Annotated in this window: 44 protein-coding genes (1 of these 44 only partly in view); 16 read left to right on the top strand and 28 right to left on the bottom strand. The window is 49.1% G+C overall.

Going from position 1 to position 57,671, the window contains the following annotated elements; genetic code table 11:
• The 5 genes from EYA81_RS16710 to EYA81_RS16690 all read right to left on the bottom strand — a co-directional run.
• Positions 1–137, bottom strand: the 5' end (the start) of a protein-coding gene (locus EYA81_RS16710; RefSeq protein WP_117703950.1) for a hypothetical protein. Its footprint begins 283 nt before the window's first position; the window shows 137 of its 420 coding nt (coding positions 1–137); it begins with the start codon at positions 135–137; its stop codon lies off the left edge, out of view.
• Positions 138–194: 57 nt separating this feature from the next.
• Positions 195–1,337, bottom strand: a complete 1,143-nt coding sequence (gene araJ, locus EYA81_RS16705; protein WP_119961876.1) for an MFS transporter AraJ — start codon at positions 1,335–1,337, stop codon at positions 195–197.
• A 104-nt stretch (positions 1,338–1,441) separates the two neighbouring features.
• Entirely contained in the window at positions 1,442–2,311 is an 870-nt protein-coding gene (locus EYA81_RS16700) for an aldose 1-epimerase family protein (RefSeq protein ID WP_131226108.1), read from the bottom strand.
• Positions 2,312–2,327: 16 nt separating this feature from the next.
• A complete protein-coding gene (locus tag EYA81_RS16695; RefSeq protein ID WP_117589045.1) occupies positions 2,328–2,657 on the bottom strand; it encodes a PAS domain-containing protein in 330 nt (109 codons plus the stop codon).
• Between the two features lie 93 nt (positions 2,658–2,750).
• On the bottom strand, positions 2,751–3,833 hold the full coding sequence (locus EYA81_RS16690) for a hypothetical protein (RefSeq protein WP_057256015.1): 1,083 nt from the start codon (positions 3,831–3,833) through the stop codon (positions 2,751–2,753).
• A gap of 270 nt (positions 3,834–4,103) precedes the next feature.
• Between EYA81_RS16690 and EYA81_RS16680 the strand changes: the two genes are divergently transcribed.
• From EYA81_RS16680 to EYA81_RS16650, 7 genes are all read left to right on the top strand, one after another.
• Entirely contained in the window at positions 4,104–4,733 is a 630-nt protein-coding gene (locus EYA81_RS16680; protein ID WP_117589046.1) for an HU family DNA-binding protein, read from the top strand.
• A gap of 27 nt (positions 4,734–4,760) precedes the next feature.
• The gene (locus tag EYA81_RS16675; RefSeq protein ID WP_117589047.1) at positions 4,761–5,972 is read left to right on the top strand and encodes an exonuclease SbcCD subunit D C-terminal domain-containing protein; all 1,212 of its coding nucleotides are present in this window, start codon (positions 4,761–4,763) and stop codon (positions 5,970–5,972) included.
• Positions 5,973–5,987: 15 nt separating this feature from the next.
• The gene (locus EYA81_RS16670) at positions 5,988–9,410 is read left to right on the top strand and encodes an AAA family ATPase (protein ID WP_117974666.1); all 3,423 of its coding nucleotides are present in this window, start codon (positions 5,988–5,990) and stop codon (positions 9,408–9,410) included.
• A 101-nt stretch (positions 9,411–9,511) separates the two neighbouring features.
• Entirely contained in the window at positions 9,512–10,366 is an 855-nt protein-coding gene (gene map, locus EYA81_RS16665; protein ID WP_005828329.1) for a type I methionyl aminopeptidase, read from the top strand.
• 21 nt (positions 10,367–10,387) lie between these two features.
• Positions 10,388–11,620, top strand: coding sequence for a DNA recombination protein RmuC (locus EYA81_RS16660; RefSeq protein ID WP_117964441.1), 1,233 nt, complete (start codon positions 10,388–10,390; stop codon positions 11,618–11,620).
• A gap of 13 nt (positions 11,621–11,633) precedes the next feature.
• The gene (xpt, locus tag EYA81_RS16655; RefSeq protein ID WP_117600538.1) at positions 11,634–12,200 is read left to right on the top strand and encodes a xanthine phosphoribosyltransferase; all 567 of its coding nucleotides are present in this window, start codon (positions 11,634–11,636) and stop codon (positions 12,198–12,200) included.
• Between the two features lie 12 nt (positions 12,201–12,212).
• Entirely contained in the window at positions 12,213–13,547 is a 1,335-nt protein-coding gene (locus tag EYA81_RS16650) for a nucleobase:cation symporter-2 family protein (RefSeq protein WP_131226106.1), read from the top strand.
• Between the two features lie 128 nt (positions 13,548–13,675).
• On the opposite strand, the gene nqrF is transcribed toward EYA81_RS16650, so the two are convergent.
• From nqrF to EYA81_RS16615, 7 genes are all read right to left on the bottom strand, one after another.
• On the bottom strand, positions 13,676–14,950 hold the full coding sequence (gene nqrF / locus EYA81_RS16645) for an NADH:ubiquinone reductase (Na(+)-transporting) subunit F (protein WP_117600539.1): 1,275 nt from the start codon (positions 14,948–14,950) through the stop codon (positions 13,676–13,678).
• A gap of 17 nt (positions 14,951–14,967) precedes the next feature.
• Complete coding sequence (nqrE, locus tag EYA81_RS16640) at positions 14,968–15,594, bottom strand: NADH:ubiquinone reductase (Na(+)-transporting) subunit E (RefSeq protein WP_005828321.1); 627 nt, start codon at positions 15,592–15,594, stop codon at positions 14,968–14,970.
• Between the two features lie 113 nt (positions 15,595–15,707).
• Entirely contained in the window at positions 15,708–16,346 is a 639-nt protein-coding gene (locus EYA81_RS16635) for an NADH:ubiquinone reductase (Na(+)-transporting) subunit D (RefSeq protein ID WP_117600540.1), read from the bottom strand.
• Between the two features lie 4 nt (positions 16,347–16,350).
• Positions 16,351–17,040, bottom strand: coding sequence for a Na(+)-translocating NADH-quinone reductase subunit C (locus EYA81_RS16630; RefSeq protein WP_117964443.1), 690 nt, complete (start codon positions 17,038–17,040; stop codon positions 16,351–16,353).
• Positions 17,041–17,057: 17 nt separating this feature from the next.
• The gene (locus tag EYA81_RS16625; RefSeq protein WP_131226104.1) at positions 17,058–18,227 is read right to left on the bottom strand and encodes an NADH:ubiquinone reductase (Na(+)-transporting) subunit B; all 1,170 of its coding nucleotides are present in this window, start codon (positions 18,225–18,227) and stop codon (positions 17,058–17,060) included.
• A gap of 53 nt (positions 18,228–18,280) precedes the next feature.
• Complete coding sequence (locus tag EYA81_RS16620) at positions 18,281–19,630, bottom strand: Na(+)-translocating NADH-quinone reductase subunit A (protein WP_117600543.1); 1,350 nt, start codon at positions 19,628–19,630, stop codon at positions 18,281–18,283.
• A gap of 221 nt (positions 19,631–19,851) precedes the next feature.
• The gene (locus tag EYA81_RS16615) at positions 19,852–21,252 is read right to left on the bottom strand and encodes a C1 family peptidase (protein WP_098032476.1); all 1,401 of its coding nucleotides are present in this window, start codon (positions 21,250–21,252) and stop codon (positions 19,852–19,854) included.
• A gap of 159 nt (positions 21,253–21,411) precedes the next feature.
• Between EYA81_RS16615 and EYA81_RS16610 the strand changes: the two genes are divergently transcribed.
• The 3 genes from EYA81_RS16610 to EYA81_RS16600 all read left to right on the top strand — a co-directional run bounded on the left by EYA81_RS16610 (position 21,412) and on the right by EYA81_RS16600 (position 26,716).
• Complete coding sequence (locus EYA81_RS16610; protein WP_131226103.1) at positions 21,412–22,614, top strand: BamA/TamA family outer membrane protein; 1,203 nt, start codon at positions 21,412–21,414, stop codon at positions 22,612–22,614.
• Between the two features lie 204 nt (positions 22,615–22,818).
• A complete protein-coding gene (locus tag EYA81_RS16605) occupies positions 22,819–24,009 on the top strand; it encodes a glycosyltransferase family 2 protein (RefSeq protein ID WP_117600546.1) in 1,191 nt (396 codons plus the stop codon).
• 16 nt (positions 24,010–24,025) lie between these two features.
• Positions 24,026–26,716 carry an ATP-binding protein gene (locus tag EYA81_RS16600; protein WP_117964445.1) on the top strand — a complete coding sequence of 897 codons (2,691 nt, stop codon included), beginning with the start codon at positions 24,026–24,028 and terminating at the stop codon, positions 26,714–26,716.
• A gap of 89 nt (positions 26,717–26,805) precedes the next feature.
• Here EYA81_RS16600 and EYA81_RS16595 read toward each other — a convergent pair whose 3' ends face one another.
• Both EYA81_RS16595 and EYA81_RS16590 read right to left on the bottom strand, forming a co-directional pair.
• Positions 26,806–28,581, bottom strand: a complete 1,776-nt coding sequence (locus EYA81_RS16595; protein WP_117600662.1) for a biotin/lipoyl-binding protein — start codon at positions 28,579–28,581, stop codon at positions 26,806–26,808.
• A gap of 146 nt (positions 28,582–28,727) precedes the next feature.
• The gene (locus EYA81_RS16590; protein ID WP_117600548.1) at positions 28,728–29,231 is read right to left on the bottom strand and encodes an RNA polymerase sigma factor; all 504 of its coding nucleotides are present in this window, start codon (positions 29,229–29,231) and stop codon (positions 28,728–28,730) included.
• Between the two features lie 271 nt (positions 29,232–29,502).
• Here EYA81_RS16590 and EYA81_RS16585 point away from each other — a divergent pair, with 271 nt between their 5' ends.
• The gene (locus tag EYA81_RS16585) at positions 29,503–32,406 is read left to right on the top strand and encodes a pitrilysin family protein (RefSeq protein ID WP_117964446.1); all 2,904 of its coding nucleotides are present in this window, start codon (positions 29,503–29,505) and stop codon (positions 32,404–32,406) included.
• Between the two features lie 191 nt (positions 32,407–32,597).
• Here the strand turns inward: EYA81_RS16585 and EYA81_RS16580 are convergent, their stop codons facing one another.
• Positions 32,598–33,224, bottom strand: a complete 627-nt coding sequence (locus EYA81_RS16580; protein WP_034528739.1) for a trimeric intracellular cation channel family protein — start codon at positions 33,222–33,224, stop codon at positions 32,598–32,600.
• Positions 33,225–33,413: 189 nt separating this feature from the next.
• Here EYA81_RS16580 and EYA81_RS16575 point away from each other — a divergent pair, with 189 nt between their 5' ends.
• From EYA81_RS16575 to EYA81_RS16555, 5 genes are all read left to right on the top strand, one after another.
• Positions 33,414–34,508: a UDP-N-acetyl glucosamine 2-epimerase gene (locus EYA81_RS16575; protein ID WP_117964447.1), complete on the top strand. Its 1,095-nt coding sequence runs from the start codon at positions 33,414–33,416 to the stop codon at positions 34,506–34,508.
• A 299-nt stretch (positions 34,509–34,807) separates the two neighbouring features.
• Positions 34,808–37,393, top strand: coding sequence for a DUF5686 and carboxypeptidase-like regulatory domain-containing protein (locus EYA81_RS16570; protein WP_117964448.1), 2,586 nt, complete (start codon positions 34,808–34,810; stop codon positions 37,391–37,393).
• A 12-nt stretch (positions 37,394–37,405) separates the two neighbouring features.
• Positions 37,406–38,677, top strand: coding sequence for a replication-associated recombination protein A (locus EYA81_RS16565; RefSeq protein ID WP_117600552.1), 1,272 nt, complete (start codon positions 37,406–37,408; stop codon positions 38,675–38,677).
• A gap of 76 nt (positions 38,678–38,753) precedes the next feature.
• On the top strand, positions 38,754–39,710 hold the full coding sequence (locus tag EYA81_RS16560) for a D-2-hydroxyacid dehydrogenase (protein ID WP_131226101.1): 957 nt from the start codon (positions 38,754–38,756) through the stop codon (positions 39,708–39,710).
• Positions 39,711–39,810: 100 nt separating this feature from the next.
• Positions 39,811–40,893, top strand: coding sequence for an endonuclease/exonuclease/phosphatase family protein (locus EYA81_RS16555; RefSeq protein ID WP_131226100.1), 1,083 nt, complete (start codon positions 39,811–39,813; stop codon positions 40,891–40,893).
• A 99-nt stretch (positions 40,894–40,992) separates the two neighbouring features.
• On the opposite strand, the gene EYA81_RS16550 is transcribed toward EYA81_RS16555, so the two are convergent.
• The 13 genes from EYA81_RS16550 to EYA81_RS16495 form a co-directional block, all read right to left on the bottom strand.
• Positions 40,993–44,394, bottom strand: coding sequence for a TonB-dependent receptor (locus tag EYA81_RS16550; protein WP_131226098.1), 3,402 nt, complete (start codon positions 44,392–44,394; stop codon positions 40,993–40,995).
• A gap of 108 nt (positions 44,395–44,502) precedes the next feature.
• Entirely contained in the window at positions 44,503–46,779 is a 2,277-nt protein-coding gene (locus EYA81_RS16545) for a PAS domain-containing sensor histidine kinase (RefSeq protein WP_131226096.1), read from the bottom strand.
• Between the two features lie 191 nt (positions 46,780–46,970).
• Positions 46,971–48,290, bottom strand: coding sequence for a Na+/H+ antiporter NhaA (nhaA, locus tag EYA81_RS16540; protein WP_117964452.1), 1,320 nt, complete (start codon positions 48,288–48,290; stop codon positions 46,971–46,973).
• Between the two features lie 39 nt (positions 48,291–48,329).
• Entirely contained in the window at positions 48,330–50,111 is a 1,782-nt protein-coding gene (lepA, locus tag EYA81_RS16535; protein WP_005828274.1) for a translation elongation factor 4, read from the bottom strand.
• Between the two features lie 124 nt (positions 50,112–50,235).
• Positions 50,236–50,436, bottom strand: a complete 201-nt coding sequence (locus EYA81_RS16530) for a winged helix-turn-helix domain-containing protein (protein WP_005828272.1) — start codon at positions 50,434–50,436, stop codon at positions 50,236–50,238.
• Between the two features lie 150 nt (positions 50,437–50,586).
• On the bottom strand, positions 50,587–51,057 hold the full coding sequence (locus EYA81_RS16525; protein WP_118274078.1) for a C-GCAxxG-C-C family protein: 471 nt from the start codon (positions 51,055–51,057) through the stop codon (positions 50,587–50,589).
• Complete coding sequence (locus EYA81_RS16520) at positions 51,054–51,818, bottom strand: exodeoxyribonuclease III (RefSeq protein WP_035448280.1); 765 nt, start codon at positions 51,816–51,818, stop codon at positions 51,054–51,056. Before EYA81_RS16520 ends, EYA81_RS16525 begins: the two co-directional genes overlap by 4 nt.
• 29 nt (positions 51,819–51,847) lie before the next feature.
• The gene (locus EYA81_RS16515) at positions 51,848–53,113 is read right to left on the bottom strand and encodes an Nramp family divalent metal transporter (protein WP_057098092.1); all 1,266 of its coding nucleotides are present in this window, start codon (positions 53,111–53,113) and stop codon (positions 51,848–51,850) included.
• Between the two features lie 126 nt (positions 53,114–53,239).
• Positions 53,240–53,485 carry a TIGR03905 family TSCPD domain-containing protein gene (locus EYA81_RS16510; protein ID WP_005836420.1) on the bottom strand — a complete coding sequence of 82 codons (246 nt, stop codon included), beginning with the start codon at positions 53,483–53,485 and terminating at the stop codon, positions 53,240–53,242.
• The gene (locus tag EYA81_RS16505) at positions 53,485–54,222 is read right to left on the bottom strand and encodes a YebC/PmpR family DNA-binding transcriptional regulator (RefSeq protein WP_005828265.1); all 738 of its coding nucleotides are present in this window, start codon (positions 54,220–54,222) and stop codon (positions 53,485–53,487) included. The genes EYA81_RS16510 and EYA81_RS16505 overlap by 1 nt, the downstream gene beginning before the upstream one ends.
• Before the next feature lie 45 nt (positions 54,223–54,267).
• Entirely contained in the window at positions 54,268–56,730 is a 2,463-nt protein-coding gene (pheT, locus tag EYA81_RS16500; RefSeq protein WP_131226095.1) for a phenylalanine--tRNA ligase subunit beta, read from the bottom strand.
• A 152-nt stretch (positions 56,731–56,882) separates the two neighbouring features.
• Positions 56,883–56,978, bottom strand: coding sequence for a smalltalk protein (locus EYA81_RS19270; RefSeq protein WP_005828262.1), 96 nt, complete (start codon positions 56,976–56,978; stop codon positions 56,883–56,885).
• A gap of 32 nt (positions 56,979–57,010) precedes the next feature.
• Positions 57,011–57,511 (bottom strand): HU family DNA-binding protein, encoded by a 501-nt coding sequence (locus EYA81_RS16495; RefSeq protein ID WP_016273556.1) that lies wholly within the window; start codon positions 57,509–57,511, stop codon positions 57,011–57,013.
• Between the last annotated feature and the right edge of the window lie 160 nt (positions 57,512–57,671).

Genomic DNA, 57,671 nt, shown 5'->3' with positions numbered 1-57,671 from the left:
TAATCTTCAACCCATGTTCTTTCACACAATTTGTCGTCACTATTCTGCATAGTATAATACACATCATCCCCACAAGACGCCAGTCCAATCGTAAATACACACAACAGCAATATCTTCACATAATTCAAAGTCTTCATAAGTTATCGAGTTTAGTTAATACTTGTGGACAAACATACACAAAAAAAATGAAACACTTAATACTTAGCCTGGAATTTCTTGTAGAAGACAAGGAATAAAATAAATCCCATCAGTGCAAACGGTACGCCTGCCAATGCGGGATAACGGTATCCTCCACTCAAGGCAAGACCTCCGATATAGGCTCCGATAGCATTCCCCAAATTGAAGGCCATCTGCACACAAGCGCCTCCCAACATTTCTCCTCCAGGGGCCACACGAATCATCAACACCTGCTCCGGACTGGAGACGGCAAACAAACCTGCCGTACAGAGTGTCATCAATATTGCCGAACACCACGGATGGGGCGAGAGTAAAAATATCAATAATAAAATAACACATATCATCCCTTGCACCACCGTACCGACCTTCCCCGGAGTGTACCGGTCGGACATGCGCCCACTGACCAGATTACCGACAACCATTCCGAATCCTGCCAGTACCATCAGTGCCGTAATGCTGTCCGCACTAAAACCGGAGACCTCGGTCAGCAACGGGGTGATGTAGCTATACCAGCAGAATACGCCACCGTTACCCAAAGCCGTAGCTCCCAATATGAGCCACGGCGCCGGCTTCTTCAAAAAACGGAACTGTCCTTTAAATCCCGTGTCTTTCAGTCCTTCGACCTGCGGTACCCAACGCCAAATGTAGTACAATGTTATCAATCCCCAGGCACCTACCAGCAGAAACGTGGCACGCCAAGACAGTGTATGGCTCAACGAAGTACCCAACGGCACCCCAAACAGATTGGCCACAGTCATTCCCGCTATCATAATTGAAACCGCCTCCGAGCTTCTCCCTTTATCAGCCAATTTTCCCGCAACAATGGAAGCTACTCCAAAATAAGCGCCATGAGGAAGCCCGGAAACAAAACGTCCCAACAGCAAGACCCAATAATTGGGTGCCATAGACGCACAAATATTACCCACAATCATTAATGCCATCAAGACCAGCAGAATCTGCTTCAACGGGCGTTTACGGGCCAGGAGCAGCATGGGCGCACCAAAACAAACACCCAACGCATACGCAGAAATGAAATGACCGGCCACGGGAATGCTGATTCCCAAATCAGTAGCCACATAGGGCAAAATACCCATCATCGTAAATTCGGCAATCCCCAGCCCCAATGTACCGAACGCCAATGCAATAAGACTCTTCTTCATACCTTAAAAAACAACCTATATTTTTTACCGGGCGCAAAGATAATGACATTGCATTCTCCAAATAAAAAGGATACCGAATTATTTTCAGTATCCTTCTTCATTTTTTATCTTATATCAATTGTATACCCACCATTAAAGACTTCTCCCGGCGCCAAGTGCTGCATCCAGTCCTTATCCTTATATTCATCCTTATAATGGGCACGGTCACAACGCCCGTACCACGGCTCGATGCAGACAAACGGAGCATTCTTGGCCGGAGGCGACCACAACCCCACCACCGGAGTGTCGAAATACAGACTGAGATAGGGTTTCTTCTCCTTATTATATAATGTAACTTCTTTCACTTGACTGTTTTCCAGAATCAGGGCATCATTATCAAAGGAGTGTATGTCCAAAGGCAGCAGGCCATCTGTCAACTCAAGCAAATATTCCTTATCCGGAGCGGCACATCCTTTCTCGGAGATAAGGATATAGTGCAAACCTTCCGTCTTATCAAAGCCGAAATATCCACGGTCCGTTGTCTCCGTATCATAGTCCGGGTAATAGAAAGCCGGATGGGCCCCTATCTGGAAGTGCATTTCGCGTGTTCCGGTATTGATGACTTTCCAAAGCACCTCAATCTTCTTTCCCTCTATCCGATAGCCTATCTCAAGGCAAAACGGGAAAGGATATTTCTTGCGTGTTTCCTCACTGTCAACCAGTCGATAACGCACTTCATCTTCCAGTTCAAGCATCAATTCAAAATCCATATCGCGGGCAAAACCGTGTTGCGTCAATGCATAGGAAACGCCTTCGTGGCGGTATTCATTCTCCCAAACGCTACCTACAATGGGAAAAAGCACCGGAGAATGCCGTTTCCAGAAAGCAGGGTCTGCCTGCCAAAGATATTCTTTTCCATCATGCAAGATACTGCATAACTCGGCTCCATGCGGTGAAACTTTAATTGTCAGTTCTGAATTAGAAAGTGTTTTCATATCATATATCATTTTGTTATTTTCTCATATAGTGTGGCATCTCTCCGGGTATTTCCATCGAAATCTCCACCAGGCCACCGACCACTCCGTCCTGCTTCCATGCCGTCTGATAAATCATTTTCTTGATACCGTTCTTCTCAATGGTGTAGGCATTCACTCCCCCCGTCTCCAGCAGTTCGCGTATCTTGGCTTGCGATTGCGGGTTGTGGCAATCAAAGAGATTCTTGCCTATCAGGTCACCGTGTTTGGCAAACGTACGGCATGCTTTCTCGTTCATATATAGGATGATTCCCTTTGTGTCGCATACAGTTACGGCACAGTTCATTTCATTGGCCCATTCGTACATAATTCTTTATTTTTAATTGGCTATTTTCTATGCACTTGAAATGCATTTACAGAAAACTCTTCAAAGTCAAATGTCCTTTTCTCTATCGAATTATTATTGCATTAATCCTCCTTCTATGAAGAAAACGACTTCATTCAATCGTTCTTTATTCGATTCTTCATCTTTGAAAATAGCTGGAGTGAAGATTATCCTATCTTGAATCAGATTATCTACCAAATCCCACATGATTTCATGGTACAGCATCACCATTGCCACTTTTTCATTGTCAATACCATATTGGCTTGCTAAGGAGCCACAATTATTCTTTAGTTCCGCACTGATAGAGTTTACCAATTTTTCAGTTATTTGATGAAAGCGGTCTTGCCGTTTCTTTATAATAGGAAATAATACATCTCCATTATCATCTACCAGCCCATAAGGTTTTAACTGAGAAACGAGTTTGGCATCTGTTACTTTTCCGAATTGTGCTATTTCATCAGCACAATGGTCCATAATGTCGTTGTCAGGAGCAATGCCGCTATTGATGTAAGTCAAAATCAAATTCTGTTCTCCGAAACCATTCGTACCGCATGCAAAGCCATTTCTTGATTCGTATAATACCCAGTAACAGCCACTCCAGCTTGTATAATTGTCAACATCCTCAAACAAGACTAACTTTGTCCACATTTTTCCATCCAGAAGGTATGAAAAAACAAGTGAGAGTACATTGTTCTTGAATCCCATTTCACTGATAGTTTGTGCCAATGATATAAAGTCTGCCTTTGTTTTGACATACATGGATTCAGCAATCTCCTTACTTAAGCTTCTTAGAGAATTGGTCTGTTCTTTGTCAAGAATGGGTATAGTAGCTTCCCATTTTCCTTTTGTTTTACTGACAAGTCCACCTACTTCCAATAACAATAATTGGCTATCAGAGCATTTAATACCCATTTCACGAAGTTCGGCTTGAGTACGTGGAGTCCGTAAATTGTATAGTATTTCCCAATTATTATCTGGCGTTACATAGTCTTCGGGCTGATGTCCGTTCACTGCAACAAACTGGGTTGCTTCCCATTCGCTATAAGGTCTTATCGATATTTGTGCTTTAATCATTGTGGTAACGGACAATAAGGCAAACAACAATAATAAGTCCGGATAATGTTTCATATATCGCTTAATTTTAGTTTTGTTCATCATTCATGCACTTCTCTTATGTAACAAAGATAACGTTTTTTTCAATTCCTCTCTCAAACCTATAACAAAAAACTTCCCGACTACCAATAAAAAACTTCCTAACTACTAATAGTAAAGTTTGCAAGTATAGAGATAAAGAATTACCTTCGCCCTTGGTTTGTCTATCCCAAGCCTTGGGATAGAAATCCCCAACCTTGGCATACACATCCGCAACCTTGGGACAAACTTTGTAAGCCCCAATAAACAAACGAACCTCATAACAACGCTACCATCATGGCAGAATACAACATGCAGGAACTGAACCTGCCGGGAGAAGACGGCAAACGCATCCTCTACCCACGAATGAAACTATACGGGCAGGTGGACTTGGAAACCATCACCGAAAAGATAGCATACGCCTCATCCTTCACACGAGGAGACATCATCGGACTGGTACAAGCCATCACCGACGAAATAGCCTACCAAATGGGGCAAGGTTACTCCGTGAAGATTGACAACTTAGGAGTATTCACCCCTGCCCTCGGTCTGCGGCAAGACCGTGAACGGGAGACGGGCGAAGAAGGAGACACCAAGCGAAACGCCGTCAGCATCTGCCTGAAGGACATTCACTTCAAGGCAGACAAGGAACTGCTGTACCTTACCGCTCGCCATTGCCACCTGAAACGTTCCACCGACAAATTCCAACGCTCCTCACAAATGTTTTCTCCGCAGGAACGGCTGGAACGGGCAAAAAAATACCTGGAGAAGAACAGCTTCATGACCCAAGCCGACTATTGCCAACTGACCGGCTTATTGAAGTCCGCCGCCTCCCGCGAGTTGCGCGAATGGATAGCCAATCCCGAATCGGGCATCGACTACAAAGGACGAGGAACACACAAGATTTATATTCTAAGGAAACCATAACCCACATCCATTGAAGTAACAAAAACAATGAAAATACTACATACCAGCGACTGGCACCTGGGACACACCCTCTACAACCACGACCGCACCGCCGAGCAGCAATCCTTCCTACGGCAACTCACCCGCATAGTAACCGAAGAGCAGCCCGACGCCATGGTGGTAAGCGGAGATATCTACCACTACTCCTCTCCCGCTGCCGCCACGCAGAAGATGTACACCGACGCCATGCTGAACATCCATCAAGCCTGCCCCGGAATGGCCATCGTAGTCACCGCCGGAAACCACGACAGCAGCTCGAAACTGGAGATAGACAGCAGCCTCTGGCAGCACTTCGGCTTGAACGTTGTGGGAAACATCGAACGTACAGCCGAGGAAGTGAATCTGGACAAGCACATCATCGAGATAAACAATGAAAAAAAGACAATAGGCTACGTCATTGCCGTGCCCCACGTCTACCCGCAAAACTTCCCCCTGCTGGACACTGAAACACCGCGCGACCAACGGCAGGCACGCTTCTTCCAGGCACTGCTGGACGAAGTGAAGAAACGGAATACGGCACAGCTTCCCGTCGTCCTCATGGCCCATCTCTCCATTGAAGGCAGCGACCGTAGCGGGCACGATGAGAGTATCGGCGGAATAGAGTATGTTCCCCTCAGCGCTATGGGAGAAGGGTACGACTACCTGGCACTCGGACACATCCATTGCCCTCAGGACATCAAAGGCAGTCATCACCACGCACGCTATTGCGGCACTCCCCTCCCCGTCAGCTTCGACGAAACCTATCCGCACTCCGTCTCCATCATCGAGTTGGAGAAAGGGGCAGAGCCACAAATCAGTACAAGGGAAATTGAAAATCCGATTCCGCTCGTCACACTTCCCCATGACCCGACACCTTTCGAAGACGCCTTGAAACTGCTGGAAGAATACCCGGAAGAGAAACCTGCATACCTCCGTCTGAACGTGCTGACAAAAGGCTACCTGCCCCCCGACTGCAACGAAAAAGCCTCGAACGCCGCCAAAGGCAAGGCATGCAAATATTGCTACATCAAGACTACCCGAGAGCGGCAGGCCGACACTGACGAGAGCAAGCCTATCTCCATCCAAGAGATGCAGGAAATGTCTCCCCTGGAAATAGCCAGACTCTACTACCGCGAAACCGAAGGAGAAGAGATGGACCCAGAACTTTGCCAGCTGATGGAGACTGTCATGCAAAAAGTGAAAAGCAAGAACAACTCCTAATCATTTGTCCGGAACATGAAACTCCAGAAACTCACCATAAAGAACCTTGCCTCCATAGAAGATGCCGTCATCGACTTTGAGAACGGACCGCTAAGCGAGGAATCCCTTTTCCTTATCTGCGGTGAGACGGGTGCAGGGAAGACAACCATTCTCGACGCCATCTGCCTGGCACTCTACAACGAAACGCCCCGCATGGACCATGCCGAGAACGAAAAATACAAAGACCTGAGCCAGACTTTCTCTGCCAAAAAGGAAGATGTTGCCATCAACGACAGCCGGCAACTGATGCGCCGTAACACCAGTGAAGCATGGACGGAGCTGGAGTTTACCGGCTCAAACGAAATACCCTACACCGCCCGATGGTACGTGGCGCGGGCACACCGCAAGATTTCAGGAGCCGTGCAGGATGTGCGCTGGACACTGGAAAACAATAAAAGCGGCATACAGCTCAACAAAAAGAATGAGATAAAGACGGAAATACAAGCTGCAGTGGGGTTGACCTTCGAACAATTCTGCCGCACCACCATGCTGGCACAAGGCGACTTCACCAAGTTCCTGCAAAGCAAGGAAAGCGAAAAATCGGATATTCTGGAAAAGCTGACCGGTACAAGTATCTACTCCGAAATAGGTGCCGAAATATATGCCGCCACCAAGGAAAGACGGACGGAATACGAAAACCAGAACCGGAAGCTGGAAGGCATCCACATCCTGGCAGAAGAAGAAGTCGCCACAATCAAGGAAGCCATAGCCACGCAAAATGCCGGAGTCAAGGAAGCCAATGAGCAGAAAACCGCCGCCCTCGCAAAACGGGACTGGCTGAAGAAATACTCCGAACTCCTCCTCACCCGTGAACAGCAAAAGAAGATATGGGAAGGGAAGCAAGCGCAACTGCAATCGGACGAATTCAAACAGAAAGAACTCCTGATTAAAGAATGGAATGCCACCGCCGACGCCCGCAACTGGCTCTCTACCTTGAAACAGCAGCAACAGCAGCAACAACAGAACCATGCACAAGCCGGGATACTGAGAGCATCCTTTGCCCGGCTGGACGGAGGAAGCAAGTGGCTATGCGGTTTCCTGAAAGAGCAAGAAGACAAGCTGCATCGTGCCGAGAAGTACTTGCAAGAGCATTCGCCCTTACTGCCCATGTTCGAGCAAAGCCAATCCATCATTACCGGCCTAAAATCCGCACTCGATGCCCAAACACGCATCGGCACCTACAACGCGCACCTTGAAAGACTGGCCGCGCAACAACCCGTAAAAGTCAAGGAGCGTACCGACAAGGAAGCTGCCCTCACCCGGAAAGAACAAGAGAACCATACATTGCAAAACGAAATAAACCTCCGGAACAAGCAGCTTGAAACCATGGACCGCCCTGCCCTGCAAGACAAGAAAAACAAACTCGATGCCGGACGGGAGAACCTGCTACAAGCCTTGAGCGCCTTGTCTTTACTGGCTGAAACGGAAAGGACACTGAACGAGGCGAAGGAAAACGAAAAGGCTTTGAACGCCAAAGTGGAGGCGTGCCAAAAGCAATACGTCCTCCTGCAAACGGCATTCGACAGCAGGAAAACAAGTTATGATGACATCCGCACCCTCTACGACAAGCAAAAGGAAGCCGTAGAAGAGTGGGCAAAGGAAACACGCTCCCGGCTTGTCGTCGGGGATACTTGCCCCGTGTGCGGACAAGAAATAAAATCGCTTTGCAAAGATGAAGATTTCCAGTCTGTCCTTGCTCCCATACGCACCTCCCTGAAAACAAAAGAGAAAGAATACAAGGAAGCCGAGCAGGCATTGAACAACAATCGGACAGAATCCAAGACCTACGGAACGCTGGCAGAGAATGCCCGTCAGTCCACAGCAAGAGCGCTCCGGAGCTACAACCTTGCCCGTACTGACGCACAAGCCAAATGCGCCCAATGCAACGGCATCGGCCTCTCCACAACCACCGACGAAACCCTGAAGAAGCTACTGGAAGAGAACAAGCTGGAAGCAGACAAACTGAACGAAAAGCTCACTGAAGTTCAAAAGCTCAGCGCACAAATCATAACTCTGCAACGGCAAAAGGACGAATGCCAAAAACATGTGGACGCTGCACGCCAAGCCTTCAACTCTGCCGACAGAGTGCTGAATGAGCTGAAAAACAACATCGTCAATTACGAGTCGCTCACCGCCAACGAAAAGGAGAACATACGTGCCACCATGGACCGCGTCACTCCCCACATCCTCTGGGAAGGATGGAACACGGAATGGGAGAACTCCCCCCTCTCCTTTATTGACCGCCTAACGCAAGCTACGCGCAACTACCGGCTGGCGCAGGAAAAACAAAGAGAACTGAAATCCGCCATTGCCCTTATCCACAAAGAGCTGGAAGGGATAAACATCAACAAGGAAAGCATCGATGCCGCATTCCCCGACTGGCGCAACGCACCTGCAGCAACACAGGAAATGGAAATCAAGGACCTGGGGATTGCCTGGAATAATCTGAATACACAAGCAAGCGGACTGAAACAAAGCATATCCTCCACCGCAGAACAAATGGCAAGGCTGCAAAAGGATTTAACCGGGTTCTATGCCGCCAACCCCACTCTCGACGAGGAGCGTATCACCGTCCTATCCGCTTGGTCCGGCTCCCGGATAGAAGCATTGCGTGCCTCATTGCAGACACTTAAAGAGGAAGAAGTAGCTGCATCGACCGCCTTTCATCTGGCCACCGGACAAGTGGAAGAGCACATCGGCCGGAAGCCCGAAATAGAAGAAAACGAGAACCTCGAAACCCTGGATGCACTCATCGCGAATCTCGAAGAAAAGATAACCGTCGGCAACCAATCCATCGGCCAGCAGAAGTTACGCCTGGAAGAAAACACCCGTAACATCGACCGGATAAAGGAAGAAAAGGAACGTGCCGACCGGCTACGCGAAGAGTATCTGAAGTGGGACCGCCTCTGCCACCACTTCGGTGACGAACGGGGAAAGAACTTCCGCAACATAGCCCAGAGCTTCGTCTTAAAAGAACTGCTGGCAGGCGCCAATTTCTATCTGCAACGCTTGACCGACCGCTACGAACTGGAATGCCAGGCCGGTTCGCTCACCATCCTGCTGCGCGACTTCCATCAAGGAGGTGCGGCACGTCCGGCATGCACCTTATCGGGCGGCGAAAGCTTCCTAGTATCTCTGTCACTTGCCCTCGGACTTTCTTCCCTCAGCCGCCAGAGCCTCTCGGTAGACACACTGTTCATCGACGAAGGTTTCGGCACACTGAGCAGCGACTACCTGAACACCGTTATGGACACATTGGAAAAACTGCACCAGATGGGCGGCAAGAAGGTAGGCATCATCAGTCATGTGGAAGGACTGAAAGAGCGCATAAAGACCCAGATACAAGTACGGAGGATAGACAGTTCAAGAAGCGAAATAGAAGTGGTGAATACCCTCTAAGCTGGTATCGGGATAAAGAAAACGAATGTTTTTTCGGCTCTTGATAGTACAAGCACCTGCATTATTGTGTATTTTTGCAGTCTCATAAAAAAGAAAAGACAATGAAAAAGTTCATGAAAGGAGTCCGGTTTACTCCTAAAAACTATTCCGACGAAGTAGAAGCCAAAATTCAACATTATAAGAAAGAAGGATATAAACTGCCGATGCGAAGCGCACTCCGCACCGAGGAGCAGTTGGCCGGTATCCGCGCAAGCGCCAAAATCAACACGGCCCTGCTGGATTATCTCTCCGAGAACATTCGCGAAGGCATGTCCACAGCTGAAATTGACCATATGGTGTATTGCTTCACCACAGACCACGACGCCATCCCCGCCCCCTTCATGTACGAAGGCTTCCCCAAAAGTGTGTGTACCAGCATCAACGATGTAGTGTGCCACGGCATTCCCAGCACCAGGGAATTCCTGAAAAGCGGTGACATTGTAAATGTCGATGTATCCACCATTTACAAAGGTTACTTTGCCGACGCATCACGCATGTTCATGATTGGCGAAGTCAGCCCCGACATGCAGAGACTGGTACAGGTCACCAAAGAATGCCGTGACATAGGCATACAGACCGCACAGCCCTGGGCACGCCTCGGTGACGTAGGCGCCGCCATCCAGGAGCATGCGGAAAAGAACGGATACAGCGTGGTACGCGACCTCTGCGGACATGGCTGCGGCGTCAAGTTCCACGAAGAACCGGATGTGGAACACTTCGGCAAACGTGGTACGGGCATGCTGATAGTGCCGGGCATGACGTTCACCATCGAGCCGATGATTAACATGGGAAGCTACGAAGTCTTTATCGACGAAGCCGACGGATGGACCGTCTGCACAGACGACGGACTGCCTTCTGCCCAATGGGAAAGCCAAATCCTGATTACTGAAGACGGAAACGAAATATTGACACAATAAGGCGGACACTTCAAAACATCTATGGAAATATTATTACTGATTATAGGGATAATCATTGGAACCGTAGTCGGCTATCTGGCGGCAGACCGCAAGTCAGCCGCACTGAGGGCGGAAATCAGCGGGACAAAGAAGGAAATAGAATTATTGAAGCTGCAGAAGGAAGAAGCCGAAGCGTTGCACAAGCGCATGAACACCGAGTTCGAGAATCTCTCCAACCGTATCTTCCAGAGCAAAGCCGAAGACTTTACCAGGCTGAATGCCGAACACCTGGGCAATCTGCTCCGTCCGCTGGGCGATAACCTGAAGGACTTCCGCCAAAAGGTGGAACAAGTATACAGCACCGAAGCCAAAGAACGTTTCTCGCTGGGTGAACGCATCAAGGAACTGGTGGAGCTGAACAACCGCCTCAGCGAAGATGCCAACAACCTGACTCGTGCCTTGAAAGGAGACTCCAAGATGCAAGGCAACTGGGGCGAAATGATTCTGGAACGTCTGTTGCAAGCCTCCGGACTGATTGAAGGCGAACACTACTTCCGCCAGGAGTTTCTAAAAGACGAACGGGGCGAAGCCATCATCAACGAGGAAAGCGGGCAGAAGATGCAGCCCGACATCATCGTGAAATACCCCGACGAACGGGAAATGATTATCGACTCCAAAGTGTCGCTGACTGCCTATGCTGCCTACACCTCTGCCGAAAACAAGGAGGAGCAGGCACACTTCCTGAAAGCACACCTGCAATCCGTCCGCGCCCACATCGACGAGCTCAGCCATAAAGACTACTCGCATTATGACGCCCAATCGCCGGATTTCGTCATGATGTTCATCCCCACCGAAGGTGCCTACCTCCTCGCCATCCAAAGCGATACCCACCTCTGGGAATATGCCTACAACAAAAAGGTGGTACTGATGAGCCCCACCAACCTGATTAGCGCCCTGCGCCTCTCGCTCGACCTTTGGAAGAAGGAGAACCAGGTAAAGAATGTGCAGGCCATCATCAAGCGCGGCACCATCTTATATGAAAAGATTGCAGGCTTTACCGACACCTTCCTCGGTATCGGCGACCGACTGGCCAGCCTGCAAAGGGATTACGACAAAGCCTTCAACCAGCTCTCGGACGGTAACGGCAGCGTAGTGCGCCAGGCCGAAATGCTGAAAGGCATGAGCCTCACTCCCAAGAAACGCATTTCTCCAAGATTGCTGCCCAAAGATACCATTCAAGAAGAAACAGAAGAGGAAAACGATAACATTCAATAAAACATCATCCAACATGAAAACTCTGAAAGACCGCATTCTCAAAGACGGAAAATGCTTCCCCGGAGGCATTCTGAAAGTAGACAACTTCATTAATCACCAAATGGACCCCATCCTGATGAAATCCATCGGCGTGGAATTTGTCAGACGGTTCGCTTCCACCTCCATCAACAAGGTCATTACAGTAGAGGCGAGCGGAATTGCCCCTGCCATCATGGTAGGTTATCTGCTGGAACTGCCCGTAGTATTTGCCAAGAAGAAGAAACCGAGTACCATGGAAAACATGCTGACCACCACCGTATTTTCCTTCACCAAGAACCGTTCGTACGAGGTCTGTGTCAGCAAGGACTTCCTTTGTCCGGGTGACAAGGTACTGTTCATTGACGACTTTCTGGCCAATGGCAATGCAGCCAAAGGCATGATTGACCTTGTGAAGCAGGCAGGTGCCGAACTGGCCGGTATGGGATTCATCATCGAGAAGGCTTTCCAGCATGGTGGCGACGAATTGCGCGAACAAGGCATCCATGTGGAATCACTTGCCATCATCGAGAGTCTGGACAATTGTGAGATTAAAATCAGATAAACCGCTGCACACATGGAGGACAATCAAGAAGGAGAAAAGTTAAAAAACGGACTGATATACGGACTGAATGACAAGCCACCTTTCAAGGAAGCATTCTTCGCCGCCCTGCAACATCTGCTTGCCATATTCGTTGCCATCATCACACCTCCCCTCATTATTGCCGGAGCACTGAAACTCGATGCCGAGACCACCGGTTATCTGGTATCCATGGCATTGTTCGCTTCGGGCATTTCAACGTTCATCCAGTGCCGCAGGTTCGGAGGATTGGGTACGGGGCTGCTATGCATCCAAGGAACCAGTTTTTCCTTTATCGGACCCATTATTGCTGCCGGAACGATGGGCGGGCTTCCGCTTATCTTCGGTTCTTGCATCGCAGCATCTACCGTGGAAATGTTCATCAGCCGAATTTTGAAATATACCAAGAGAATCATTACGCCCCTCATTTCGGGAATCGTTGTCACTCTCATTGGAATGAGTCTGATAAAAGTGGGAATTACTGCTTGCGGAGGCGGTGCGGCAGCGCAAGCAGACGGTAGTTTCGGCAGTCTGCGCCATGTGGGACTGGCGGCCCTGGTGTTGCTACTCATCATTGCCTTCAACCGTAGTTCCAACCGGTATATGAGGATGAGTTCCATTGTCATCGGATTGGTTATAGGCTATATCGTGGCATGGTTCATGGGGATAGTAGATTTTACATCCATACAAAGCTATGGCGGTTTCAATCTCCCGATGCCGTTCCGTTACGGATTGGACTTCAGCATCTCAACCATCATTGCCTTAGGACTTATTTTCATGATTACCGCTATCGAAGCATACGGTGACATCACAGCCAATTCGCTCATATCCGGCGAACCGGTGGAAGGAGAAACATTCGTAAAACGCGCTTCGGGCGGTATCCTTGCCGACGGCTTCAACTCCATGCTGGCAGGTATGCTCAACTCTTTTCCCAACTCCGTATTTGCCCAAAACAACGGGATGATACAACTGACGGGAGTGGCAAGCCGTTATGTAGGTTACTATATAGCAGGATTCCTGGTAATACTCGGGCTTTTCCCCGCCGTAGGCCTGGTATTTTCATTGATGCCGGAACCGGTATTGGGCGGCGCTACCCTGCTTATGTTCGGAACAGTGGCAGCGGCAGGCATACGCATCATCGCCGCACAGGAAATCAACCGTAAGGCAACATTAGTCATGGCTATCAGTTTCTCTTTGGGACTAAGCGTAGAACTGGTTCCGGAAATATTATGCCAACTTCCCGAAATACTAAGAAATATCTTCTCTTCGGGAATTACCACCGGAGGAGTAACAGCCATTCTGGCAAATGCACTGATTCATATCAAGGAATAAAAGAAAAAACTGCGAAGAATCCACTCCACTTTCTTTCATTAGAGAGGAAAATACCTCGAACAAAAAAAACTCCGGCAAGACCCTGAAGGCCAAGCCGGAGTTTTTTATCTCAAGACGGATAAGGAAGGTTATCCGCCAAAGTTATCGAACATCAGGTTCTGAGCCGGAACGCCGAGGTCGTCGAGCATCTTCTCAACAGCCTTCGACATCGGGCCGGGACCGCACATGTAGTATTCGATGTCTTCGGGAGCTTCGTGGTCTTTCAAATAAGTCTCGTAAATTACATTGTGTACGAAACCCGGAGTGTACTTCACGCCCGCTGCATCGGCTGCCGGATCGGGACGGTCCAGTGCAAGATGGAACTTGAAGTTGGGGAAATCCTTTTCAATCTGCAGGAAGTCTTCCAGATAGAACACTTCATTCAATGCACGTGCACCGTAGAAGTAATTCATCACGCGATCTGTAGTGTGCAGTGTCTTCGTCATATGCATAATCTGTGCACGCAACGGAGCCATACCGGCACCACCACCGATCCACATCATCTCCTTCTTAGAGTCGAATATCGGATGGAAGTCTCCGTAAGGACCACTCATGGTTACCTTATCACCCGGTTTCAGGGTAAAGATATAAGAAGAAGCGATACCCGGCATTACATCCATGAAGCCCGGTCCCTGGTCTTTCGGCTTAAACGGAGGCGTAGCGATACGTACCGTCAGCATGATGCGGTCGCCTTCGGCAGGATAGTTGGCCATGGAGTAAGCACGGATGGTTTCTTCGTCATTGCGGCACTTCAAGCCCAACAGACCGAATTTCTCCCATGCAGGCAAGTATTCCTTACCGATAAGTTCCTTATCGATGTCCTTATCATAATCCATCGAATATTTAGGAATCTTAATCTGCGCATAAGAACCCGGAACGAAATCCATGTGCTCGCCTTTGGGCAAAGCAACGATGAACTCTTTGATGAACGTAGCCACATTCTTGTTGGAGATAACCTCGCACTCCCACTCTTTTACGCCCAGTACGCTTTCGGGAACCTTGATAGCCATATCGCCTTTTACCTTCACCTGGCAACCCAGACGCCAGTGATCTTGTATTTGCTTACGGCTGAAGTGCGGAGTCTCAGAAGGCAAGATTTCACCCCCACCTTCCATTACCTGGCATTTGCACTGTCCGCAGGAACCTTTACCACCGCAAGCGGAGGAAAGGAACACACCGTTTACAGACAGCGTATTCAGCAATGTAGAACCGGAAGCTACGTCCAGTTCCTTATCACCATTGATAGTCAGTTTTACATTACCCGAAGGCACCAAGAAATTCTTGGCAACCAGCAGGATAACAACAAGCAGGATGACAACCACGAGGAATACTCCAATGCTTGCTAATATCATATTCATATCCATTGTTTTATTCCTTTCTTTTAGATGTTCAAACCAGAGAAACACATAAATGCCATTGCCATCAGACCTACAGTGATAAACGTGATGCCCAGTCCTTTCAGTGGAGCCGGAACGTCAGAATAGGCCATTTTTTCACGGATGGCAGCCAAGCCTACGATAGCCAGCAACCAACCGATACCGGAGCCCAACGCATAAGAGACAGCATCAGCAATGCCACCGATGAATTTCGGGTCGCTCTCACCCAGTGTGATGCGCTGCTGCATGAAAAGAGAAGCACCCATGATGGCACAGTTTACAGCAATCAACGGCAGGAAGATACCGAGTGAAGCATACAGCGAAGGGCTGAAACGCTCTACAATCATTTCCACCAACTGAACGATAGCTGCGATTACAGCAATGAAAAGAATAAAGCTCAGGAAGCTGAGGTCAACGCCTTCAATGATTGCGTTGGCAGCCAGCACCTTTGTCTGCAATAAATAGTTGACCGGAAGCGTAACTACCAACACGAAAGTTACGGCGATACCCAGTCCCACGGCAGTCTTCACATTCTTCGATACGGCAAGGTAAGAACACATACCGAGGAAGAACGCGAATATCATGTTGTCCACAAAGATAGAGCGGACGAATAAACTTATTAAATGTTCCATATCTCTTCGATAAATTAAGAATTAAAGAATTAAAGAATTAAAGCAATGAGAACTTGTACTGCAGCAGAGCAGCCCATTTTTCATTCTTTCATTTTTCATTCTTCATTTATTTATTACTGCTTTTCCTGCAATTCTTTGTGACGTGCACGCTGATACCAGATGATGCAAGCGCAAAGAATCAATGCCATTGGCGGCATCAGCATCAAGCCGTTGTTCACATAGCCCAACTTCTGCAGAGGTTCATAGTTCAAGATGTTGAAACCGAGCAACGTTCCCGAACCCAGAAGCTCGCGGAAGAAAGCTACGATTACCAGAATCTTGGCATATCCCAAACCATTACCCACACCGTCAAGGAAAGACTCCCAGGGACCGTTCTGCATGGCAAATGCTTCCAAGCGCCCCATCAGGATACAGTTGGTAATAATCAGACCTACATATACAGAAAGCTGCACACTTACATCGTAAGCAAAAGCTTTCAGAATCTCACTTACAATAGTTACCAACGCGGCAACAACCACCAGCTGAACGATGATACGGATACGGTTGGGTATCGTCTTACGCAGCAGTGAAATCACTACATTGGAGAATGCCGTAATCACCGTCACTGAAAGACCCATCACAATGGCGGGCTCCAGCTTGGCAGTAACAGCCAAAGCAGAACAGATACCCAATACCTGCACGGTAACAGGATTGTTCAGTCCCAGCGGAGTAGAGAATATTTCTTTATTCTTCTTTGAAAACAATTGTCCCATATTCTTATTCCTCCTCATTATTATTAGTTAAAAAGTTCTTGTAGCTGCTCAGACAAGCCTTCAACATAGCATCCACACCAACAGAAGTGATGGTACCACCGGAAATGCCGTCCACCTGATAGTCAGGTTTCTCTACCTTGCCGTTCTTCACAACACCGAGGGCCACCTCGCCGTTCTCCAATGTTTTCTTTCCAGTGAATTCACCCTGAAACTGGGGAGTTGCAATTTCGGCACCCAGACCCGGAGTCTCACTGGCATGGGAGAAGTAAACACCGTAAACGGTATCCTTGTCGCTATTCAGTGCAACATATCCCCAGATAGCACCCCAAAGACCGGCGCCGTAAACGGGAAATACATATTTCTTCTCACCGTCAACCTCTGCCACGAATACATGCAGACGGTTATTTTCTTTGGCTTCTTTCTCGTAAGCGGTAGCAAATGCACCGGTATTCTCAGTCAGCTTACCGTCAACGTTCATCAGCATATCGCCCTTTACATATTTATTATATTCAGCTTCGGCATCCTTTACGTCCTTGATGTTGAGTGCAGCAAGAATCTGCTTCTTCGTGTCAAGTTCCACGTTCTTGTTCTGCGTCTCGCGCAAGGAAGAACTTACGAATGCCAGCAGGAATGCAACGATAACAACCATTACCGAAGCATAAATGATAGTATAACTATTACTATTGGTATTCATTTCTTTTCCGGTATTTATTAATTGTTAGACTTGATTGCACGTTTCTCGCGACGGCTGATGTTGCCCTGTACCACACAATAGTCAATCAGCGGAGCGAAGATATTCATCAGCAGAATGGCAAGCATCATACCTTCGGGATAACCAGGGTTGAGCACACGGATAATGATAGCCATGACACCAATCAGGAATCCGAAGATATACTTACCGGTCTCTGTACGTGCCGATGTAACGGGGTCGGTAGCCATGAACACGGCACCGAAGCAGAAACCACCCAGCACGAGGTGTTCGTACCAAGGCATCTGTGCCATCGGGGTGTCGGGACCGATTGTATTGAATACCCATGCCATGAAGGCGCCACCTACGAATACGGAAAACATCGTCTTCCAGCTTGCAATGCCCGTCCACAACAGCAAAATGGCACCCAGAGCGATGGCAATTACGCTTGTCTCACCGATAGAACCCGGAATAAGGCCGGTCACCATGTCCCAAGAGAATTCCGGAACGGCGCCCGAGGTAGCGGCTGCACCCAGCGGAGTAGCTACCGTCAGTCCGTCTACCGACTGCCCCAGACCAAAGATGCTGTCGCCCGATACCCAAACGGCATCACCCGACATCTTCGTAGGATAAGCAAAGAACAAGAATGCACGGGTAATCAAAGCTACGTTGAACACGTTCATACCCGTACCACCGAATACTTCCTTAGCAAAAATTACAGAGAATGCAGTAGCCACCGCTAGAATCCACAACGGGCAGTCTACCGGAACAATCATCGGAATCAAGATACCGGAAACCAGGAAGCCTTCCTGAATCTCCTCCTTCTTCCACTGAGCTACTATGAACTCAATGCCGAGACCTACTACATAAGATACAATGATTTTTGGCAATACAGCCAAGAAACCGTAGATGAACATTTCCCAGAAGCCGCCGGTGGCACCGGTAGCATGGAAATGCTGGTAACCTACGTTATACATACCGAACAGCAGTGCCGGTACTAACGCAATAACCACCATCGACATGATGCGTTTGCTGTCAATGGAGTCGTGAATATGCGTTCCCGATTTCGAAGTGGCATTAGGCACGAACAAGAATGTTTCGAAGCCGTCGAACACCGAACGAAATGCGTGGAATTTGCCGCCTTCTTCAAAGTTCGGCTTTATCTTGTCGAGATAATTTCTTAACGCTTTCATTAATATATTTACGATTTTACGATTTACAATTTACGATTTGCCATACGCCCCGATTATGCCATTTCGGCACGAAGCATATCGAGTCCTGCACGTACGATGCGCTGCACTTCCACTTTGGAAGAACATACGAATTCGCAGAGAGCGAAATCTTCAGGAGCTACTTCGTAGATACCCAGAGCCTCCATACGGTCAATATCACCTGCAATGATTGCTTTCACCAGATATTCGGGGAAGATGTCCATTGGAAATACGCGGTCGTATTCGTTGGACATAATCATGTGACGTTCGCCACCCTTGATACGGGCATCTATCACATATTCCTTCTTGCCCATCAGCCAGCTGAAGTAAGAGCGGTTGACGCTGAACTGATTAAAGCGCGGCATAATCCAACCCAACATTTCATGGATTTCATCTCCTTCGGGAATAACGGTCAGCTGGCTGTCGAAAGAGCCGAGGAAGCCGTTCGGAGAAATTTTCTTACCGGTCAGCACGTTACCGCTGATGTAGCGGAGGTCCTTGTCGGTAGTCACGTTACCTTTGAAAACGTTCGTCAGCAGAGCGCCGACTTTCAGCTTGCAATAAGCGGGTTTCAACACTTCGGAACCCGTTACAGCTACCGTACGGGTCAAGTCTACATGACCGGTATTCATCAGACGTCCGATGAAAAGTACGGCTTCGGCACTGATAGTCCAGACCGTTTCACCTTTCACTACCGGAGAGATGTGGTTAATCTGTACACCCACGTTGCCTGCCGGATGCGGTCCGTCGAAAGCTGTTACGGTAACGTTCTTTGCCTGCACAAGGGCAGCAGCCTTTTGTTTTACACTAATACCCAGATACGTCTTTGCCATCTTTGACAAAGCGTCGAGTCCCGTCTGGAAGTTTGCTTCTTCTCCTTTCAGAGCGAATTCAAAATCGGGGGCCAGCGGATTACTGTCGAAAGCCGAAATGAAAATAGCTTTCGGAGTCACCGTCGGGTCAGCGATAACGTCGTACGGACGTTGGCGGATGAAAGCGAACATACCTGCCTGCAAAAGAGCTTCTTTTACCTGCTGGCCGCTCATCTTGGACGGGTCCATCTTGCCAAATTCCTCATAGTCTTGTTCAGTGGCAGCCTCTACAACGATGTTCAGCACCTTACGGCGCGCACCACGCTCCACGCTTGTCACTACGCCACTGACGGGCGAAACAAATTTCAATTCAGGATGATTCTTGTCGATAAACAAGGGTCCCCCGGCCATCACATATTCCTGCTCTTTGACCACCACTTTCGGAGTGATGCCTGTATAGTCATCGGGAATCAGCGAATAAAATCCTGGTTCCTTAACAGACACAAGTTCCTGGGCAGCAGCGCCTTTCAGGTTAATGTCAAGGCCTCTACGTAACTTAATTACATTTGCCATGCGTTTATTTAAAATAATGGTTTCATTAATTTGCCGCAAAAGTAGCAAAAAAGAACGTGAATAAAGAGCAAAAAAGAAAGGAATTACGGAGAAATTTCCGTAATCCCTTTCGTTAACGAACACGAGAACAAGGATTAGGGGTTAAGGATTAGGGATTAATACCCTGCGGAATCATAGCGCAGCCCCACTAATCACTAATCCTTAACCTCTAATCCTTATCATCACTTTTCTTCAGCAAACATCGGGTCCCATGCCGGCAGGCGGATAGGTTTTTGTTTGAACAATTCCATCACTTTGGCAGGAACATACTTTGTCTCCACCACCAAGCGGAACATGTATTCATTGAACCACTCGTCGGTCATGATGAGATGTCCCTGGTAACCGGAAGCAGCTCCCCAGCTATTCTCTACCATCCATTTTACGGGCTTTCCGTCTTTGTTCAAGTCAACAGCCATCAAGGTCATGGCGTGGGACGAGCCGCTGGAGAAGGTCTGAATGCGTTGTTTTTTATCCATTCCGAAGGTAGTACCCATCAGTGACTCGTAGTCATAATTTTTCACATCAAGCAGACCGCGTTCAGAGTTCAGGAACTTGCCCACATCGCAAGAGAAGTACATCATGGTGCTGTCCTTCAAGGAGGCGATGGCCATCTCCTTAATATCCTCTACGGGCAGGTTGACATAAGTCCAGTTTTTACCGTCGTAACGGTGACGGTCGTAGTCTATTTCATAGCACTTATAATACTCACGACTGGGATCGTTCATCAGCATTACGTAGTTGGTCAGCAGTTGTTTGTCTCCATACTTCTCAAGGAAAGACATGGGAGTGTGATGCTCTGTCTCCACGGGATTACCCTTAGCATCGTGGCAGACATAGTCGAACTCCGTGGGAGGTACACCAAGGTTCAGCACCAACATGCGGTAGATGGTTCCGAGCATTGTGGTTTTCTCCTTCTCCAGAGCTGCGGGCTTGGCACCGGCGGCAGCCATATCACGTAGTTGCAGACCATACTCTTTCAGCTTCAGAGAGATGAGGTTGGCCATGCGGGAGGTATTTTCACTGCTGTTTGTTTCAGGCATGGCATCTTTAGGAACAAGGCCGTATTTGGAAACAATGTCGGCCACACCGGTAAAGGTACCCCCATCGCTCAGCGGATGCTGGAAGAGCCATTCTACGGTTTTATCAGTCAGGGGACTCTTGGAGGTGTCGATGATGCCTTGCAAGAAGAGGTTTGCCTTCTCCAACTGGTCCCAGAAGAAAGGATAGACTTCGGAGAACTCAAAAGACTGGAAACCGTATTCGGCAAGGGTCTTGGCCCGCATCACGTTGAGCCCGGTGAACAACCAGCAACGGCCGGACGACTTCTGGTCGGTGATGCCTCTGGACTCTACCTTGACGGAGAAGTGGGTATCCATGCCCTGCATATTCTCCTGGTTGAGTGCCAGTTTACGGATGTCATTATTGCCTATGGCATTGCGGAGAGCCTTGTCGGCAGCCGTGCCTTGATAACTTTGCTTGATTTGCCCAAGCATTTCGGGGCTGATGCCGCCTTTTCCTTCTTGTGCCTGCACAGAAAGCAGTGCGGCACTCAGAACAATTACAGATAAAAATCGTTTCTTCATTCAGATTATGTGTTTTTAGTTATTGATGTCTTGCTTCGTGAAGCAGACAAAAGTAATGTCTTTTTTGATAATTTTAGTGACATCTTTAGATTTATTATCTATTACAGTGAAAACTATTCGGAATAAAATAGTTTCCTTTGCACCCACATTTCGTACGACATGAAAAGATATATACTAAGCATTATCGCACTGGTGCTGTTCGCCACCACCCTTTATGCCCAGGAACAGACTGCGGCCGCCACAAACGACAGCGTTCCCGCACTGACAAAAAAAGAACTACGCAAGCAAAAGGTAGCGCGCCGGAATCTGCATTACAATATTCTGGGTGGACCCAGCTACACTCCCGACTTCGGTGCCGTGCTGGGAGGAAGCGCCCTGATGACCTTCCGCATAAACCCCAGCGACACCACGCAGTTGCGCTCCGTAGTGCCCATGGCCATCGCCTTCATGTTCAACGGTGGCATCAATCTTTTCTCCAAGCCTCAACTCTTCTTCAAGGGTGACCGTTTCCGTATCTTCGGAAAGTTTAGCTATAAAAATACGGAAGAAAACTTTTACGGCATCGGCTATAATACCAATAAAGATTACGTACGAAGCGACAGTACCAGCAAATACCGATACAGCGGCGTGCAAATCAACCCCTGGTTCCTCTTCCGGCTGGGCAACAGCAATATCTTTGCCGGACCTCAAATAGACATCAATTATGACCACCTGACAGAGCCCGGCAAGTTCTTGGTGAACGAACCTTCGTACAAAGAGGCAGGCGGTACGGCCAACGGCTACAACAACTTCAACTCCGGCCTCGGCTTCCTGCTGACATACGACAGCCGTGACGTTCCCGCCAACGCCTACCGCGGCATGTATCTGGATTTCCGCGGCATGATGTACACCAAATTCATCGGAAACGACCAGACCTTCTACCGCCTGGAGATAGACTACCGCCAATACAAGTCACTGGGCAAGCGCAGGGTGCTTGCGTGGACGGCACAGACCAAGAACGTGTTCGGCGACGTCCCACTGACGCAATACGCCCTCACCGGAACGCCTTTCGACCTGCGCGGCTACTACATGGGGCAGTATCGCGACAAGTCCTCGCACGTGGTCATGGCAGAATACCGGCAGATGCTCAATACCGACCGCAGCACCTGGCTGAAGCGGATGCTCAACCACATAGGTTTTGTAGCCTGGACCGGGTGCGGCTTCATGGGCCCCACTCCTGGCAAGATAGAGGGCGTACTGCCCAACTATGGTGTAGGTCTACGCATTGAGGTACAGCCACGCATGAACGTCCGCCTGGATTTAGGCAAAAACACGGTAAACAACCAGATGTTGTTTTACTTCAATATGACAGAAGCGTTTTGAGTAACGCCTTACCTTGCCGTATCTGCCCGTCTCCCTCCTATGGAGAATGATTATAACATCAAAATGCCCTGAAAACCAAACTTTACCTCTTGAGACACAAACATTTCATTTTTCTTTTCTTTTTCTTGCATCAGTAAAAGATTATCCATACTTTTGGCAATCACATTTCTTTTTCCTCAAAAAGATAGCAAACAAAACAGAAGCATGAAAGTTCTTGAGATACTCTTCTGGATAAGTTTATTCATAGTGTTCTATACCTATATAGGCTATGGTATATTATTATATATTCTGGTCAAGATAAAAGAGTGCTTCCACACACCTACCCTCTGGCCTATGCCCACCGACAACGCATTGCCCCCATTGACTCTGTTTATCGCCGCCTATAATGAAGAAGATGTAGTGGACGAAAAAATGCGCAACTGTCTGGAGCTGGACTATCCTGCCGACAAGCTACGCATTCTTTGGGTGACCGACGGCAGCAACGACCGTACCAACGAACGCCTCTCCCGCTGGCCGCAAGCCACCGTCCTCCACCAACCCCAACGCCAAGGCAAGACAGCCGCCCTGAACCGCGGTATACATTTCGTAGGAACGCCCCTTGTCGTATTCACCGATGCCAATACGCACCTCAACCGAAAAGCCCTACGGGAGATAGTGCACGCCTTCACCGACCCTAAAGTGGGATGCGTGGCAGGCGAAAAACGTATTGCTGTGCAAAGTAAGGACAATGCTGCCTCTGGGGGAGAAGGGTTGTACTGGAAATACGAATCCACCCTCAAAGCGCTCGACGCACGCCTCTATTCAGCAGTAGGAGCAGCGGGTGAGTTGTTTGCCGTGCGCCGCAATCTGTTCGAAGAAATGCAAACAGACACGTTGCTCGACGACTTCACACTCTCCCTGCACATCGTCATGCAGGGACACACCATTGCCTATTGCGCCAATGCCTATGCCGTAGAAAGCGGCTCGGCAGATATGCGCGAGGAAGAAAAGCGCAAGGTGCGCATCGCTGCCGGTGGCTTGCAGTCTATCTGGCGGCTACGTCCGCTGCTCAACCCGTTCCGTTACGGCACATTCTGTTTCCAATATATTTCCCACCGGGTGCTGCGCTGGTCGCTCACTCCTATCCTATTGTTTCTATTGCTTCCCCTCAACACAATTCTCATCTTTACGACAAGCACGCCATTACTGTATGCCATCATCTGGCTGTTACAAGCTTTTTTCTACCTCATGGGAAGTTGGGGGTACTACCTTTCAACGAAGCATATAAAGAACAAGATACTTTTCATCCCCTACTATTTCCTTTTTATGAACGTCAACGTCATACGAGGATTCAACTACCTGCGCAAACGTAAAGACAATGCAAGCGGCGCATGGGAGAAGGCCAGAAGGGCATGAAACTAATACTATAAGAATGAAAAACATTTTAAAACAAGCTGAAAACGCCGAAAGACTGTTAAAGCTGACATCCGACACCATGATTCTTCTGGACAAAGACGGTATTTGTGTGGACATTGCAGTTTACAACATCAATCTCTGGTTCTTGAAGGAAGACCGGTTACTGGGCAAGAATCTGTTCCAACTAATTCCCTTATCCACTTATAACCAAATCTATCCGGACTTTAAAAGAGTACTGACGCACAAAATACGCTCTACCCATAACTACGAAATGGCCTTGAACGGCACCACTTATTTCTTCAAGTGTATCATGTCCCCCTTTGACGGAATGGTGCTCTGCCAATACCGCGACATCACGGAACGTAGTCAGCGCAAGCTGGAACTCGAAAGAAAAAACCAAGAGTTGAATGAAATCCAAAAAGCTGCGCTTATCGGAAACTGGCAATACGATTCAGACACCCAAAGCTTCAAATATGCCGGACACACCGATATCCTATGCACAGAGGAGACACAAGAAATCAATCTGAACGACTATCTGAAACTGATACTTCCCGAAGACCGGAAATCTTTCACCAACTGGCTGAAAGAAAACCTAAAAGGGAAAATGGAAAACAGTGTGGACTACCGCATCTTGCTTCAAGAAAAGATTTTCTATATACGGCTCAAGGCCTTTGCACGCGAATATCATAAAGACAAAAATACCATTCTGGAAGGATATATACAGAATATCACCGACATTCAGCAACGGCGCAACGATATCAACTTGCTGACACATGCCATCAACAACTCCACCGAAGATATTTACTCGGCACACGAAGACGGTACACTGATATTCGGCAACCGCTGCTTCAAGGAGCGACATGGCATCGGCAATACCCAAGACATCACGAAACTGAAAATATACGACTTGCCTTCGTATGGAAGAGACAAAAAATCGTGGAAAGAATTTGCAGAATGTGTCAAACGCGGAGAAACCTCCCAAGGCTATATTGTTCACAATCCGTTGCCACTGCGTCCGGAAGTACTCGCCATAGAAGGAAACGCCTATTGGGTGACGAGTGACAAAGGCGAAGGGACGGTCTGGACTTTCGGAAGGGATGTATCCACACGCATCCGGCATGAGCAACAAATCAAACAGTTCAACCTGATTCTGGACAAAATCATCGAAAACCTCCCGGCAGGCATTGTCGTGAAGGACATCAACAACAACTTCAAGTACCTCTACCGCAACCGCGAATCGTACAACCGCGAAATCCCCATACAAGAGGCATTGGGGAAAGACGACTTCGACTTTTATCCCCTGGAGACTGCCCAGGAAAAAAGAGCACAAGACATTGAAATAGCCAGGACCGGCAAAGAGATGCACTGGATTGCGGAAGAACGCGACGGAAACGGAACCCCCATCTATCTGGACAAGCGAAAGATGAAGATTGAAAGCAACGATTTCTCCCCCATCCTGCTGAACATCGAATGGGACATCACGGAAATGGAACAGATGAAACGGGAATTGCTCGTAGCCAAGGAGAAAGCCGAGACTTCCGACCAGCTCAAATCCGCTTTCCTCGCCAACATGAGCCATGAGATACGCACACCGCTCAATGCCATTGTAGGCTTCTCGCGCATCATTGCCGAAAGCACCGACGAGAAGGAACGGCTAGGCTATTACGAAATAGTAGAATCGAACAACGAACGCCTGCTCCAGCTCATTAACGAAATTCTCGACTTATCAAAAATCGAATCGGGTATCGTGGAGTTCACCATCACGCCCGTACGCCTCCATCCGCTCTGCAAGGAGATACACGACGCACATATTTTCCGCTGTCCCAAAGGAGTGGAGCTGATATACGAACCCTCTGACGAGAATATCGTGATTGACGGAGACAAGAACCGGATTTTCCAGGTCATTTCCAATCTGATAGGCAATGCCTTCAAGTTCACCCCCGCCGGGTACATCAGTTACGGGTATCACCGGGAAGGCAAGTATGTAGCATTCCACGTCACCGATACGGGTATGGGAATTGCACCGGACAAAGTGGACCGGATATTCGAACGTTTTGTCAAGGTGAACAACTTTGCCCAAGGCACCGGATTGGGACTTTCCATCTGCAAGACTATCATCGAACGCCTGGGCGGCAACATATCCGTCACTTCGGAAGTGGGTAAAGGCACCACATTTATTTTTGTCCTCCCACTGGAATCCTCCAGCAAAACAGAGATGGAAAAGAAGGAAGAGAACAACCGGGAAACGACAGCAAAGGCACATTCCACAGAGCAGAGGAGCAGAAATACAGCCCCCGGAACTTCCCCGAAGAATGAAGAAGCCGGAACACTCCCTACCCCTCCTTCCAAAACCATCCTGATTGCCGAAGATACAGAAAGCAATTTCATCCTAATTAACGCCATTTTAGGCCGGCTCTATCGGTTGAAACATGCCAAAGACGGCATGGAAGCCGTAACTATGTTCGAGGAAGTCCATCCCGACCTCATCCTGATGGACATGAAAATGCCCAACCTTGACGGAATCGACGCCACACGCATCATCCGTGAACTGGCGCCGGACATCCCCATCATCGCCCTTACAGCCTATGCCTACGAACACGACAAGCAGGCTGCCCTGGAAGCAGGTTGCAACGACTTCCTTACCAAACCCTTCACCCAAGAAGTACTGAAGGAAACCATCAAGAAATGGTTGGACAATAAAGGATGACTGAAAGGACTGTAGGGTGATAAACTATCGCATTATCACCCTACTACGTTATCAACTTTCAGTGAAATTCCACTTTTTCAAGTTCTCATTTATGCAAAGATATCACTCCGCTGGATATAGGCTATCACATCGCCTTTATTGACCACATCCCCTTGCTTGGCACAGACTTCCACCACACGTCCGGTAAATCCGGTCCATATCTTCTCGTATTCACCCCACGGCGTAGAGATGTAGCAGAACACCTCATCATGCTGGTACTTGCGTCCAATGAAAGGAGCAGAAGAAGGACCTTCGACAGAAACCTCCCAAAGCACTTGCCCTTTGGAAGGCGCGATTATCGGGTCTGCCTTTGCACGCTTCAGCTTCTTGATTTCCTCTTCCGAGTATCCGTTTTTGGCCATCGCCGCATCCTTGGCACGCTGCAGGTCATCCTCAAAACGTTTCTTGGCAACGCCGGATTTATAGTCGCGATACTGCCGGTCGTGCATGGCAAGCTCGAAGAGTTCCTCGTCATCATCGCCATATTCCCAACCGTTTTCGTCCATCTCTTTCCGGTATGTATCCAGAGCATCCGGGTAGTTCAGCTGCGGGTCCGTATCCACGAACTCAAAACCCTTGGACTTGGCCAGTTCCACTATCTCGGGCGCCAAAGTACCGGGCAGGCGTCCGCTCTTGCCCAGAATCATGTCCCACGTATGGTTGTCTATCATCGTCCAGCGCTCCTCTCCCTTTACTTGCTGCATGAGGTTCATCAGAGCCACATTCTTCACATACTGGCTGAAAGGAGTCACCAAAGGAGGATAGCCCAGTTTGGGCCATACATATTCCACTTCGTCGAACAGCATGACGAGTAAGTCGTCTAGACTGAGTTCCGGCTCATTCTTGCCGCGCAGTATCATGTTGATGCCGGAATGCACTCCCTTCAAGTCGGCCATCATGGAGCCCATCATGCCACCCGGCAAACCGCACTTCAGCAAGAGTGAGGACATATGTTTATTGGTGGGATCCATGAAATAACCCAAGAAATCGTCAATGAACTCCTGCGTCATGGCACGGGCTTTCATGTAGGCTTTCATGTTTATGTCGGGCACCTGAAAACCCAGATCTTTCAGCATGGCCTGCACGGAGATGATGTCCGGATGAACCTTGCCCCACGACATGGGTTCCATCGCCACATCGATGATGTCGGCACCGTTCTCGCAGACTTCGAGAATGGAAGCCATAGAAAGTCCGGGACCGCTATGCCCGTGGTATTGTATCAGCACATCGGGATGCTTCTCCTTAATGGTTCTGACAAGCTGTCCCAGCATACCCGGACGTCCGATGCCAGCCATATCCTTCAAGCAGATTTCGGGTGCCCCGGCTTCAATCAACCGGTCGGCAATACCGGCATAGTATTCCACCGTATGGACAGGAGAATACGTGATGCAGAGCGTAGCCTGCGGTATCATGCCCGCTTCCAGGGCATATTTGATGGAAGGAATTATGTTCCGCGTCTCGTTCAGTCCGCAGAAGATACGGGTAATGTCCACACCCTGGGCATGCTTCACCTTGTACATCAGCCGGCGCACATCTGCTGGAACGGGATACATGCGCAGTGCATTCAGCCCGCGATCAAGCATATGCGTCTGTATACCTGCTTCCCTGAAAGGCGCGGTAAAGGCGCGTACAGCCTTATTGGGATTTTCGCCGTACAGAAGGTTTACCTGCTCAAAAGCTCCTCCGTTCGTTTCGACGCGTGCAAAACAGCCCATTTCTACTATCAACGGAGCAATGCGTACCAACTGGTCTACCCGGGGTTGATACTTACCGGACGACTGCCACATGTCCCGGTAAACAAGACTGAATTTAATTTCCTTTTTCATCATAGTCAGTAATAAGAGATTTTTTTCTTCGGTTAACTTAACATATACAAATATAAAGGATTATTCTGACATATAGTCAAGAATAATCCTTAAAAATTCATCGCAATCAATATGTTATATATCATATTGCTACTACCAAACTATTATCAGATGAAATCTTTCAGTTCATCCTGCAACTTCTGACGTGTAAAGAAGATGCGGCTTTTCACTGTTCCGAGTGGAAGACCGAGACGTTCGGCAATCTCACGGTACTTGAAACCGGACACGTGCATGGAGAAAGGGACTTTATAGTCGCGTGGAAGGGCATTGACGATGCGGTGCATTTCTTTCAGGTCGTAGGCACCTTCGGTACTGGCAAAACCAGAGTCCTGGGGCATACTGAGGTGATACTGATTGTCCGTCTGGTCTACAAAAGTCTGTTCGCGAACTATTTTCCGGTAATTATTGATAAAGATGTTGCGCATAATGGTATACATCCAACCTTTGAAATTGGTGTCGGGTTCAAATTTGTCTTCGTTATCCAAAGCCTTGAGAGACGTCTCTTGCAACAAATCATTCGCTTCTTCCCGGTCGGCTGTCAACTTGTATGCAAAGCGAAGCAGTTCTTCTTGCACTGCAAGTAAATCTTTTCTAAAACTGTAAGTATTCATACTTTGCTCAATTTTTAAATAGTTAATAATGGTTTAGGTTTTACGGTTGCAAGTATAAGGAAGATTTGAAGCTCCGGGGGACGGAATACGGTTTTTATTAGGGGTAAAAACTATCATTTGACAGTTTCCACCCCCTCTATGATAGTTTACGGGTGATATCATGTACTGAAAATCATCATTTTTCCGAAGATTTCGTAAATGTTACGTGATTTTTTTATAGCTTTGCCTACATATAGGGAAACACTTTTATTATATAAAAACACTTTATTTTATGAAATCATTTCAATTAAAGTCACTTCTTCTGCTGGCTGCCGTCATCATCTCCCTGCCCTCCTTTGGACAAGGACTGAAAGCGTTCAAGCTGAAGAACGGTCTTTCCGTATATATATGGGAAGACGAATCCAAATCGGACGTATTCGGACTGGTAGGCGTACGTGCCGGTTCCATCAACGACCCCGAAGAGTACACGGGACTTGCACACTACCTGGAGCACGTCATGTTTAAAGGAACAGACAAGATAGGCGCGCTGAACTGGACGGAAGAAGAACCGATCTACAAGGAAATCATCGCCAAGTACGACCAGATGGCCGAAGAAGCCGACCCGGTAAAAAAAGAAGCCATCAGCAAGGAAATCAATGAGCTGACCGTCAAGGCCGGAAAGCTGGGGCTTCCCAATGAATACTCCAACCTGATGGAAAGCATGGGCGCCAAAGGGGTAAATGCAGGAACCTACTATGACTGGACCTTCTATCACAGCTCCTTCCCTGCCTATCAGATAAACAAATGGCTGGAGATTTCCTCACAACGTTTCCTGCATCCCGTATTCCGTTCCTTCCAGTCGGAGCTGGAAAACGTGTACGAAGAATATAACCGTTCACAAGATGACCAGGGACGTGCACAGAACCAGTTCGTGATGGAGAAAGCTTTTGAGGGACATCCTTACTCCCGTTCCATCATCGGCCTGCCCGAACATCTGAAGAATCCCCGCCTGAGCAAGCTGATTGAATTCTACGAACAATGGTATGTACCCGAAAACATGGTACTGGTACTCGTAGGAAACATCAAAGCCCAACAAATCAGCGGACGCATCAATGCCGCCTTCGGGCGTCTGGCTGCAAAGCCCGCACCCGAGCGCAAGGTCTACCAGAACCTCGAAATAAAAGGCCGCAAACAATATTCGGCCAAAGTGGGATTCTACCCGCAAGTGGCAATGGTATTCAACGGAGTGCCTGCCGGACATCCCGACGAAGATGCTCTGGACATCGCCCTGGCACTGCTGAACAACAACAGCCAGACCGGAACCATGGACAAGCTGGTACTGGACGGTGAGCTGACCAGCGCCGGAGCCTACACCCGTACTTTCCGTGAACAAGGGCGCGCCATCGTAGCGGCCATTCCCCTCTACGACGAAAACCAGCGCCGTTTCGAGTCTACCAAAAGCGCCGAAAAGAAAGCCTTGAAAGCCATCCAGCAAATCGCCAACGGAGAATTCGAGGACTGGAAAATTGATGCCATCAAAGCCGAGAAATGCCGCCAGTTCGACCTGGAAATGGAGTCGAACGAGGACAAGGCCATGATACTGATGAACGCCTTCTACAACGAGCAGGATTTGGGCGACATACTCAACTACAAGGACAAGATTATGGCCATCACTACTGACGACATCAAGCGGGTAGCCAAGAAATACCTGTCGGACAACTACCTGGCCCTATATATCGAAAAAGGGAAACCTGACAAAAACGCCAAGATTGAGAAGCCGGGGTACAAACCCGTAGAACCTCCGGTAGGCAAGGAATCGCTTTATGCAACGCAATTCAAGAACCTGCCCATCGGACAGATGGAAGAGAAATTCGCAGACTACGGCGAAGTGCAAATCAAGCAGCTGAACGACCGTTCCAAGATGTACTACACGCCCAACAAGGAGAACAACGTATTCCAGCTGATTGTACAATACGGAGCCGGTGAACGCGAATTCCCGAAACTGGGCTATGCCGCCCAACTGATGAACAACGCAGGTATCATGGGAGCCTACGAACCGCAAGAGCTGAAAGAAGAACTCAGCAAGCTGAACGCAACCTGCCACGTGACAGCCGATGAAGACAACCTCTACATCATCATGGAGGGCTACGAAGCCACCCTGCCGCAAGCCTGCCAGCTACTTTCACGCCAGATTCTGATGCCGAAATTGGACGAAAAGCAACTAGCACGTCTGAAAGGTTCGGCAATGGGTATGCGCCAGCAGCGTAAAGACAACGTCAGCATCCTGAACGAAGCGCTGCGCCAGTACATGCTCTACGGAGAGAAATCAGACTACATCAAGGAGCTGACCGACAAGGAGATTTACGAATTGCAGATTTCAGAACTGACGGGCGACATCAACCGTGCCTCCAACTACGAGGCAAAGGTATTCTTTACCGGAACACTCCCCTTCGACCAAGTATACGACATCCTGAGCAAGAACCTCCCGTTGGTAGCCAACGAACGCCCGTCCAACTCCCCGCAGGCAAAGGAGATGATGCCGGTAACCGAAAACACCGTCTACTTCCTGCCTAACAACGATGCAGAACAAGCCCAAATCCACCTCTACATCCCGATGCAGAAGGCTGACAAGAAGGACGACGTGCTGCGTAGCGCATTCAACCAGTACTTCGGTCTCGACTTCACCGGCATCGTTCTGAACGAAATACGCGAAAAACGCTCCATGGCCTATACAGCCTACGCATTCGTCGGCACGCAAGGCATAGCCGGAAAAGCAAGCTACCTGCGCGGCTACATCGGTACCCAGAACGACAAGGCAAACGATGCATTGGACGTACTGATGAGTCTCGTCAATGACATGCCGAAGAATCCGGAACGTATCGGCAACATCAAGAGCTACCTCCGCCAAGCCATGCTGACCAGCCACCCCAGCTTCCGCAACAAAGCTATGGAACTGGTAGACTTGGGCTACAGAGGCTACACGGACGACCCAGCCAAAGAAAACCTGCCGAAAGTAGATGCACTGACCTTTGACGACATCGTGAAGTTCTACGAAGAGAACATCAAAGGCAAACCTTACTGCATCTCCATCATGGGCAACCCGAAGGACATCGACCTGAAGCGGCTGGAGAAATTCGGCAAGGTAGTGAAACTGAACGAACGCAAGCTCTTCAACACGAAGGATGCATTGTTCTAACCTAGTCTTATCTCTTTAGCAATCCTATCCTCGCTCCCTTTAATAAGGGGAACGAGACATATGAAAAATTCCCCGACATTTCGGTTTGAAAATGCCGGGGAATCTTATTTTAAAACATCTGGGAAGTGCTTCTCCGGAATGTCCGAGTTTCACCGGAAAATCCCTGAGGTTTTCAGACTGCAAACAACGGACTACATTTCCTGCTCCTCTTCATTACCCGAAAGGATAGGAAGGCAAATCCTATACTTTACTGCCAGTATACGGGTAACGAACACCGTCACACCACCCACAATCTGGCACACGAAAGACTCCATCCCCAAAAGGTGGCACATCCAGTAGAAGGTTCCTCCCACCACACAAGCCATCGCATAAATCTCCTTCCGGAATATCAGCGGAATTTCGTTGATGAATACGTCACGTATCACACCTCCCGCAGCCCCGGTAATGCTGCCCATGATGATGGCCACCCAGAAGGGATAGCCCAGCGCGATGCTCTTGCCCACACCAACGACCGTGAACAGTGCCAGGCCGATACTGTCGAATATGAAGAATGTATTGTGCAGATGGATGAGATGCTTACCGAAGAGGATGACCCACAACAAGGCCAGTCCGGTACAAATCAAATAAATAGGGTCCGTCATCCAACCCGGGGTGACGTCCAGCAGCAGGTCGCGTATCGTACCGCCTCCGATGGCCGTCACAAAACCCACCACATACGCTCCAAACCAGTCGAACCGCTTGGCCGAGGCCAGACGTATGCCACTAATGGCAAAGGCAAATGTGCCAATGAAATCGAGTATCTGAACAAATGTTGGCATTATCACTTTGAGAATTAAAAATTAAAAATTAAACAAGTGCTTCGAGTATCCAAAATTAAATCCGAGTATCCAAAACCGAAAAAGATAATACATATTTCAACAGACACTCTGAAAATAATAGGCAAAGTAACAAATAATTTCCCTAAGAAAGCGTATTTTTGTATCGACATTTTTTTACCAATTACGACAATGAAAATAACAATCGTATCGGGCGCACGCCCCAACTTCATGAAAATAGCCCCCATCTGCCGCGCCATCGACGCCGCCAGAGAGGCAGGAAAGAACATCTCCTACCGCATCGTCTACACCGGTCCGCAGGATGACACCAGCCTGGATGCCTCGCTCTTCTCCGACCTCTCTATGAGGAAACCGGATGCCTGCCTCGGCGTCACCGGACATGACCACTCGCAGGTGGCAGCCTCCATCATGCTTGCCTTCGAGCGTGAGTTGGACGGGCACCCAGCACAAGTCGTACTGGTGGTAGATGACATGACCGCCACCATGAGTTGCTCCATCGTCGCCAAGAAGCGCGGGCTGAAGGTGGCGCACGTCATAGCAGGCACGCGCTCCTTCGACATGAACATGCCCCGCGAAGTGAACCGAACCATCGTGGACGCCATCTCCGACTATCTCTTCACTGCCGGCATGGTGGCCAACCGCAATCTCAACCAAGAGGGTATGATACCCGACTATATCCACTACGTGGGCAACATACTGATTGACACCATCCGCTTCAACCGCCACCGCCTGGTGCAGCCCATGTGGTTCTCCAGCCTCGGCCTGCGGAAAGGAAACTACTTGCTACTCACCCTCAACCGCCGTGACCTACTGGAGAAGAAGGCAGTGCTACACTCCCTGCTCCAGACCGTCATCGAAAAGGCCGACGGCATGCCTATCGTCGCCCCTCTGCACCCCTATGTACAAAAGGCAGTGAAGTCACTGGGACTGGATGCCCCTAACCTGCACATCCTGCCTCCACAGAGCTACCTGCACTTCGGGTTCCTCATCAATCAGGCACGGGGCATCGTCACCGACTCGGGCAACATTGCCGAAGAAGCCACCTTCCTTGACGTCCCCTGCATCACCCTCAACACCTACGCCGAGCATCCCGAAACCTGGCGTATCGGTACCAACGAGCTGGTCGGCGAAAACTCCTTCGCCCTCTCCGCCTCGCTCGACAAGCTGCTGCACGGAGAATGGAAGCACGCCATCCTACCCGACCGCTGGGACGGACGGACGGCGGAACGCATCGTACAGACACTACTGAACGGCAACAATTCATAATCCTCCATAAATTCTATCCCAAGCTTGCAAACGTCTATCCCAAACCTACGGACGCTTATCCCAAGCTTGGGTCTTTCTATCCCAAGGCTTGGGATAGAGCTTTCTCCATACATTGCGCAACTTTATCCTTTATATCCGGCAACTTCTCTACAAGGATTCCGTACATTTTTTATCTGTATCCAGCAAACAAGACATACGACTTTCACGTTCATTTAACCATATCTCCCGTTTCTTTAGTCTATATTTGCTTCTTGATTAACCTTAATTTGTTAACTTTGTGCCCGAATTATCTGTAACTTATGAAGCAAAGATATATAATTTATGCCCTTTTCCTGCTGTCACTGTTTGTCTCCATCAGCGCATCCGCCCAAATTAAGGGTGTCATCACAGACTCTCTCACGAACGAACCGCTGATGTATATCACCGTACAGTATGAAGGGAAAGGTGTAGGCGGCATCTCCAACGCAAACGGTGAATACCAGGTTGAAACCCACAAAGGCTGGGATGAGCTGACATTCTCCGCTGTAGGTTATATCACCAAGAAAGTGAAACTGAATCCCGGTACCCGGGTGCTGAACGTCAAGTTGCAACCGGACGACATCATGCTCTCCGAGGTCGTCGTGAAACCTAAGAAGGAGAAATATTCCCGCAAGAACAACCCCGCCGTGGAGTTTATGAAGAAGGTCATCGAGAACAAGAAGGCCTTGAAACTGGAAGAGAACGACTACTATCAGTATCAGAAATATGAAAAGATGAAGATGTCGCTCAACGATGTTACCCCCGACAAAATGGAGAAAGGTATTTACAAGAAATTCTCCTTCTTCAAAGACCAGGTGGAGGTATCGCCCAAGACCAACAAGATGATTCTACCCATCTCCATCAAGGAGACGGCGAGCAAGACCATTTTCCGTAAAAGCCCCAAGAGCGAAAAGACCATCATCGAAGGCATGAACTCCACTGGTATCGAAGAGTTCTTCAACACCGGAGACATGCTGGGGACCATCCTTACGGACGTATTCTCCGACATCAACATCTACGACGACGACATCCGGCTGCTGCAACGCCGCTTCGTCAGCCCCATCGGTCGCGGAGCCATCAACTTCTACAAATACTACTTGATGGACACGCTCATGGTGGATAAGCAGGAGTGCGTGCACCTCACCTTCGTTCCGCAGAACCCGCAGGACTTCGGTTTCACGGGGCACCTCTACGTGGTGAAGGACTCCACCTATGCCGTGAAGAAATGTACCATGAACCTACCCAAGAAGACGGGTGTCAACTTCGTGGAAAACCTCGACATCGTGCAGCAGTTCGAACAACTGCCCGACAGCAACTGGGTGTTGACCGACGACGACATGACCGTGGAACTGCACTTCGTGAAAGGTATCCAAGGCCTGGAAGTGCAACGGACCACCAAATACAGCGACTATCAATTCACGGAAATAGAGCCCCGCCTCTTCCGTCTGAAAGGAAACGTCATCAAGGAAGCGAACATGCTTGCCAAGAGCGACGAATACTGGGCGAAAGTCCGCCAAGTGCCCCTCACCAAGAAAGAGAGCACGATGGACGTATTCATGAACCGCATCGAGCAGATTCCCGGCTTCAAGTACGTTATCTTCGGGGCGAAAGCCTTGATTGAGAACTTCGTGGAGACGGGTGGCAAGAAGCATCCCAGCAAGTTCGACTTCGGTCCCATCAACACGATGATAACCAGCAACTACGTCAACGGCACGCGCTTCCGTCTGAGCGGTATGACAACAGGTAACCTTGACCCGCATTGGAGCCTGAGCGGCTACGGTGCCTACGGAACCAAGGACAAGAAATGGTTCTACTCCGGACAGGTGGCCTACTCCTTCAACAAGCGCGAATACGTATTGTGGGAGTTCCCGAAACACTATATCGCCTTCAAGTACACCTACGACGTGATGTCTCCCATGGACAAGTATCTCGCCACGGACAAGGACAACTTGTTTGTCGGCTGGAAATGGACGACGGTGGACCAGATGTCCTACATGCGCGACGCCACGCTGACTTACGAGCTGGAGACCAATACCGGCTTCTCCGTACAGGCCATGGCGCGCCATCGTAACGACCAGCCTGCCGGACAATTGCAATACTGGAAGAACAACGGAGGGACACCCGGACAATGGGACGAAAAAAATACGTTGGTGCACGACATCACCACCACCGAGCTGGGTGTGACTTTGCGTTACGCTCCCGGTGAGACCTTCGTCAACACCAAGCAACGCCGCGTGCCCGTATCGTTGGATGCGCCCACCTTCACCCTCTCCCACACCGCCGGATTCAAGGGCGTGCTGGGTGGAGAGTATAACTTCAACCTGACGGAAGCCAGCATCCGCAAGCGCTTCTGGCTCGGCTCGTGGGGCAAGCTGGACGTAACGGCACGTGCCGGTGCGCAATGGAACACCGTTCCCTTCCCCCTGCTGAACCTGCCGATGGCGAACCTCTCGTACATCACGCAGAACAACGAGTCCTTCAACCTCATCAACAACATGGAGTTCCTGAACGACCGCTACGCCTCCCTCAACCTAAGCTACGACATGAACGGAAAACTCTTCAACCGCATCCCGCTCATCAAGAAGCTGAAGTGGCGCGAGATGTTCCGCATCCGTGGCTTGTGGGGCACGCTGACGGACAAGAACAACCCGTACAAGAGCAACAATCCCGACTTATTCCTCTTCCCCATGCGCGACGGTGTACCCACCAGCCACGTCATGGGCAAGACTCCCTATGTGGAAGCCAGCGTAGGTATCTACAATATCTTCAAACTGCTCCACATAGAATATGTACGTAGGCTGACCTATACGGACATACCGGGAGTGAAGAAGGGCGGTATACGCTTCATGATATTAATGATATTTTAAGAGTTACATACTATGCAACCATTAGCAGAACGGCTTAGACCAAGAACATTAGATGAATATATCGGTCAGAAACATTTAGTGGGACCAGGTGCAGTGCTGCGTAAGATGATTGATGCAGGACGTATCTCTTCGTTTATCCTATGGGGTCCTCCGGGAGTGGGAAAGACAACCTTGGCGCAGATTATCGCCAACAAGCTGGAAACTCCTTTCTATACGCTCAGTGCCGTGACCAGCGGCGTGAAGGACGTGCGCGACGTGATAGAACGTGCCAAGAGCAACCGCTTCTTCTCGCAAGCCAGTCCCATCCTCTTCATCGACGAGATACACCGTTTCAGCAAGTCGCAGCAAGACTCGCTGTTGGGAGCCGTGGAGCAAGGCACCGTGACGCTGATAGGCGCCACCACGGAGAACCCTTCGTTCGAGGTCATCCGCCCGCTGCTGTCCCGCTGCCAGCTCTATACCTTGAAGTCACTGGAGAAGGACGACCTGCTGGAACTGCTGCAACGTGCCATCACCACAGACACCGTGCTGAAGGAACGGAAGATAGAACTGGAAGAAACCACCGCCATGCTCCGCTTCAGCGGAGGAGACGCCCGCAAGCTGCTCAACATCCTCGAACTGGTGGTAGACTCCGAAGCCGCAGACCCTGTCCTCATCACCGACGACATGGTGACCGAACGCCTGCAACAGAACCCTCTTGCCTACGATAAGGACGGCGAGATGCACTACGACATCATCTCCGCCTTTATCAAATCCATTCGCGGCAGCGACCCGGATGGCGCCATCTACTGGCTGGCGCGCATGGTCGAAGGAGGTGAAGACCCTGCCTTCATAGCCCGCCGCCTCGTCATCTCCGCCTCCGAAGACATCGGACTGGCCAACCCCAACGCACTGCTGCTTGCCAACGCCTGCTTCGACACGCTGATGAAAGTGGGATGGCCCGAAGGACGTATCCCACTGGCAGAAGCCACCATATACCTTGCCACCAGCCCCAAGAGCAACTCCGCCTATATGGCCATCAACAATGCCCTGGAACTGGTACGTGAAACGGGCAACCTCCCCGTCCCCCTGCACCTGCGCAACGCCCCTACCAAGCTGATGAAGCAGTTGGGCTACGGCGAGAAGTACAAGTACGCTCACGACTACCCCGGCAACTTCGTCAAGCAGCAATTCCTGCCCGACGAATTGAAAGACCGCCGTATCTGGGAGCCACAACTCAACCCTGCCGAGCAGAAGCACAAGGAACGGATGCAGCAACTCTGGGGAGAGGAAAAGAAATGGTAAACTATCAATTAAAATTAAAAGTTAGAGATTAAAACTCGGATACAGAAAATCCCCACAACAAATAACTTATAACTCCATGAATATAGTAGTATTAGACGGCTATGCCGCCAACCCCGGCGACCTTTGCTGGGACGAATTGCAAGCCTTGGGCGAGTGCACCATCTACGACCGCACCGCCCCTGCGGAAGTATTGGAACGCGCCGCTGGTGCAGAAATCCTGCTGACCAACAAAACCGTGCTCACCGCTGAGCACATGACGGCACTGCCCGAACTGAAATACATCGGTGTGCTGGCTACCGGATACAACATCGTAGACACCGCCGCTGCCAAAGAACGCGGCATCATTGTCACCAATATTCCCGCCTACAGCACCGACTCCGTTGCCCAGATGGTCTTTGCCCATATTCTGAACATCACCCAGCAAGTGCAACACCACTCTGAAGAGGTGCACCGAGGCCGCTGGACAGCAAGCAAGGACTTCTGCTTCTGGGACACGCCGCTCATCGAACTGCGCGAAAAAAAGCTCGGAATCGTAGGCCTGGGGCACACCGGCTTCACCACCGCCCGCATCGCCATCGGCTTCGGTATGAAGGTATGTGCCTACACCTCCAAGACCAACTTCCAGCTTCCTCCCGAAATCCGCAAGATGGAGCTGGACGAGTTGTTCCGCGAATGTGACATCATCAGCCTGCACTGTCCCCTCACCGACTCCACCCGCGAGATGGTGAATGCAGAACGGCTCCGGCTGATGAAGCCCACCGCCATCCTCATCAATACCGGACGCGGCTCGCTCATCAACGAACAAGACCTTGCCAATGCACTTAACAACGGCATCATCTATGCCGCCGGCGTAGACGTACTCTCGCAGGAGCCTCCCCGTGCCGACAATCCATTGCTCTCTGCCCGTAACTGCTACATCACTCCGCACATTGCCTGGGCAAGCACAGCCGCGCGCGAACGCCTCATGCTGATTATGCTCGAAAACATCAAAGCCTACCAAGACGGCAAGCCGGTGAACGTAGTGAATAAATAACAGACATTACAGCATCTCTTCGCTGTATATCCCGGTGGAAGAGATGCTGTAACAAGCTCTGTATGGCAGGGTACCATAACAAAACAAACAAGCAAACAACATGGGAAAGTCCGCCGTAAAAGGTCTGTTCTACATCTGCCTGATAGCATCGACATTCGTTTTGGCCACCATCACCATAGTGGCAGCCTTCTCAGGAAACGTGGCTCCGGTCGATTCCGCCATCATGCCATTACTGGGGCTGGCAGTGCCCGTACTCCTGATTGTCAATCTGATAACGGCACTCTGCTGGGCATTGGCCCATAAGCGCTGGGCACTGGTTCCGCTGGCGGCATTCTTCTGCAACTGGGGATATATGACGTCTGTCTTCCAGCTCCACCTGCCGAAAGACAAAACCCCGGCAGGCAAGTATCTGAAGATAGCCACCTACAACATACACAACTTTGGAGGTGAGATTACCGGTTATTCCTGCAAGGAGATAGCCCGGTACATGCAGCAGGAGGGCGTGGATGTGCTGTGCTTCCAGGAGTTCGGAGACAACAGCGACTTCCCCACGGACAGCATACGGCGCATACTCTCGCATTGGTCACACGCGCTCATCCCTTCCGAAGACTCCAAGGGCGTACTGCCTATCGCCGTATTCAGCCGCTATCCATTGGCGAACCACCGTTTCATCACTTACCAGCGCAGCTCCAACTGTAGCATGATGTGCGATGTAGTGATGGATACGGATACCATACGTCTGATAAACAACCACCTGCAGACCACCAGCGTCAGCCAGAAGCGCAGGAAGTGGGAACGCGAGCTGGCCACCGACGACACCCGCCGCGAAGTCCAGGCAGCCAAAGATGCCGCAGGCACCCTGCACGAAAACTTCGTGAAACGGACCACACAGGCTTATGTCATCAGCCACTACGCCAAGGCCAGCCCCTATCCCGTGCTGTTATGCGGCGACTTCAACTCGATACCTTCCTCCTACACCTACCACCATTTGAGGAAAACCCTCAAAGACGGATTCCGCACTGCCGGAAACGGATACATGTACACCTACCGCTATGCCAAACGCATGTTGCGTATTGACTACATCTTCCACTCCCCCAGTCTGAAGGGTATTGCATACTACTCTCCGGACCTGGATTTGTGCAGCGACCACAATCCAGTGATTATGGAGGTTGAAATACAATAAAGTAAAGAAAGCCCAAAACAGCAAGGGCTATCCCGGAATTTCCGGGACAGCCCTTGCCTTATCATATTCCGCCATTCAGCGGAGGTTGTCTACATCCGGTTAGTTGAACACATAACGGATGCCGACTTGCAACTTCCAGCATTCGCTGTAGTTCTGATAGGTGTCGTAAGTCTTGGTAGGATATTCACCGTTCACCTTATACATGGAGAATACCGGAGTCAGATCAGTGACGCTCTTCACCCCTTCATACTTCAGGATTCGGTTGCTGTTGGAAACGGTGTTGGTCTTGGAGATACCCCATTTGGAATTGATAAGATTACCCACGTTCATGATGTCGAAACTCAACTGGAAGCAATGCTTGGTCTTGCCAATCTTGAATTCAAAATCCTCCAGCAGACGGAAGTCAAAGCGGTGCACCCACGGAGCGCGGGCAGCATAAGCCTCGGCATACTGTCCTTTGTGATTCTTCAGGTACGAATCCTGCTCTACGAATTTCCAGAAAGCAACGCGGTCTTCCTCTGTCTTGAAGTTGATTTCACTATCGTCCTTCGGAATGTACATCAGGTCGTTGTTGATGCCGTCACCGTTCATGTCATTGGTGTAGCAGAAGCTGTAACCGCCGGAAGAATAGCCGGAATAGAACAGATTCAGGTGCGTACCGCGAAGCAGGCCTTTGTGTCTGAAGGGAATGTAGTAGCCCACGGAAGCAATCACCTTGTCGGGAACCACATACTGTGAACGTTGTGCATCCACATAATTGGAACCGTCAATCGTGTTCAGTCCCTGCCAGGTAGAAATGGGGTCGCTGCCCGGAAGACCGGAAACTTCTTTGGACTCCGTGTGCGTATAGGCCAGCATCAGCATCAGGTCGTCCAACGGCTGGGCATTCACCGTGATGTTTGCCGTATAGCCGTAGCCTTTGGATGTATTGTCGAGCACCACGGCATTCTTGCCATTGTAATGCACGAAGTCGCCTGCATATTTCACATTCTTATCGGGGTTGTCATAAAGAGAATAAGAGTACACCATGCGGTTATCCGCACCATTGAAACGTTGCATACCTGTATGCAGCAGTTCCGTAGTTGTCACCTCTTTTCCATCAGCGCCCTTGACGGTGGTCAGCTTATTGTATTTCCATTCGTCGGGGTTCTTGATATTGATATTGTTGATGGTAACGGCATTCACATTCTTTGTAAACATGAACTCTCCCGTCACGGTCAAGGGGAAAGATACGGGTACCTGATAATCCACCGCAATAGACGACTTCCACACCTGTGGCATCTTGAAGTCCTTGGCCACACCCGAAATCTTACTCCCCGCCACGTGTTTCTCAATCGTGGTGGGGAGGTTGAACTTGTCGATTATCTGGTTCATGTCCGTAATCATGCCGCCTGCCAACTGGTCCAGACGGGAATCATGGCCCACCACCTTTCCATTGTCATATTGGGTCTTAAAGGTAACGGAGTTCTGTACCATAGAAGCATTGGTCGGCATATTGGTGAAGAAAACCAACGGCAGACGTCCGGTAAACACACCCGTACCTCCACGTACTTTCAGCGACTTGTCCTTGAACACGTCCCAAACGAAACCTATACGGGGAGAAATCTGCCATCTGGAATCCGGCCACTTGCCAGTGTCGATGTGCTGCCCGTCGAAGTCAAGCTCATAGATGGCATCGTTTCTCTGGAGGTCGTCGTTGTCGAACATCAAGTTGTCGAAACGGATACCGTAGGTCAGTTTCAGACTGTTGCCGAGGTTCCATTCATCCTGGGCATAGAAACCAAGCTGGTTGAAGGTAACCTGAGCATTGGGGTTGGCCACACCGTTGAAGCCATAAGTCAAAGCGAATGATTCGGGAGTTGCGCCACTCAGGAAATCTTCCAGACTGTTATAGCGGTAATATCCCGTACCGTTACGCATATAGGCGTTGTTGGCAAACTGGTGCTCATAGCTAAGACCTGCCGTCAGCTTGTGGTTACCGGTGAAGAAGGTGAAGTTATCGGTAATGTTCGTAATCTTGTTCTTCACACCGTTGTTGTAGGTGAACAACTCGTAACCGGCGCTCATGTACGGTTCCAGAATCTGGTTTCCATTCTCGTCCTTGCCTGCCATGATGTCGATGAAGGGGAAAGGAGAAGAATTGGTGCCGCGCATGTCCTCTATATTGGTGTAGGTGAACAGCAACTGATTGGAAATCTTATCGGTGAAGCGGCTGTTCAAATCTGCCGCCCAAGACTGCACCTTGTTGTCCATGGAATACATGCTGTTGGCAAACGCCATAGACTGCGTACCTACGCGATAAGTATTGTTCAAGCGATATCCCGTATCGGAAGAGTTACCGTTCGGGGCATTCCAAGCCGTATTCTTCGTATTGTTGTAGCGGAGGCTCAAGCGATGGCGGTCCGTGATGTTCCAGTCGATGCGGGCCAGCAGCTTGGTGTTCTCCTCGTCGGCAGGGAAATTGGTGTAGGAGCCTGCATCATAGCCGTACTTGTCCTTCAGATGGTTGTACACCTTCTCCATATCCGACTTCAGCGTACGGGACACCATACCTTTTGCCTCTTCACCGTCCTCACGCGCGCGATACTTTATAACCTCTCCCGGAGTCTTCTCTTTTTCGTAGTTCACAAAGAAGAACAACTTGTTCTTGATGATGGGACCACCCAGCGTGAAGCCGTAGGTAGTCTTGGACTCATCGGAACGTGCTCCCAGGTCCTCGCCGTTGATGCGGTTACCGCGCATGTCCTGGTTGCGGTAATAGGTATAGGCAGTACCTCTGAATGTGTTCGTACCACTCTTGGTGATGGCATTGATGCCGCCGCCGATGAAGTTCGTCTGGCGTACGTCGAACGGGGCGACAACTACCTGCACTTCTTCGATGGCATCCATCGAGATGGGATTTCCGCCACCGGGAAGGTTGGAACTCAGTCCGAAGTTGTTATTGAAGTTGGCACCGTCGATGGTGAAGTTCGTGGAACGTCCGTCACCTCCGGCAAAGCTCATGCCGTTGGCGTAGGGAGAAAGGCGGGCGATGTCGCTGATACTGCGGTTCACGGTAGGGAGCTGCGTTATCTGTGCAGAAGAGATGTTGGTAGTGGCACCCGTCTTTTCGGCGGTAAACTTGGTCTTGGCAGCCGTCACAATCACTTCGTTCAGCAGCTCGGAAGATTCGCTCATCTCTACGTTCAGGTTATACACCTCGCCCAGTTGGAGAGTGATGTCCTTATAAATAACTGTCTGATAGCCGATATAGGAAATCTCTACCCGATAGGGACCACCGGTGCGCATACCCTGGATGGAATAGCGTCCGTCGACATTGGTCACGGTTCCGTAGCGCGAACCGGAAGGCTGGTGCACCGCCTGGACAGTGGCACCAATAATGGGCTCATTACTTGCATCCGTCACCTTACCCGCCATAGAAGCTGTGGTGACCTGCGCATCTACACCCACGGTGGCCAGTAACAGCAGCACCGTCAGTATAATTCTTACTCTCTTTAACATAATGTCTTTTAAATTAGTTTCTTAAAACGTTATATTTCTTAAAACATTGGCAAAGATACGCAAAATTATATATAAAGGCATTACAACGCGATTACATTTTTTAAGGATTTATTCAATACAAGGCAGTACCACTGTGAAACGGCTTCCACGGCCTTCCTCGGACTGGAGTTCGATGCGTCCTCCCATCTTTTCGACAATGAGCACACAGATGGACAAGCCCAGCCCGACGCCTTGGGAAAACTCGCTGCGCTTGTAGAAACGCTCGAAAATCATCTTCTGCTCGCTGTGCGGAATGCCTATGCCGGTGTCTTCCACATAAAGATGTACCTCGCTCATGCCGGACGGACAGCAATACCCCAGCCGGATGCTGCCTCCTTTCGTAAACTTGTTGGCATTGTTCAGGAAGTTGGTGAGTACCTGTGTCAGTCGCATGGGGTCTACATTCACCTGCACATCTTCGGGAGGGAAATCCTTGAGGAACTGCAACGGCGGCCGGATAAGCAGGCTATGCGTCTGATAGACGTCATCGAGCAACCGGCACACGCTCTCCCGCTGAAAGGTGAACGAGAGGTTACCCGACTCGATGCGCGACAGTTCCAGCACATCGCCCACCAGCTTCAGCAGCAGTTTGGTATTGGTGTTGATAATGTCCACAAACTCCTGCCGCTCTTCGTTTGAAAACTCCGGCTCATTGGCCAGCATATCCGAGAAGCCGACAATGGCATTGAGCGGAGTGCGGATCTCGTGGCTCATGTTGTTGAGGAACGACTGTTTCAGTTCGGCCTGCTCCGCCAGCTCGCGGGATTCTATCAGCTCCTGCTCGTGGTCTTTCAGTTCCTGGATATTCTGCAGCAATCCGGCTATGATGGGTGCGTGTCCGGGGGTGTGGATGGTATTGTAGCTGAACTCCCACCACTGGAACTCACCGGTGAAGTTACAGCGATACTGCCCCTTGTGGTGCGTGCGTTCATGCCTTGCCGCTATGTTCTTGCGGAAGGCGGGTAAGTCGTCGGGATGGATGTAGGGAGTGATTTCATCGAGCAGAAGACGGCCGGGGCGATGATGAATAAGCTCGCAAAACTGCGAGTCGCAGGACACGGAATCTCCCTCCAGTCGCCAGGCGTAGGTAGAATTTCCTTCGATGGCCAGGCAGAGGGTCTCATGCTCGTAGAGGAGGTTTCGCAATGCCTCACGCTTGCGCCTGCGTTCGCGCAGCAGGCTGAAGGAGAGCAAGACTATTACCGTCAGCACGAAGACTGCGCCCAAGATGGAACCGATAAGTATAGGATAGCGGTAGCGCTCCGAAAAAGGAATATACATCACAGTGTACTCCACCGGGATACTCTCGAGCGGGATACCATACTTCTGCAGCACATGCCAGTTCAGCACGTACTGCTTGGCGCATTCCGTCACCTGCTGCCGGGGCATCCGTCCTTCAAGACGTTCCTTGATACCGGTAGCCATGTATCTTATCTGGCTTTCCAGTGGAGTGAAATATCCTCCCAGCAAGTAGTCGGCAAAGCCGAAGCCCTCGTTGATGGTCTGAAACGTGGGATTGTCGAAAAGCATGCCCACACGTTTGGTGGTATAGTCTCGCTTGGTGTAGAGCAGCAACGTATTGTCGCCGCGTCCCAACCACATCAGATGGCGTATCGCTATGGAGTCGCTCGTCATGCGCACAATCTTCGTGGTGTCCAGCAACACGTCTATGTTCTGCCGTTTCAGTATAGGGCTGATAGTCTCCCTCTCGCGCACACGGTGATAGGAGGAACCGGCAAAGTAAGCACCCTCTGTAGAGGTCACGATGGCGAACCCCTGCCCACGACACTGCTCATTCAACGCATGCCATATCTTGCGGTCCAGAAACACTTGTCCGTTCATCAGGCAGATGCGCGACTTTCCCATGATACTCTCTATCATGCGTATGGTACGCAAGTAATCGGGCGTGTCGGCATAGCCCGTGATGTTGGGGTATTGCAGGAGCAGAGAAATGTTGGGATAGTTCACACCGCTGAACACAACGGGTATTTCATGCGCCAACGGGTGTCTGCATGCCATCAGCGCATAGGCAGCCTGGTCGTCGAGCACAGCTATCAACTCGGCTCCCCAGGCAGAGAGGTCGTCCACGAAACCGACCATACGAAGGTTTTCTGCCTCCTCCATGTAGCGGTCGCAGTCCAGATAGTATTCGCGTACATCGCAGTCCAAGCCGAGAAGGCTGAACTCTTTTTGCAACAGTTCCAAAGCCTTCGCAGCAGGCGGATAGCCCGGCTCGAAAGAGTGTATCAGCGCAATGCGCCGTGTCTCCGCATGAGCAGGGTGCGCACACACGAGGCAGAGAGAAAGAATCAATATGTATCCGGCAACTGCCTTTATGTGTTTCATATCTGGAAGGTCCTTTCGACTTGTATCAGCAAAGATACGAATGTTTTTTAAGAATAATGGGCTATTTCTTCTGTTTCTGTAACAGAGAATACGTTTTCTTAAATCATTGACACATGCCAACTTATCTTTCAAAGGATTTACTGAATATCCCTAAAGAACCGATTCTTCGTCCAGTATTCCAAAGTGGAGATCTATTTGTTCTTAACCTTCGGCAACACCGCATTCAGTACCATATATCCCAACATACCGGCAACAATCGTTCCCAGCAATACACCAAACTTCGCCTGGTTCAGCAGATCCGGATATTCTCCTGCAAAAGAAAGGTTGGCAATAAATAAAGATACCGTAAAACCAATCCCCCCCAACAAGGATACTCCGGCAACACTTCTCCAATTCATTCCCGGAGGCATCGAGGACAAACCACTCTTGACCGCCAGCCAGGTGAATAGAAAAATACCGATAAACTTGCCAAGAAGCAATCCTGCAGCCACCGCTATACTAACAGCTCCAACAACGCCACCGCCTCCACTGAACACCACACCAGCATTGGCAAAAGCAAAGAGCGGCAGTATCACAAAGTTTACCGTACCATGCAAATTGTCTTCCAAGGATTGCAAAGGACTAATCACATAATCAGAAGCGCGTTCTACTTGTTTTAGAGTGGCAATCTGCTCATTGGTCAATATAATATTATCCGATTTGGAAACCGGAAAATCACCGATGATATCGCGGATACGCTTAATGTATTTCCCGGCATCCAAACGGGGACGAGCCGGTATCACAAAAGCCAGTATCACTCCGGAAATAGTGCTATGAATGCCCGACTGAAGGAACAAATACCAAATAATCAGCCCGATAAGTAGGAAAAATATCTTCTGTGTCATACCGAATTTCCCCATATAGTAAAGGAAGAAATAAAGGACAGCGGCTACAATTAGGTATCCGTAAGCCACTTCGGAGCTATAGAAAATAGCAATAACCAAAATACCGCCAATATCATCAACTACTGCAAATGCCGTCAGAAAAATTTTCAGACTCAGAGGCACCCGCTTACCCAGCAGACTGAGTACCCCCAATGAAAAAGCAATATCCGTAGCCATCGGTATAGCCATGCCGCGCGTTTCCGGAGTGCCCTGAACGACCAGAAGTGAATAGACAATGACCGGCACCAGCATACCGCCACACGCCGCTACAAAAGGTAAAGAGGCTTTACGAAAAGAAGAAAGTTCACCCACCAGCAGTTCCCGCTTTATCTCCAACCCCACAGCCAGAAAGAAAACAGTCATCAGGCAGTCGTTTATAAACTCAATCATTTTCAACGGATGACCGCCATGGGAGAACAAGTTGAAGTCTCCGATACGCAGATGCAGTTCCTGCAAAAGAAAGCCCTGATACAGCGGAGCCATCGGCGAATTAGCAATAACAGCCGCCAAAATAGCCATCAAAAACAGCAAGATGCTCGCCGCTATATTCAGCGACGAGAAGTTTTTCACAGTACGCAAAATAATCATAAAGAAGTATATTTGATTTAAGATTTCATCCTTTCGACATCAATCCAGCTTCAAGACTGCAAGGAACGCTTTCTGAGGTACTTCCACATTACCAATCTGTTTCATACGCTTCTTACCTCTCTTCTGTTTCTCAAGCAATTTTCGTTTACGACTCACGTCACCTCCATAACATTTGGCCGTTACATCCTTACGCACAGCCTTAATCGTTTCCCGGGAAATAATCTTGGCACCGATAGCAGCCTGAATGGCGATATCGAACTGCTGTCTCGGAATCAGGTCTTTCAACTTTTCGCACATCCGGCGTCCCAATTCGTAGGCATTGTCAAAGTGTGTCAAGGTAGAAAGAGCATCCACCGGCTCACCGTTCAGCAAAATATCCAGCTTCACCAGTTTGGAAGGACGAAAACCGTTGGGATGATAGTCAAAAGAGGCATATCCCTTGGAGATACTCTTCAATTTATCATAAAAATCGATGACTATTTCGCCAAGAGGCATGTCATAGTATATTTCTACGCGGTTACCTGAAATATATTCCTGCTTCACCAGCTCGCCACGCTTGCCCAGACAAAGAGTCATGATAGGGCCGATGTAATCAGTAGTGGTAATCACCGAGGCGCGGATATAGGGCTCCTCAATACGGTCTATCATGGTAGGGTCGGGCATGCTGCCGGGGTTATGCACTTCGGTCATATTTCCCTGCTTGTCATAGATATTGTAGGAAACGTTGGGCACAGTGGTGATAACGTTCATATCAAATTCGCGGTCAAGGCGTTCCTGCACAATCTCCATATGGAGCAGCCCAAGGAAACCGCAACGGAAACCAAAGCCCAAAGCCAATGAAGACTCAGGCTGGAAAGTCAGCGAAGCATCATTCAACTGCAACTTCTCCAAAGAAGAACGCAAGTCCTCAAAATCTTCTGCCTCGATGGGGTACACACCGGCAAAAACCATCGGCTTTACCTCCTCAAAACCGGCGATGGCCTCTTCGCAAGGACGGGCAATATGCGTAATCGTATCACCTACTTTCACTTCCTTAGAGGTTTTGATACCCGAGATGATATAGCCCACATCCCCCGTACGCAACTCCGGACGTGGCATCATTTCCATTTTGAGCACTCCGATTTCATCCGCATCATATTCCTTGCCTGTATTGAAGAATTTCACTTTATCCCCTTTACGAATCACACCGTTCACTATCTTGAAATATGCAATGATACCACGGAAAGAATTGAAGACAGAATCGAAAATCAACGCCTGCAACGGAGCTTCCTCGTCACCCTCCGGATGAGGGATACGCTCAATGACCGCAGCCAGAATCTCTTCCACTCCCATGCCTGTTTTGCCGGAAGCACGGATAATCTCATCACGCTTGCAGCCCAACAGTTCAACGATTTCGTCCTCCACTTCCTCGGGCATGGCGCTTGCCATGTCACATTTGTTGATGACGGGGATAATCTCCAAATCATGCTCAATCGCCATATAGAGGTTTGAAATGGTCTGCGCCTGCACTCCTTGCGAAGCATCTACAATAAGCAAGGCTCCTTCACAAGCGGCGATGGAACGTGACACCTCGTACGAGAAGTCCACGTGTCCCGGAGTGTCTATCAAGTTCAGAATATACTTTTCACCTTTATAGGTATACTCCATTTGTATGGCATGGCTCTTGATGGTGATACCTCTTTCCTTCTCAAGGTCCATGTCATCCAGCATCTGTCCGTTAGTTACTTGTATAGTATTGGTAAATTCCAGCAGACGGTCTGCCAAAGTTGATTTACCGTGGTCGATATGGGCAATAATGCAAAAATTTCGTATATTCTTCATTGTCAATAACTATCTATTAATTGGGTGCGCAAAGATAGTGAAAACAGAGCAAATAAAAAAAATGCGTTGATAACATATTCATGTACCAACGCATCTTTTTATAACATTCCAATCAATTCCTCGCTTAGTTCAGCTTTACAAACAATTCGCCTTCCACTTCAGAAGTAGAGACCTTGTCTTCTCTTAACAACCAGCCCAATCCCAGGAAGAAGTCCTTGTCGATCAGTTTAGTTGCTTTCTTGATTTGCTTGTGAGTCAAGCCATCTGTGCCATTCAGTGCAGTCCAAATCTGTCCTGCAACATTACCAGCTTTTTCTTTTAACATTTCTATTTGCTTTTAGTTAAACGTTATCCTCATCTCCAAAGATAGAGATGTCGGTGTTTTTATATCGCTGCAAAGATAGGTATATTTATGTTATACAACACGTTATTAGGCACTTTTTTTCTTACTAAGGGGTAAAAAAGTTCTTTTTTCTTACTTTGAGGACATTTTTTCCAGGTATTCGGTCCAAATTTGGGCAGCTACCTCTACCATCCTGGCACACGGGCGTTTAGCATAATACTGCTCGGTACGGGCTTCCGGAACGGACGAACCTTCCGGTTTTCTCAACCCCAACAATTCAGCACATATCAAAGAGCCGTTTCGTTTCTTGAACTCAGCAGCCAGCTCCTGCACCAACGCATAGTTTGCCGCCTTACCTTCACGATCCTTGCCTTCCACAGCTCCTTTTTCCAATCCGGCCAATAGGAACATGCCGCATGCAGCACCACATGTCTGCCTCATACGACCTATGCCACCACCAAAAGAAGCGGACATCCGGAAAGCCTGCTCTTCTGTAAAACCATACATATCTGCAAAAGCTCCCACTACCGATTGCGAACAGTTATAGCCACTCTTGAAAAGCTCCACAGCTTTTTCGATTCTGTCTTTTGTTTCCATAATCATTCTGTAATTTCCAACAACATCGGGCAATGGTCCGAGTGGACAACGTCACCCAATATTCTCGCCTCCTTCAACATCGGACGCACCGGCTCACTCACCATGCAATAATCAATACGCCACCCTTTGTTCTTGGCACGTGAGTTAAAGCGATAGCTCCACCACGTGTATTCCTGCTTGTCGGGATGAAGCCAACGGAAGGAATCTATGAATCCCGCATTGAGAAAGCGCGTCATCCACTCCCGCTCTTCAGGCAAAAAGCCGCTGTTGGTGGCATTCCTGACAGGGTCATGAATATCTATTGCCTCATGGCAGATATTATAATCACCGCAAAGAATAAGGTTAGGACGCGTACGTTCCAACTCCAATACATACTCTTGGAATTTCTCCAACCAGACCATCTTGAAGGCCTGACGTTCGTCGCCGCTGGTACCGGAAGGATGATAAACACTCACAACAGACACATCACCGAAGTCGGCACGGATAAAGCGCCCTTCGTTATCATATTCTTCAATGCCCATGCCGTACTCCACATGGTCCGGTTCTTGCTTGCTCAGAATAGCGACTCCACTATACCCTTTCTTCTGTGCAGAATATAGATAATGCTTATACCCCAAAGCATCCAGCGCTTCCGCCGGATACTGTTCCGGTTGCAGCTTCGTTTCCTGCAAACAAAGCACATCCGGCTGCTCTTGTGCCAGCCACTCGGGAAAACCTTTTGTCACGGCAGCCCGTAGCCCATTTACGTTATATGTAATAATCTTCATACTTATTTGATTTCTTAGAAATGAATTATTCAAGATGTCAACTCGGATACCAGCAGCATGATATTCAGCACAGTAACCACCGCAGCAATGGCATAAAGTACAAATGTACTCCATTTACTGTTTACATACTGCCCCATCACTTTGCGCGAAGAAGTCAATCCTACTTGCAGGAAAACCGTGAACGGCAGCTGGATGCTCAGTATCATCTGTGAAATCAGCAGTCCTTTGAACGGGTCTCCGATAAAGAAAATCAGCAGCAGCGCAATGCCCAGCGACAGAATCACACCCACCTGCGAGTGACTGTCTTTGATATGATAGGATTCTCCGAAAATACCGGCAAAGATAGAACCTGCCGCCATACCGCTGGTTATCGTAGAAGATATACCCGCCATCAGTAATGCCAATGCAAAAACCACGGCAGCACTGTTCCCCAGCAACGGCTCCAGCAAGGATTTGGCCTGCTGCAACTCTTCCACCTGAATGCCGCTTTTAAAGAAAGTTGCCGCAGCCAGCAGTATCATGGCACTGTTGATGGCCCATCCCACAATCATAGAGAACAGCGTGTCGAACAATTCATATTTCAACACCTTACGGATGGATGCATCATCTTTCTTATTATATTCATGGCTCTGTATCACTTCCGAGTGCAGAAACAGATTATGCGGCATCACCACCGCACCGAGCACACTCATGATAATCAGCATGCTCCCATGCGGGAACGAAGGTGTCACCCACCCTTGTGCAGCCAGCGACCAATCTATCTTCACCAGAAACAGCTCATAGATAAAGGAGAGCCCGATGACCGAAACAAAAGCAATGATGGAACGTTCTATCTTCTTGTAGGAATTAGTGAAAAGCATGACGACTACAAATACGGTAGTCAAGATAGAGCCCCATATGATGGGAATGTCAAACAGCATCTGCAAAGCGATGGCACCTCCCAATATCTCTGCCAGCGAAGTCGAGATGGAAGCCAGCACTGCTGTACCCAATATGGGACGCGACACCCAGGAAGGAGTATATTTGGTAGCGGCTTCGGACAAGCACAAGCCGGTTACAATGCCAAGATGCGCCACATTATGCTGCAATACAATCAGCATGATAGTGGATAAAGTCACGACCCACAGCAATGAATAGCCAAATTCAGACCCTGCCGCAAAATTAGATGCCCAGTTCCCCGGGTCAATAAAGCCCACAGTCACCAGCAGTCCGGGACCTATATATTTAAAAACGTCCAGACCGCCCAGATAGCGTTTGTGGTCTCTCCGTTTCAAGTCTTTAAAAATATTCTTCATTGTGTCTGTTCAATTAAGAGCGTAAAAATACTCAAATAATAACAAATACCTCCATGTTAGGTTCAAAAAAAGCCCCTGGCATCTTTCAATGTCAAGGGCTCTCATCCATTCTTTCAGGCAGTAGGCTCAATACCCCATCTCGTGCAATGCCTTGCACAATTGGTCGGGGCAGGAAGTGGAACGTCTTCCGCAGCGAATTCCTTCCAAACGGGCAATCACCGCATCTACCGGCATGCCTTTCACCAAACGTGAAAGTCCTTGCAGGTTTCCATTACATCCACCCCAAAATGCCACTTCTTTCACAATACCATCTTCCACATTCAGTTCAATGTTACTGCTACACGTACCTTGCGTCTTGTATGTATATGTCATTATTCTCCGCCTTCTTCCGGTTTCATGTTAGTATAAACCGTCTGTACATCATCAAACTCTTCGAGACGCTCTATCATCTTGTCGATGGTTTCGCGTTGCTCGGGAGTCACATCCTTCATATCGTTCGGGATATAGGTAAACTCACCGCCGACATCTTCAAAACCGCACTCTTCCAAATGTTTCTGGATAGCTGCATAGCTTTTCGGATCACCATAAATAGTGATAGTACCTTCTTCTTCATCCTCTTCGTAGTCTTCCTCTACGTCATAGTCTATCAAGTCAAGAATGAGTTCCTCCATATCGATACCGTCTTTCTTCTTGAAAGTGAACACACACTTGTGGTCAAACAAGAAAGCCAGTGAACCCATTGTTCCCAAGTTACCGCCGAACTTATTGAATACGGAACGCACATCGGCTACTGTACGGGTAGTGTTATCGGTCAGTGTATCCACAAAAACAGCTACACCGTGAGGACCGTATCCTTCATAAGTCATACCCTTATAGTCGCTCTGGTCCTTACCCATCGCATTTTTGATAGCACGTTCAATATTATCCTTCGGCATGTTTTCACGCTTACAAGTAGCGATAACCGAACGCAGTGTCGGGTTGTTTTCCGGCTCTGGACCACCGGCCTTCACCGCAATAGCAATTTGTTTACCCAGTCTTGTAAAGGTCTTTGCCATGTGACCCCATCTTTTCAATTTGGCAGCTTTTCTATATTCAAACGCTCTTCCCATTGGAACTGTATTTTAAATTATGAATTATAAATTCTGAATAATGAATCAACGCAGCTTGGCATTCAACTTGTCCTCCAGGTTCTTCACTAGTTTGGACATAATCTTGTCAATCTGCTTATCGTTCAACGTGGCATTCTCATCCTGCAGCAGGAAGCTCACCGCGTAACTCTTCTTACCGACTTCCAGATTCTTACCCTCGTAAACGTCGAAGAGAGAAACCTCCTTCAGCAGCTTTTTCTCCGTCTCGTAGGCAATCTTCTCGATTTCCGCAAACTGCACTTTCTTGTCGAGCAGTAACGCCAAGTCGCGTTTCACGGCAGGGAACTTGGAGATTTCCGTATAGCTCACCTTCACATTGCGGATAGCCTTCAGCAATTCTTTCCAGTTGAAATCGGCATAGTAAACCTCGTTGTCAATATCGAATGCCTTCAGCAGCTTCTTTGTTACAATACCGAAAGTAGCCAACCGCTTTCCACCCCTTGTCTGTACGGATAAACCGGCAGCATAGATGTCATCAGTCAGATTGCCGACAACCAAATCATGCATGTGCAGCCCCAATCTGGCAAAGACATTCTCAACGTATGCCTTCAGCTCATATACCGAGCTGTTCTCATCCGGATGAGCCCATGAGTTGGTCACCCTCTTGCCAGTCACCCACAAACCAAGATGATAGTCTTCGGAATAAGCGGCAAGCACCTTTTCCGGATTCTTCTTCTCCTCGTTGAAGTGATAACAATTACCGAATTCAAAGAATTTCAGGTCTGCATTCTTACGGTTGGCGTTGTGCGAGATGCTTTCCAATCCACCGAAAAGCAGTGTCTGACGCATGGCATTCAAGTCTGCACTCAACGGATTCAGCAACATTACCAGATTCTTTGACGGATAAGACTCCAAGTTGTCATAGTAAGCGGCACGCGTCAACGAGTTGTTCAGAATCTCATTGAAACCACAGCCCACCAGCTGCTCGGCAACCAGGTTCTGCAGTTTGTTGGATTTATCATATTCACCCTTGGTAGTCAGGCAAGACTTCAAGGTAGTCGGAATCTCCACATTATTATATCCGTAGATGCGCAGAATATCCTCTATTACATCGCAATCGCGCTGCACGTCCACACGGTAAGGAGGAACATCCAGTGTAAGCCCTTCGGCTGTCTCGTCTACAATCTTCATTTCCAGACTTGTCACGATGCTCTTGATGGTATCCACCGGAATAACTTTACCAATCAGTGAGTTCACTTTCTCATAGGCAAGTTCCACACGGAAATCCTTGGCAGGAGCGGCGCACACATCTTTTATTTCAGAAGAAATGGTACCTCCGGCAAGTTCCTTTACCATCAAAGCAGCCAGCTTCAGGCAGTAAATAGTGGCATTCGGGTCAATACCTCTTTCAAAACGGAAAGAAGCATCTGTGTTCAATCCATGACGACGGGCTGTCTTGCGCACCCATGTGGGATGGAAGTAGGCACTTTCAAGGAACACATCCTTGGTGGTTTCCGTAGAACCGGAATCCAGACCGCCGAACACACCGGCAATACACATCGCCTCTTCCTTGTTGCAAATCATCAGGTCGCGTTCGTTCAATTTACGCTCCACGCCATCAAGAGTTACAAACGGAGTACCTTCCGGCATGGTCTTTACAATCACCTCACCGCCTTTAATCTTATCTGCATCGAAGCAGTGCAGCGGCTGGCCGAAAGCATGGACGATATAGTTGGTAATATCCACCACATTATTGATAGGACGCAGGCCGATAATACGCAACTTGTTCTGCAACCATTCGGGGCTTTCTTTCACTGTAACCCCTTTCACCGTAACGCCGGCATATCGGGGACATGCCTCGCTGTTCTCTACAGTTACTTTAATATCCAAGTCGTGATTTTCTACCGCAAAAGCCTCTACCGAAGGTTTCTTTAAAGTAGCCGGCTTACCGTTCTGTATCAAGTAGGCATACAAGTCGCGTGCCACCCCATAATGTGAGCAAGCATCGGCACGGTTGGGAGTGATGTCCACTTCCAGCACGTAATCGCTCTTGATGTTATAGTAGTCCTTGGCAAGCGTACCCGGAACAGCTGTCTCCGGCAGTACGATGATGCCCGCGTGGTCTGTACCGATACCGATTTCATCCTCAGCACAAATCATGCCGACAGATTCCACGCCACGAAGTTTTGATTTCTTGATGGTAAAGCACTCGTCACCGTCATACAGTTTTGTACCCAACGTGGCTACTACCACTTTCTGTCCGGCAGCTACATTCGGAGCGCCGCATACAATCTGCACGGGTTCACCTTGTCCCAGGTTCACCGTAGTGATGTGCATATGGTCTGAGTTAGGATGAGCTTCGCATGTCAGCACTTCGCCGATGACCAGTCCTTCCAGTCCGCCTTTAATGGTTTGCACCTCTTCCACACTTCCCGTTTCCAGTCCGATGGAGGTCAGTGCCGCAGCAACTTCATCCGGTGTCAAATCGAAATCGACATACTCTTTCAACCAATTATAAGAGATATTCATATCATTATATTTTTATTGTTTCCAAAAGTGACCTGCAAAGGTAATAAGATTTTTTGGTTGGCAGGGAATTATAAATGAAGAAAATAACAAAAAGGCGATGAAGTGCTTTTCCTTCACCGCCTTTCTCCTAATATTCTATATAAATCTACAATTTATACATTCATTGCATTGGCGCCTAAAGCTCCCAATATGGCGGAAGCAACAGCTATCACTACCTTCAAAATCTTGTCCCAAACGTTCTTTTTCATAGTCTTAATCTTTCAAAATTAGTAAATACATCTTATCCTAACGGGTTCTCTCCCTGGTCACCGTCGGAACCGCCACCGGAATTACCACCATCACCGGCATCATCCTTACCATCAGTAACCACTCCCGTCCATTTCTCAAACTCCACACCCTGGAGCAGGGCACGCGTAGTGCCGATGGCAGCCGGGCGCGTGTATTCCGGAGTAAACTGGCAGCGCAAAGCAGTCACCTGATTGGGATTCACGTCTTCAGATTTGGCCACTCCCTTACCTCGCGTACGGGCCTTCATGGTGAATGTGCCCAGGCCATCCAGACGCACCGTACGGCTGTTCAGCAACTGGCTCCTCATTACCGTCATCAGGTTACGGATTACATTATGTACGTCACCCGGAGTCAGGGAAGACTTCTCGGCAATCACCTCAGCCAGCTGTTGTGCATCCACGGCTCTTCCCACTTTCTTCAAACTCAGATGCCAAAGTTTGGCACCCTCTTTTGTCGCCAGAGACGACTGTCTTGCATAATAAAATAAAGGCATAGTTTCTTTCTCCTTTTTACATTTTTAATTCAACATGGTTTTTAATCTCGTTTTGTTGATCAACAATGCAAAGGTGAGGATATATTTGCCTGTAAACAAAGAAAACAGCCTCGCTGAAGCTGTTTTCTGAGATAAGTTCATAAAGTATTGATTTACAAGC

It is taken from the genome of Bacteroides sp. A1C1, from assembly GCF_004328515.1.
Taxonomy (GTDB): domain Bacteria; phylum Bacteroidota; class Bacteroidia; order Bacteroidales; family Bacteroidaceae; genus Bacteroides; species Bacteroides uniformis.
The sequence above is the reverse complement of the archived record's forward strand: the minus strand, read 5'-3'. Positions and strand labels throughout refer to the sequence as shown.

What these genes read in the sequence shown, in the direction of transcription:
- araJ (WP_119961876.1), bottom strand. Translation starts at nt 1,337, where the DNA reads ATGAAGAAGAGTCTTATTGCATTGGCGTTCGGTACATTGGGGCTGGGG.
- EYA81_RS16700 (WP_131226108.1), bottom strand. Translation starts at nt 2,311, where the DNA reads ATGAAAACACTTTCTAATTCAGAACTGACAATTAAAGTTTCACCGCAT.
- EYA81_RS16695 (WP_117589045.1), bottom strand. Translation starts at nt 2,657, where the DNA reads ATGTACGAATGGGCCAATGAAATGAACTGTGCCGTAACTGTATGCGAC.
- EYA81_RS16690 (WP_057256015.1), bottom strand. Translation starts at nt 3,833, where the DNA reads ATGATGAACAAAACTAAAATTAAGCGATATATGAAACATTATCCGGAC.
- EYA81_RS16680 (WP_117589046.1), top strand. Translation starts at nt 4,104, where the DNA reads ATGGCAGAATACAACATGCAGGAACTGAACCTGCCGGGAGAAGACGGC.
- EYA81_RS16675 (WP_117589047.1), top strand. Translation starts at nt 4,761, where the DNA reads ATGAAAATACTACATACCAGCGACTGGCACCTGGGACACACCCTCTAC.
- EYA81_RS16670 (WP_117974666.1), top strand. Translation starts at nt 5,988, where the DNA reads ATGAAACTCCAGAAACTCACCATAAAGAACCTTGCCTCCATAGAAGAT.
- map (WP_005828329.1), top strand. Translation starts at nt 9,512, where the DNA reads ATGAAAAAGTTCATGAAAGGAGTCCGGTTTACTCCTAAAAACTATTCC.
- EYA81_RS16660 (WP_117964441.1), top strand. Translation starts at nt 10,388, where the DNA reads ATGGAAATATTATTACTGATTATAGGGATAATCATTGGAACCGTAGTC.
- xpt (WP_117600538.1), top strand. Translation starts at nt 11,634, where the DNA reads ATGAAAACTCTGAAAGACCGCATTCTCAAAGACGGAAAATGCTTCCCC.
- EYA81_RS16650 (WP_131226106.1), top strand. Translation starts at nt 12,213, where the DNA reads ATGGAGGACAATCAAGAAGGAGAAAAGTTAAAAAACGGACTGATATAC.
- nqrF (WP_117600539.1), bottom strand. Translation starts at nt 14,950, where the DNA reads ATGGATATGAATATGATATTAGCAAGCATTGGAGTATTCCTCGTGGTT.
- nqrE (WP_005828321.1), bottom strand. Translation starts at nt 15,594, where the DNA reads ATGGAACATTTAATAAGTTTATTCGTCCGCTCTATCTTTGTGGACAAC.
- EYA81_RS16635 (WP_117600540.1), bottom strand. Translation starts at nt 16,346, where the DNA reads ATGGGACAATTGTTTTCAAAGAAGAATAAAGAAATATTCTCTACTCCG.
- EYA81_RS16630 (WP_117964443.1), bottom strand. Translation starts at nt 17,040, where the DNA reads ATGAATACCAATAGTAATAGTTATACTATCATTTATGCTTCGGTAATG.
- EYA81_RS16625 (WP_131226104.1), bottom strand. Translation starts at nt 18,227, where the DNA reads ATGAAAGCGTTAAGAAATTATCTCGACAAGATAAAGCCGAACTTTGAA.
- EYA81_RS16620 (WP_117600543.1), bottom strand. Translation starts at nt 19,630, where the DNA reads ATGGCAAATGTAATTAAGTTACGTAGAGGCCTTGACATTAACCTGAAA.
- EYA81_RS16615 (WP_098032476.1), bottom strand. Translation starts at nt 21,252, where the DNA reads ATGAAGAAACGATTTTTATCTGTAATTGTTCTGAGTGCCGCACTGCTT.
- EYA81_RS16610 (WP_131226103.1), top strand. Translation starts at nt 21,412, where the DNA reads ATGAAAAGATATATACTAAGCATTATCGCACTGGTGCTGTTCGCCACC.
- EYA81_RS16605 (WP_117600546.1), top strand. Translation starts at nt 22,819, where the DNA reads ATGAAAGTTCTTGAGATACTCTTCTGGATAAGTTTATTCATAGTGTTC.
- EYA81_RS16600 (WP_117964445.1), top strand. Translation starts at nt 24,026, where the DNA reads ATGAAAAACATTTTAAAACAAGCTGAAAACGCCGAAAGACTGTTAAAG.
- EYA81_RS16595 (WP_117600662.1), bottom strand. Translation starts at nt 28,581, where the DNA reads ATGAAAAAGGAAATTAAATTCAGTCTTGTTTACCGGGACATGTGGCAG.
- EYA81_RS16590 (WP_117600548.1), bottom strand. Translation starts at nt 29,231, where the DNA reads ATGAATACTTACAGTTTTAGAAAAGATTTACTTGCAGTGCAAGAAGAA.
- EYA81_RS16585 (WP_117964446.1), top strand. Translation starts at nt 29,503, where the DNA reads ATGAAATCATTTCAATTAAAGTCACTTCTTCTGCTGGCTGCCGTCATC.
- EYA81_RS16580 (WP_034528739.1), bottom strand. Translation starts at nt 33,224, where the DNA reads ATGCCAACATTTGTTCAGATACTCGATTTCATTGGCACATTTGCCTTT.
- EYA81_RS16575 (WP_117964447.1), top strand. Translation starts at nt 33,414, where the DNA reads ATGAAAATAACAATCGTATCGGGCGCACGCCCCAACTTCATGAAAATA.
- EYA81_RS16570 (WP_117964448.1), top strand. Translation starts at nt 34,808, where the DNA reads ATGAAGCAAAGATATATAATTTATGCCCTTTTCCTGCTGTCACTGTTT.
- EYA81_RS16565 (WP_117600552.1), top strand. Translation starts at nt 37,406, where the DNA reads ATGCAACCATTAGCAGAACGGCTTAGACCAAGAACATTAGATGAATAT.
- EYA81_RS16560 (WP_131226101.1), top strand. Translation starts at nt 38,754, where the DNA reads ATGAATATAGTAGTATTAGACGGCTATGCCGCCAACCCCGGCGACCTT.
- EYA81_RS16555 (WP_131226100.1), top strand. Translation starts at nt 39,811, where the DNA reads ATGGGAAAGTCCGCCGTAAAAGGTCTGTTCTACATCTGCCTGATAGCA.
- EYA81_RS16550 (WP_131226098.1), bottom strand. Translation starts at nt 44,394, where the DNA reads ATGTTAAAGAGAGTAAGAATTATACTGACGGTGCTGCTGTTACTGGCC.
- EYA81_RS16545 (WP_131226096.1), bottom strand. Translation starts at nt 46,779, where the DNA reads ATGAAACACATAAAGGCAGTTGCCGGATACATATTGATTCTTTCTCTC.
- nhaA (WP_117964452.1), bottom strand. Translation starts at nt 48,290, where the DNA reads ATGATTATTTTGCGTACTGTGAAAAACTTCTCGTCGCTGAATATAGCG.
- lepA (WP_005828274.1), bottom strand. Translation starts at nt 50,111, where the DNA reads ATGAAGAATATACGAAATTTTTGCATTATTGCCCATATCGACCACGGT.
- EYA81_RS16530 (WP_005828272.1), bottom strand. Translation starts at nt 50,436, where the DNA reads ATGTTAAAAGAAAAAGCTGGTAATGTTGCAGGACAGATTTGGACTGCA.
- EYA81_RS16525 (WP_118274078.1), bottom strand. Translation starts at nt 51,057, where the DNA reads ATGATTATGGAAACAAAAGACAGAATCGAAAAAGCTGTGGAGCTTTTC.
- EYA81_RS16520 (WP_035448280.1), bottom strand. Translation starts at nt 51,818, where the DNA reads ATGAAGATTATTACATATAACGTAAATGGGCTACGGGCTGCCGTGACA.
- EYA81_RS16515 (WP_057098092.1), bottom strand. Translation starts at nt 53,113, where the DNA reads ATGAAGAATATTTTTAAAGACTTGAAACGGAGAGACCACAAACGCTAT.
- EYA81_RS16510 (WP_005836420.1), bottom strand. Translation starts at nt 53,485, where the DNA reads ATGACATATACATACAAGACGCAAGGTACGTGTAGCAGTAACATTGAA.
- EYA81_RS16505 (WP_005828265.1), bottom strand. Translation starts at nt 54,222, where the DNA reads ATGGGAAGAGCGTTTGAATATAGAAAAGCTGCCAAATTGAAAAGATGG.
- pheT (WP_131226095.1), bottom strand. Translation starts at nt 56,730, where the DNA reads ATGAATATCTCTTATAATTGGTTGAAAGAGTATGTCGATTTCGATTTG.
- EYA81_RS19270 (WP_005828262.1), bottom strand. Translation starts at nt 56,978, where the DNA reads ATGAAAAAGAACGTTTGGGACAAGATTTTGAAGGTAGTGATAGCTGTT.
- EYA81_RS16495 (WP_016273556.1), bottom strand. Translation starts at nt 57,511, where the DNA reads ATGCCTTTATTTTATTATGCAAGACAGTCGTCTCTGGCGACAAAAGAG.